The organism is Sphingobacterium sp. SGR-19 (assembly GCF_011043555.1).
Taxonomy (GTDB): Bacteria; Bacteroidota; Bacteroidia; order Sphingobacteriales; family Sphingobacteriaceae; genus Sphingobacterium.
In genome coordinates, this window is the sequence record NZ_JAAKGS010000003.1 from 1 (window position 1) to 57671 (window position 57671).

The 57671-nt window shown below is 40.6% G+C and carries 64 protein-coding genes and 1 riboswitch (1 of these 65 running past the window's edge); of the genes, 39 read left to right on the forward strand and 25 right to left on the reverse strand.

The genetic code is table 11. The features are described 5' to 3' along the window. Positions 1-554 precede the first annotated feature (554 nt). Positions 555-980 carry a nuclear transport factor 2 family protein gene (locus tag G5B43_RS07410; RefSeq protein ID WP_165294105.1) on the forward strand — a complete coding sequence of 142 codons (426 nt, stop codon included), beginning with the start codon at positions 555-557 and terminating at the stop codon, positions 978-980. A gap of 131 nt (positions 981-1111) precedes the next feature. Here G5B43_RS07410 and G5B43_RS07415 read toward each other — a convergent pair whose 3' ends face one another. Continuing rightward, positions 1112-1537 (reverse strand): GNAT family N-acetyltransferase, encoded by a 426-nt coding sequence (locus tag G5B43_RS07415; protein ID WP_165294106.1) that lies wholly within the window; start codon positions 1535-1537, stop codon positions 1112-1114. Positions 1538-1614: 77 nt separating this feature from the next. On the opposite strand from G5B43_RS07415, the gene G5B43_RS07420 reads away from it, so the two are divergent. The 4 genes from G5B43_RS07420 (at position 1615) to G5B43_RS07435 (ending at position 4920) form a co-directional block, all read left to right on the forward strand. Beyond that, positions 1615-2265 (forward strand): histidine phosphatase family protein, encoded by a 651-nt coding sequence (locus G5B43_RS07420; RefSeq protein WP_165294107.1) that lies wholly within the window; start codon positions 1615-1617, stop codon positions 2263-2265. Between the two features lie 118 nt (positions 2266-2383). After that, entirely contained in the window at positions 2384-2830 is a 447-nt protein-coding gene (locus tag G5B43_RS07425; protein WP_240904795.1) for a nuclear transport factor 2 family protein, read from the forward strand. A gap of 726 nt (positions 2831-3556) precedes the next feature. Beyond that, positions 3557-4351 (forward strand): helix-turn-helix domain-containing protein, encoded by a 795-nt coding sequence (locus G5B43_RS07430; protein ID WP_165294108.1) that lies wholly within the window; start codon positions 3557-3559, stop codon positions 4349-4351. Positions 4352-4512: 161 nt separating this feature from the next. Then, a complete protein-coding gene (locus G5B43_RS07435; protein WP_165294109.1) occupies positions 4513-4920 on the forward strand; it encodes a RidA family protein in 408 nt (135 codons plus the stop codon). 127 nt (positions 4921-5047) lie between these two features. Here the strand turns inward: G5B43_RS07435 and G5B43_RS07440 are convergent, their stop codons facing one another. The 3 genes from G5B43_RS07440 to G5B43_RS07450 all read right to left on the reverse strand — a co-directional run bounded on the left by G5B43_RS07440 (position 5048) and on the right by G5B43_RS07450 (position 6578). Continuing rightward, the gene (locus G5B43_RS07440) at positions 5048-5602 is read right to left on the reverse strand and encodes an AAA family ATPase (protein WP_165294110.1); all 555 of its coding nucleotides are present in this window, start codon (positions 5600-5602) and stop codon (positions 5048-5050) included. A gap of 107 nt (positions 5603-5709) precedes the next feature. Continuing rightward, positions 5710-6102: a DUF695 domain-containing protein gene (locus G5B43_RS07445; RefSeq protein ID WP_165294111.1), complete on the reverse strand. Its 393-nt coding sequence runs from the start codon at positions 6100-6102 to the stop codon at positions 5710-5712. A gap of 5 nt (positions 6103-6107) precedes the next feature. Then, the gene (locus G5B43_RS07450) at positions 6108-6578 is read right to left on the reverse strand and encodes a hypothetical protein (protein WP_165294112.1); all 471 of its coding nucleotides are present in this window, start codon (positions 6576-6578) and stop codon (positions 6108-6110) included. A 10-nt stretch (positions 6579-6588) separates the two neighbouring features. Between G5B43_RS07450 and G5B43_RS07455 the strand changes: the two genes are divergently transcribed. Next, positions 6589-6993: a DUF4269 domain-containing protein gene (locus tag G5B43_RS07455; RefSeq protein ID WP_262887166.1), complete on the forward strand. Its 405-nt coding sequence runs from the start codon at positions 6589-6591 to the stop codon at positions 6991-6993. A gap of 991 nt (positions 6994-7984) precedes the next feature. Here G5B43_RS07455 and G5B43_RS07460 read toward each other — a convergent pair. Continuing rightward, positions 7985-8263, reverse strand: a complete 279-nt coding sequence (locus G5B43_RS07460; protein WP_165294114.1) for a hypothetical protein — start codon at positions 8261-8263, stop codon at positions 7985-7987. A gap of 358 nt (positions 8264-8621) precedes the next feature. On the opposite strand from G5B43_RS07460, the gene G5B43_RS07465 reads away from it, so the two are divergent. Next, positions 8622-10097, forward strand: a complete 1476-nt coding sequence (locus tag G5B43_RS07465; protein WP_165294115.1) for a PLP-dependent aminotransferase family protein — start codon at positions 8622-8624, stop codon at positions 10095-10097. A gap of 145 nt (positions 10098-10242) precedes the next feature. Here G5B43_RS07465 and G5B43_RS07470 read toward each other — a convergent pair whose 3' ends face one another. After that, entirely contained in the window at positions 10243-10998 is a 756-nt protein-coding gene (locus G5B43_RS07470; RefSeq protein ID WP_165294116.1) for an SDR family oxidoreductase, read from the reverse strand. A gap of 282 nt (positions 10999-11280) precedes the next feature. Continuing rightward, positions 11281-11706 (reverse strand): GNAT family N-acetyltransferase, encoded by a 426-nt coding sequence (locus tag G5B43_RS07475; RefSeq protein WP_165294117.1) that lies wholly within the window; start codon positions 11704-11706, stop codon positions 11281-11283. Between the two features lie 618 nt (positions 11707-12324). Between G5B43_RS07475 and G5B43_RS07480 the strand changes: the two genes are divergently transcribed. The 9 genes from G5B43_RS07480 (at position 12325) to G5B43_RS07520 (ending at position 19125) form a co-directional block, all read left to right on the forward strand. Further along, entirely contained in the window at positions 12325-12750 is a 426-nt protein-coding gene (locus G5B43_RS07480) for a nuclear transport factor 2 family protein (RefSeq protein WP_165294118.1), read from the forward strand. A gap of 486 nt (positions 12751-13236) precedes the next feature. Further along, positions 13237-13821, forward strand: a complete 585-nt coding sequence (locus G5B43_RS07485; RefSeq protein ID WP_165294120.1) for a Crp/Fnr family transcriptional regulator — start codon at positions 13237-13239, stop codon at positions 13819-13821. A gap of 421 nt (positions 13822-14242) precedes the next feature. Then, positions 14243-14650, forward strand: coding sequence for a RidA family protein (locus G5B43_RS07490; protein ID WP_165294121.1), 408 nt, complete (start codon positions 14243-14245; stop codon positions 14648-14650). 69 nt (positions 14651-14719) lie between these two features. Beyond that, the gene (locus G5B43_RS07495) at positions 14720-15595 is read left to right on the forward strand and encodes a helix-turn-helix domain-containing protein (RefSeq protein ID WP_165294122.1); all 876 of its coding nucleotides are present in this window, start codon (positions 14720-14722) and stop codon (positions 15593-15595) included. 346 nt (positions 15596-15941) lie between these two features. Next, entirely contained in the window at positions 15942-16583 is a 642-nt protein-coding gene (locus G5B43_RS07500) for a hypothetical protein (protein ID WP_165294123.1), read from the forward strand. Between the two features lie 25 nt (positions 16584-16608). Continuing rightward, on the forward strand, positions 16609-17511 hold the full coding sequence (locus tag G5B43_RS07505; protein WP_165294125.1) for an NAD(P)-dependent oxidoreductase: 903 nt from the start codon (positions 16609-16611) through the stop codon (positions 17509-17511). Between the two features lie 65 nt (positions 17512-17576). After that, positions 17577-18029, forward strand: coding sequence for a DoxX family protein (locus G5B43_RS07510; RefSeq protein WP_165294126.1), 453 nt, complete (start codon positions 17577-17579; stop codon positions 18027-18029). Positions 18030-18041: 12 nt separating this feature from the next. After that, positions 18042-18677, forward strand: coding sequence for a LysE family translocator (locus G5B43_RS07515; protein WP_165294127.1), 636 nt, complete (start codon positions 18042-18044; stop codon positions 18675-18677). 19 nt (positions 18678-18696) lie between these two features. Next, a complete protein-coding gene (locus G5B43_RS07520) occupies positions 18697-19125 on the forward strand; it encodes a carboxymuconolactone decarboxylase family protein (protein WP_165294128.1) in 429 nt (142 codons plus the stop codon). Between the two features lie 427 nt (positions 19126-19552). On the opposite strand, the gene G5B43_RS07525 is transcribed toward G5B43_RS07520, so the two are convergent. Then, positions 19553-20743 carry an ATP-binding protein gene (locus G5B43_RS07525; RefSeq protein ID WP_165294129.1) on the reverse strand — a complete coding sequence of 397 codons (1191 nt, stop codon included), beginning with the start codon at positions 20741-20743 and terminating at the stop codon, positions 19553-19555. 264 nt (positions 20744-21007) lie between these two features. On the opposite strand from G5B43_RS07525, the gene G5B43_RS07530 reads away from it, so the two are divergent. Beyond that, complete coding sequence (locus G5B43_RS07530) at positions 21008-21382, forward strand: DUF1304 domain-containing protein (protein ID WP_165294130.1); 375 nt, start codon at positions 21008-21010, stop codon at positions 21380-21382. A 123-nt stretch (positions 21383-21505) separates the two neighbouring features. Here G5B43_RS07530 and G5B43_RS07535 read toward each other — a convergent pair whose 3' ends face one another. Further along, entirely contained in the window at positions 21506-21883 is a 378-nt protein-coding gene (locus G5B43_RS07535; RefSeq protein WP_165294131.1) for a nuclear transport factor 2 family protein, read from the reverse strand. Between the two features lie 124 nt (positions 21884-22007). On the opposite strand from G5B43_RS07535, the gene G5B43_RS19365 reads away from it, so the two are divergent. Both G5B43_RS19365 and G5B43_RS07545 read left to right on the forward strand, forming a co-directional pair. Then, positions 22008-22277: a hypothetical protein gene (locus G5B43_RS19365; protein WP_240904796.1), complete on the forward strand. Its 270-nt coding sequence runs from the start codon at positions 22008-22010 to the stop codon at positions 22275-22277. A gap of 411 nt (positions 22278-22688) precedes the next feature. Continuing rightward, the gene (locus G5B43_RS07545; RefSeq protein ID WP_165294133.1) at positions 22689-23117 is read left to right on the forward strand and encodes a nuclear transport factor 2 family protein; all 429 of its coding nucleotides are present in this window, start codon (positions 22689-22691) and stop codon (positions 23115-23117) included. Between the two features lie 104 nt (positions 23118-23221). Here the strand turns inward: G5B43_RS07545 and G5B43_RS07550 are convergent, their stop codons facing one another. Further along, on the reverse strand, positions 23222-23461 hold the full coding sequence (locus G5B43_RS07550; RefSeq protein ID WP_165294134.1) for a hypothetical protein: 240 nt from the start codon (positions 23459-23461) through the stop codon (positions 23222-23224). Positions 23462-23499: 38 nt separating this feature from the next. Next, positions 23500-23820: a hypothetical protein gene (locus G5B43_RS07555; protein ID WP_165294135.1), complete on the reverse strand. Its 321-nt coding sequence runs from the start codon at positions 23818-23820 to the stop codon at positions 23500-23502. A gap of 590 nt (positions 23821-24410) precedes the next feature. On the opposite strand from G5B43_RS07555, the gene G5B43_RS07560 reads away from it, so the two are divergent. The 7 genes from G5B43_RS07560 (at position 24411) to tenA (ending at position 28948) form a co-directional block, all read left to right on the forward strand. Then, positions 24411-24731: a hypothetical protein gene (locus G5B43_RS07560; RefSeq protein WP_165294136.1), complete on the forward strand. Its 321-nt coding sequence runs from the start codon at positions 24411-24413 to the stop codon at positions 24729-24731. Positions 24732-24805: 74 nt separating this feature from the next. After that, the gene (locus tag G5B43_RS07565; RefSeq protein WP_165294138.1) at positions 24806-25144 is read left to right on the forward strand and encodes a metallophosphoesterase family protein; all 339 of its coding nucleotides are present in this window, start codon (positions 24806-24808) and stop codon (positions 25142-25144) included. Further along, positions 25075-25593: a calcineurin-like phosphoesterase C-terminal domain-containing protein gene (locus G5B43_RS07570; protein ID WP_165294139.1), complete on the forward strand. Its 519-nt coding sequence runs from the start codon at positions 25075-25077 to the stop codon at positions 25591-25593. The genes G5B43_RS07565 and G5B43_RS07570 overlap by 70 nt, the downstream gene beginning before the upstream one ends. 292 nt (positions 25594-25885) lie before the next feature. Continuing rightward, a riboswitch (TPP riboswitch) is annotated at positions 25886-25978 on the forward strand. A 67-nt stretch (positions 25979-26045) separates the two neighbouring features. Then, positions 26046-26846, forward strand: coding sequence for a hydroxyethylthiazole kinase (gene thiM / locus G5B43_RS07575; RefSeq protein ID WP_165294140.1), 801 nt, complete (start codon positions 26046-26048; stop codon positions 26844-26846). Further along, the gene (gene thiE, locus G5B43_RS07580) at positions 26843-27478 is read left to right on the forward strand and encodes a thiamine phosphate synthase (protein WP_165294141.1); all 636 of its coding nucleotides are present in this window, start codon (positions 26843-26845) and stop codon (positions 27476-27478) included. Before thiM ends, thiE begins: the two co-directional genes overlap by 4 nt. After that, positions 27475-28308, forward strand: coding sequence for a bifunctional hydroxymethylpyrimidine kinase/phosphomethylpyrimidine kinase (thiD, locus tag G5B43_RS07585; RefSeq protein ID WP_165294142.1), 834 nt, complete (start codon positions 27475-27477; stop codon positions 28306-28308). Before thiE ends, thiD begins: the two co-directional genes overlap by 4 nt. Beyond that, positions 28295-28948 (forward strand): thiaminase II, encoded by a 654-nt coding sequence (gene tenA, locus G5B43_RS07590; protein WP_165294143.1) that lies wholly within the window; start codon positions 28295-28297, stop codon positions 28946-28948. Before thiD ends, tenA begins: the two co-directional genes overlap by 14 nt. Before the next feature lie 89 nt (positions 28949-29037). Here tenA and G5B43_RS07595 read toward each other — a convergent pair whose 3' ends face one another. The 4 genes from G5B43_RS07595 to G5B43_RS07610 all read right to left on the reverse strand — a co-directional run bounded on the left by G5B43_RS07595 (position 29038) and on the right by G5B43_RS07610 (position 32318). Further along, positions 29038-30990: a PAS domain-containing sensor histidine kinase gene (locus G5B43_RS07595; RefSeq protein ID WP_165294144.1), complete on the reverse strand. Its 1953-nt coding sequence runs from the start codon at positions 30988-30990 to the stop codon at positions 29038-29040. A gap of 23 nt (positions 30991-31013) precedes the next feature. After that, entirely contained in the window at positions 31014-31364 is a 351-nt protein-coding gene (locus G5B43_RS07600) for a response regulator transcription factor (RefSeq protein WP_165294145.1), read from the reverse strand. A 142-nt stretch (positions 31365-31506) separates the two neighbouring features. Continuing rightward, positions 31507-31812: a hypothetical protein gene (locus G5B43_RS07605; protein WP_240904797.1), complete on the reverse strand. Its 306-nt coding sequence runs from the start codon at positions 31810-31812 to the stop codon at positions 31507-31509. A 101-nt stretch (positions 31813-31913) separates the two neighbouring features. After that, complete coding sequence (locus tag G5B43_RS07610; protein WP_165294146.1) at positions 31914-32318, reverse strand: YkvA family protein; 405 nt, start codon at positions 32316-32318, stop codon at positions 31914-31916. Between the two features lie 219 nt (positions 32319-32537). On the opposite strand from G5B43_RS07610, the gene G5B43_RS07615 reads away from it, so the two are divergent. The 9 genes from G5B43_RS07615 (at position 32538) to G5B43_RS07655 (ending at position 41167) form a co-directional block, all read left to right on the forward strand. Further along, positions 32538-34187 (forward strand): fimbrillin family protein, encoded by a 1650-nt coding sequence (locus tag G5B43_RS07615; RefSeq protein WP_165294147.1) that lies wholly within the window; start codon positions 32538-32540, stop codon positions 34185-34187. A gap of 25 nt (positions 34188-34212) precedes the next feature. Then, positions 34213-34368: a hypothetical protein gene (locus G5B43_RS07620; protein ID WP_165294149.1), complete on the forward strand. Its 156-nt coding sequence runs from the start codon at positions 34213-34215 to the stop codon at positions 34366-34368. A gap of 696 nt (positions 34369-35064) precedes the next feature. Further along, complete coding sequence (locus tag G5B43_RS07625; RefSeq protein ID WP_240904798.1) at positions 35065-35646, forward strand: Crp/Fnr family transcriptional regulator; 582 nt, start codon at positions 35065-35067, stop codon at positions 35644-35646. A 285-nt stretch (positions 35647-35931) separates the two neighbouring features. Then, positions 35932-36846 carry a pirin family protein gene (locus G5B43_RS07630; RefSeq protein ID WP_165294150.1) on the forward strand — a complete coding sequence of 305 codons (915 nt, stop codon included), beginning with the start codon at positions 35932-35934 and terminating at the stop codon, positions 36844-36846. 48 nt (positions 36847-36894) lie between these two features. After that, positions 36895-37920, forward strand: a complete 1026-nt coding sequence (locus G5B43_RS07635) for an Atu2307/SP_0267 family LLM class monooxygenase (RefSeq protein WP_165294152.1) — start codon at positions 36895-36897, stop codon at positions 37918-37920. 208 nt (positions 37921-38128) lie between these two features. Then, complete coding sequence (locus G5B43_RS07640; RefSeq protein ID WP_317167502.1) at positions 38129-38617, forward strand: N-acetyltransferase; 489 nt, start codon at positions 38129-38131, stop codon at positions 38615-38617. Between the two features lie 138 nt (positions 38618-38755). Next, positions 38756-39346, forward strand: a complete 591-nt coding sequence (locus tag G5B43_RS07645; RefSeq protein ID WP_165294153.1) for a TetR/AcrR family transcriptional regulator — start codon at positions 38756-38758, stop codon at positions 39344-39346. A gap of 60 nt (positions 39347-39406) precedes the next feature. After that, entirely contained in the window at positions 39407-40384 is a 978-nt protein-coding gene (locus tag G5B43_RS07650; protein ID WP_165294155.1) for a GNAT family N-acetyltransferase, read from the forward strand. Positions 40385-40399: 15 nt separating this feature from the next. Next, entirely contained in the window at positions 40400-41167 is a 768-nt protein-coding gene (locus G5B43_RS07655) for an SDR family oxidoreductase (RefSeq protein WP_206367283.1), read from the forward strand. 305 nt (positions 41168-41472) lie between these two features. Here G5B43_RS07655 and G5B43_RS07660 read toward each other — a convergent pair whose 3' ends face one another. The 9 genes from G5B43_RS07660 to G5B43_RS07700 form a co-directional block, all read right to left on the reverse strand. Next, a complete protein-coding gene (locus G5B43_RS07660; protein ID WP_165294157.1) occupies positions 41473-42312 on the reverse strand; it encodes a discoidin domain-containing protein in 840 nt (279 codons plus the stop codon). A gap of 31 nt (positions 42313-42343) precedes the next feature. After that, on the reverse strand, positions 42344-43339 hold the full coding sequence (locus G5B43_RS07665) for a DUF6528 family protein (protein WP_165294158.1): 996 nt from the start codon (positions 43337-43339) through the stop codon (positions 42344-42346). Positions 43340-43344: 5 nt separating this feature from the next. Beyond that, positions 43345-44904, reverse strand: a complete 1560-nt coding sequence (locus tag G5B43_RS07670) for a RagB/SusD family nutrient uptake outer membrane protein (RefSeq protein ID WP_165294159.1) — start codon at positions 44902-44904, stop codon at positions 43345-43347. A gap of 29 nt (positions 44905-44933) precedes the next feature. Next, positions 44934-48203, reverse strand: a complete 3270-nt coding sequence (locus G5B43_RS07675; protein ID WP_240904799.1) for a TonB-dependent receptor — start codon at positions 48201-48203, stop codon at positions 44934-44936. 193 nt (positions 48204-48396) lie between these two features. Next, positions 48397-49551, reverse strand: coding sequence for a FecR family protein (locus G5B43_RS07680; RefSeq protein WP_165294161.1), 1155 nt, complete (start codon positions 49549-49551; stop codon positions 48397-48399). 85 nt (positions 49552-49636) lie between these two features. Continuing rightward, positions 49637-50221, reverse strand: a complete 585-nt coding sequence (locus G5B43_RS07685) for an RNA polymerase sigma factor (protein ID WP_165294162.1) — start codon at positions 50219-50221, stop codon at positions 49637-49639. A 387-nt stretch (positions 50222-50608) separates the two neighbouring features. Beyond that, positions 50609-51283, reverse strand: a complete 675-nt coding sequence (locus G5B43_RS07690) for a DUF2490 domain-containing protein (RefSeq protein ID WP_165294163.1) — start codon at positions 51281-51283, stop codon at positions 50609-50611. Between the two features lie 89 nt (positions 51284-51372). Next, positions 51373-51738 carry a nuclear transport factor 2 family protein gene (locus G5B43_RS07695; protein ID WP_165294164.1) on the reverse strand — a complete coding sequence of 122 codons (366 nt, stop codon included), beginning with the start codon at positions 51736-51738 and terminating at the stop codon, positions 51373-51375. Between the two features lie 200 nt (positions 51739-51938). Further along, complete coding sequence (locus G5B43_RS07700) at positions 51939-52229, reverse strand: hypothetical protein (RefSeq protein WP_165294165.1); 291 nt, start codon at positions 52227-52229, stop codon at positions 51939-51941. A 657-nt stretch (positions 52230-52886) separates the two neighbouring features. On the opposite strand from G5B43_RS07700, the gene G5B43_RS07705 reads away from it, so the two are divergent. The 3 genes from G5B43_RS07705 to G5B43_RS07715 all read left to right on the forward strand — a co-directional run bounded on the left by G5B43_RS07705 (position 52887) and on the right by G5B43_RS07715 (position 56188). Further along, positions 52887-54224 (forward strand): GH1 family beta-glucosidase, encoded by a 1338-nt coding sequence (locus tag G5B43_RS07705; protein WP_165294166.1) that lies wholly within the window; start codon positions 52887-52889, stop codon positions 54222-54224. 125 nt (positions 54225-54349) lie between these two features. Further along, positions 54350-55420, forward strand: coding sequence for a mandelate racemase/muconate lactonizing enzyme family protein (locus tag G5B43_RS07710; protein WP_165294167.1), 1071 nt, complete (start codon positions 54350-54352; stop codon positions 55418-55420). A gap of 3 nt (positions 55421-55423) precedes the next feature. Next, positions 55424-56188, forward strand: a complete 765-nt coding sequence (locus tag G5B43_RS07715) for an SDR family NAD(P)-dependent oxidoreductase (protein ID WP_165294168.1) — start codon at positions 55424-55426, stop codon at positions 56186-56188. Between the two features lie 5 nt (positions 56189-56193). Here the strand turns inward: G5B43_RS07715 and G5B43_RS07720 are convergent, their stop codons facing one another. After that, positions 56194-56481 carry a GNAT family N-acetyltransferase gene (locus tag G5B43_RS07720; protein WP_206367284.1) on the reverse strand — a complete coding sequence of 96 codons (288 nt, stop codon included), beginning with the start codon at positions 56479-56481 and terminating at the stop codon, positions 56194-56196. 330 nt (positions 56482-56811) lie between these two features. On the opposite strand from G5B43_RS07720, the gene G5B43_RS07725 reads away from it, so the two are divergent. Then, on the forward strand, positions 56812-57671 hold the 5' portion of the coding sequence (locus G5B43_RS07725; protein WP_165294169.1) for an LLM class flavin-dependent oxidoreductase. It continues 163 nt past the right edge of the window; the window shows 860 of its 1023 coding nt (coding positions 1-860); its start codon is at positions 56812-56814; its stop codon lies beyond the right edge, outside the window.

A 57671-nucleotide genomic window follows, 5' to 3' on the forward strand; every position in this document is an offset into this window, starting at 1 on the left:
AAAGAAAATTGTACAATCATCAAAAATTAATAAATTTATAACGCAAAATACTCCTTAAGGAATTTGACCTATGTGTCTAATTTAGTTTGAAGACATACATCCTTGGATAGTGTTTAATCGGAATGCGGATCTTTTGAGTTTCATTCATATTTAGATTTATATTCCTAATATAGCGATTTATATCGAGAAATCGAAACCGTAACTCTTCCTAGGCTCGGCTATCCATTTTAAAAATCCGGGACTATTCATCAGAACTTTTGTTCGTTACCGGACACCAGCCGTCCGCCAGTGAACAACCGGAAATCCCCCTAAAAAACACAAACACCTTTAAAACAACGCATTGAATACTTTGGCAACCGGCTTGCAATCCTTTTGGCATGAATAGACAATTAGATATATGCATAGCGCATTCACCGATTTTTTTACCGCAGTTACCGAGAAATGTGGGAGCTTGATCTAATCGTTATTCGGTAAATCTGTCCACCACACTACCTTTGAGATATCAAATAAGAAATAGAGAAAATAATATACACATCACATTAAAAACTACAGATATGAGAACGACATTGAAAACTATCGCAGCAGCATTGATTATGGTAACATCACTAAGCTCCTTTGCTTCGGAAAAAGCCAATCCTTTGAAAAACGTGGAATCGGACATGGTAATTGGCTCCTATGTGGATGCTGTTACCGTGGGTAGCATCGACCTGAACAAGTTCCTTTTTGCAGATGATTTCCAGTACAGCAACGTGAACAACAACGACCGTGCGGGCAAAAAGGAATATATCAAATATCTGAAAGCCAACAAAGGTATGCAATATGACTGTAAGAGCAGCTACCAGATCCTATCGCAGGATGGCAAGGTATGCGTAGCCAAGGCAACAATGGCATTTGATAACTTCACCCGTGTAGACTACATTACCTTGAACCAGGGAAAGGACGGTTGGAAAGTGAGTAAAGTGGAAACAACTTATCCATAGAAGACTTTAGATTTTTGTTTCAATAGGGACATGTCGTGAGATAATTCCCGATGTTTAGTTTAGTTAGCAAAGCCTGCAAATGCAGGCTTTCTTTGTTTGCTATAATAGCAGGAACTCCTGCAAACTATGTATTAATGCTTCAATACATAGATAGAACTATCCTTTATTCTAAAACCAAGATTTTCATAAAGTTTGCGTGCAGCAGTACGGTAGCTTTCCGTAAATAAAAGCACTTCCGTCAAATTCATTTCTCTAGAATACTTGAGCAGATATTCTATCAATTTCCTACCGATACCTTGTCCTCGGTATGCATTATCGACAACGACATCTTCTATCCAACCTTTATGTCCGGATATAACACAATAGACAGTCATTGACGCAATACCAACTAGATTCCCGTCTTGAAAACCTCCTATGAGATAAACGCCATTGTCCGCCCGCAAGACTTGGGAAAGATCCTGATACTTTTTTCCGGGACTTAGCTGCCTATATAATGCTATAATTTCTTCGCGAATAGTATGATCAATATTAGAAAGATTTAGTTCTTTAATTTCCATAGTTCAACGTTTGTTAATAAACACATAAACATAAAATTCACTACATTGTGATTCATCGTTTTAAACATAATTGTAAAATGCAATCAAATACGACAGCTATAAAAAGAAAAAATATTATAACTATTCAACATCCCGAATCTGTGCATCATACCAATGGAATGGTTGGTTCATGGACAGATTGGGAACTTTCTGAAAAAGGGAAGCACTTAGCGGAAAATATTTCTAGTCACTTGAAGCAAACGATTCAACATGAAAACTACGTTATCTATTCTTCTACTCTGAAGAGAGGAGTACAAACAGCTGAAATTGTAGGAAAAAAATTAGGGCTGTTTCCTAAATTAACAGCGTCGCTAAAAGAACGGGGGCTTGGAGTAGCTATCGGCAAATCTGTACAATGGCTCAAGGACAATATAGAACAAGAAGAATTGACGGTTTATGATAAGTGCTTCGCTGATGCGGAATCGAGATATGATGTTTGGAAAAGATTACTACCGTTCTATGAAGAGATCATCACTAATGAGGAAGAAAATATAATCATCGTATCTCATGGCGATACATTAAGTTTATTTAATGCGATGTGGCTTGGATTGGATATAGAATTGCTCAACAAAATTGACCTCTATGGAACAAGCGGGGGTGTTTCTTTTTTGTATCAAGATAATAGGGGTAAAAGAATAATCAAAAGATTAAGTGATACATCATTTATGTATCCTATTGCAAATCCTTAAATAAAAAATCCTGAGGCTTCCCGCTTCAGGATTTTTTGCTCATTACCGAACGCCTACTGTCCATCGGCGAACATCCGGAAATCCCCCTAAAAAACACAAATATCTTTAAAACAATATATTGCGCACTTTAGCAACTGGCTTGCAATCCTTTTGGCATGGACAGAAAGGAATTGAAAATACATTTACATCCCTAAGCTCCTTTGCTTCGGAAAATGTTAATGCTTTGAAAGACGTGGAATCAGACATAGTAATAGGCACCTACCTGGAAGCGGTTACCGTGGGCACCATCGATCTGAACAAGTTCCTTTTTGCAGATGATTTTGAATACCGCAACGTGAACAACAACGACCGCGCGGGCAAAAAGGAATACATCAAGTTCCTAAAGGCTAACAAAGGTATGCAGTACAACTGCGAGAGCAGCTACGAAATATTATCGCAGGATGGGAAGGTATGCGTGGCCAAGGCAACGATGGCATTTGACAACTTCACTCGCGTAGATTACATCACGCTGAACCAGGGAAAAGACGGATGGAAGGTGAGCAAGGTGGAAACGACGTATCCGTAGTGAAGCAATAGCAGCAATCGACTTCCCTAATGGCATCAAAAAAGGAGATGAAGTAAAAATTATGGGTAGATCTATTTTCGAATTCGCACGGAATGGCGAGATTATAAAGTTGACAGATATCAGTTAAATAGTATTGAGACGAAAAGAATACCTCCAGCTCGACCGATGAATGAATGGTTTTAGGAGTGCCTACCGAGCTGATAAAAATCCATTTACCCGCAGCGACCCCGTCGGCGGATGATAAGATTACGGATAATTTTTTATTTTAAGTGGGTGTTTCATCATAAAACAATCGTTTCATATTTGGATGAGCCGTTCCCATTTACCTGCGGAAACGGCTTATTTTGGGTAGATGGAGTTCTATCACATAGTTAGTAAAAAGTATCTGATTTTGGTATAGTGTCTATCAGAGTATTAAGCTAAAGAGCATTTAGCCTTCAATTAGATAGTCGGGCCCACTCTACTCGTAAATGCGGCGACAAAGTCGCTAACTTTGACTAACCAAATTGAGCGCTCTGTAGGGCCGGTTGGCGGAAACAGGATATTTGTAGAGTTTTGCCGAAGAACGCTTCTTTTCGTGACTACAGCCAATATTAAAGGGAAAGAACTTTCAGACCGCGTAGTTCTGTGGATAAGAAGACAAAGAACAGGTCGAGAAATATCCTATTTACAGTGTTTGGCTTGCTAATAAAAAAATCTTATCTTGATAATTTAAAAGCATCGCTAATGTATTATCAAAAAATTATTCCAATAAAGCCTTTACAGGAATATATCCGGTACTTTTGGGTATTAGAAGATTTTACCGATAATACTACGTGCAAAACATTTAAAATCATTCCCGATGGACTACCTTCGCTGATATTCCAAAACGAGCCAAATTTATTTTTTGGTAACGATGGTAAGGCGATGCCTCAACTATTCCTATATGGACAATCAACAAGATATACTGAACATAGGGTTACCGGTGAGTTTAAGGTTATGGGAGTGTATTTACAACCGACAGCGTTAAAAGCACTTTTCAATATAGACGCATTTGAATTGAATAATCAAAATGTCTCCTTGGAATATATTATTAACGAACCTATTCTTGAAAAACTTGTTAATGCTGAATTTCTAAATGAAAAAATAGACATTATCAGCCGTCTTTTTCTCAACCTAATACAGAAAATCAAATACAATGACAGCAAAGCGGAATTTGCTTCAATGCAATTGCAGGACGGCAAAACACTGAAAGAAATCCAAATAGCAATGAATATATCCGAACGCTCTTTGGAAAGAATAATAAAGCAATATGTCGGAATGTCGCCTAAGACGTTTTCAAGAATTGTCCGGTTTCAATCAAGCTTGAACGCACTACGTAAGACCGACTTTAAAAATTTCACAGAACTAGCCTATATAGCTGATTATTTCGACCAATCACATTATATTAAAGAGTTTAAGGAATTTACCGGCACTAACCCTAAACATTATTTACTTAATACAAACGAACATTTGGCAAATTTTCCACTATGGAAGGAATAGCTATCCATCATTTTTTGACAGCTGTCGGTTTTTTACAATTCTACAAAACTCGCAACGTATAATTTTGGGCTTAAATAAAAAGCATGATTTAGTATTCCACCAATAGGGATACGCCGAATAATTAACGCATTTGTTTAATTATATAGATAAACAAGACCAATATGAGTAGAAACAATATCTTAAAAGTCGTCAGGATAAACCCTAAAAATATATCCGCCCCGGTTGGAAAATACTCGCACGTAACCATCGTTCCCAGAAATTCAGATTTATATACTTTTTCTGGTCAAATCGGGGTCGATAACAACGGGAATATTCCTGAGCCTTTAAACGAGCAAGTGCATAATACGTTTGGAAATATAGCGCAGATTTTGGAAAGTCAGCGCTTAACCCCTGACGATATAATAAAAGTCAACATATGGGCTACGGAAGAAATTGATTGGGACTTCTTATATGCTGAATGGGAGAATTTATTCGGAGAGACATACCCATCGATGACAGTGGTTTATATTAAAGGATTAGGGCTTGCAGAACTTAAAATCGAGATAGAAATTTGGGCTTCTAAACAATGATAGCCCGGTTTTTGTACCTCGCTAGAGCAGGTACTCACTTCTAGGGCACGTCAAACGAACATGCCCTTCAGTTTCTTCGCTATAAATAACTGACCCGGGTAAAGGTTTTGTTCCATTGCCAAATAACTTAATCAGTAGATTTAAGTAAAGACGATTTTTTTTCAATCACAGCTCTTATCGTTGAGATACTTTGCTCAATTGACTGCGCGGTTGTGTCAATAATATTGGATTCATAGTGACCTAGGTTGGTGAATTGCTCCCACATCTTCTCTACCAACTCAAAGTTGCTATCTTCACTTAATTTGGAACGATTGATGGCTCGTTTCAAGGTTTCTTCCTTACTTGCTCTTAAAATTAGGTAATGGACTTCATAACTATCTTGTACAGCTTTTATACAAGGCTCCAAGAACCAAGGGCCAACAACTCCATCAACAATTACATCAAACCCACCACGAGCAAACCTCTTTGCAGCTTCCAAAAACGCTTCAATAACAATTAAGTTTTGTTCTTCTGATTCAGGTAAAAATGGAGGTATTGCCCCTTTCAGAATATAGTGGTAAAAATCGTCAGTGTGCATATGTACGGACTTTAAAAAATCCGACTCTTTAGCAACAATTGATGCGATTGTGCTTTTTCCGGTGCCTGGTGAACCCGATATTATGATAATTCTCCCTTGTCGCATGATTTCTTTAATTAAAGTGGCCTCTAAAATACTAATAAGTTAGAGTAATTACCTTTCGATATCAACTTTTTCAACCTCCTTGTCCCTCGCACCAAGTCTATCCTGATTCAGCTTTTGTTAATTCGGCCCGAATCGTTCAAATGATCGCCAATATTTGTCTTTATATATATATCGTATTCTACTTCAAATTTGTTGTCTTGTTGCTTTTTAAAAAACACTTTCGACGGTTTGCGAAAGTCTTTGCAAGCAAAATAATTATCTCCTTCGTTGTTTGCTGTTTCTCTTCCAATGTATAAATAGCCTTTTTCGTCTGAAAGTTGTTGCATTTTACTTTCTTCAATCTCATTCAATCTCTGGTAATCGCTCTCATTGGGCATTCCGCTGTTGTTTCGTTCGTCATACTTGAAAGTAATTACAGTAATCCGGGGGTGTGAGCTTTTCCGTTTGAGAATCACGTAAAGATTGTCTACACGCGTGTATCTACACGCCCTCAAAGTCATAGGTTCTAGGCCGATATAATTTTACGCATCTCAAAAGTCAATTCATTGAAACTAATACTCTCTCCTCCTTTTAATATTGTATAATCATTATTCCAAGATAAATTTCCAAAAGAGAACATACTCTCTCCATAAGAATCCTTGTGCAATTGTTTTTTTTGATCATCAATCCGAAAGTGTAAGGCAACTCGTCTTGAATACGGATTAAATACATAGGATGAGATCATCATTCTACCTTTTCTCCCAACATAATCTCCAATTATATATCCACCATCCTCAATAACATCATTAAATACTAAATCTGTACAGACATCCAATCCTTCACTGCTTCTTAACGAAAGTACCCATCCGCCCGAAAAAATCCGTCTTGAGAAAACTGCTAATAATCGTTTATCATTGCTATATCGTAAATCTGATTCTTTTTCCTTCAACAATGTGTTTGCAGTTTCAAGCTCTGTAAGTGTTGTGCGAAGATTCATATTTTCATTTATGACTTCGCTTTCCTACTTATTACGTCAGATAACTTTTGAATATTTGTTTTGTATTGATCTCTTAAATCCAGAAAATTTTGAGTCGTTGGAAAAGCTATTGATCCGACTGTTTGCAACGCATACAGAGTTTGCCATAAGACATACTGACAAAAATCTGGTTTGCGACTTCGAAATCGATAACCTTCCTCTGGAGATCTATGCTTCAACTACGGAGACAGAGAAACAGGTTGGATATCTACACATGGTTAAGGAGCATCAAATTATCAAGTCAAAAGATGAAAAATTCATCGAGAAAATAAGAGATCTGAAAAGAAGGGGTAGAAAAACCGAACCCGCCTTTTGTGAATTGTTAGGGATAAGCGGAAATCCATACGTCGAGATATTCAACTATAAAATTATATAGGTTTATAATTGGACTTTCCATCAAACCAAGTTTCGGATATGCCTATTGTTAAGGAATTATTATAAACCGATAGTTTTTGGTAACGCTGTATTTTCTCTGTTGAAAACAGAAATACTGATTTTTAACCCCCTGAAAGGATGATATGGGTAAGACAGTTCCGTTTGGGCTACTAAATAGGAAGACTCTCAAATTCCATGCGGATGAAGAATTTTTTATTAACTTGAACTCGGCTGGGTTGCTTTCAATTTCGTTCCGACAACAGCGCATACGATATGGGGAGTGCTAGCAGGTAAATTGTTAGTGAACGGACAAACATCTTCAATACAAATCCGAAAAATGCTATTTGCAGGTATTGCGGGCTTATTGGCCGGATATCTACTTGATTTTACCGATATCACTCCGATAATCAAAAAAGAATAAGCACCTCTTCTTTTGTGGATACGATCGATTTGCGTGGATTTTTGTCGTAATCGGGATGAACCCTATTTTCATTTATCTGTTTTTCGAAACGATAGGTAAGCAATGGTTTAACGCTACAGTAGATATATTTGTGGGTGGGAGCCTTGAAATAGTAGGGACTCAACCTACATCGACAGCGATAGTTGTGTCCGTTACCGCAGTACTACTACAGTAGTTGCTTTGCTATTGGTTGTATCAAAAAAAGATTTTCTTTAAACTCTAGCAATGATCTTCTCAAAAAAGAAGGTATTCGACTGGGTACCTTCTTTCTATTCACATTAGATGAGATATGTATTGAGGATTTTTGTACTGACCGTCGTACATTTGATCCTGCTAGAAATTTATTTTCTGAGTCGAAGTTACCTTTTGGTGCCTGTACATAATTCTGATAACTGTGAAGCTAACTTCGCTAGTCGCACCCCTTTGCTTAGGGTTATAATACATCCACTGTGCTATCTTGTCAAGCACTCCTTCTGTGACCAATTGCGCCAAATGCCTATCCACCGCATTAGAATATTTAGACAAATCTTCTCTACGATACCAATTCAAATATATCATCATCTACGATTAACGCTCTTTGTGCCTCTGACTTTAAATCATCTAATTTGACACTTGCCTTAGACACGATGCTCTCAGCGCTGTCTTGCGAAATGTTATACTTGGACATATACTCCATTGTCAGTCCAAGTTTACTGGAGTTGCCAAGAGCTAAACACCATAGACGGTTCAACTCCGTTTTAAAAACAGCGCTAGACAATTGTTTCTCGATCGCCTGAAATTCATCTTTCTGTTTACGAAATAGATAGATCATAGAGTCTTAGCGTATCATAACGTAAACTCGCCATCTTAGTGGATGGCGAATTCCGGCAAGGCTTCGAGTGGAAGAAAAGACAGGCTCAGATTAAATCCTGCCGTTAGTTCTGGATTCCGAAGATAGAACGCAATATGCAGAAGGACAAACTGGCGAACCGCGCATTTTAGCACATATCTACATCATGTGGCTAGAAATGTTTGCCTGGGAAACTACCGGAGAAAAGGTTTTCGGAGGGTCGTTATTTGTACATCGAAACTAGCTTAGCACCATATAATTCTTCCAATGCGATAGTAATAAGTAAAATTTCTCGTAAATTATACCGCATTAGTTTGCACGTCGAGTGCTAGGTTTTAATATGGCTGTTCAAACATTACCTTTTGGTACCCTCATTACTGTCGACAGACAGTCGGCAATTCCCATTTTCAGACAGATCGCTAATAGTTTGATAAAACTGATAAGAAAAGGAAAAATAAAACCTGGCTATCAGTTGCCAGCAACTAGGGATATGGCTTCGGTACTAAAGTTAAACCGTACAACCATTGTCGCTGCTTACGAAGAGATGCAGGCGCAAGGCTGGCTTGAAGTAGTAAAACGAAAAGGTAACTTTGTTACGCAGCATTTACCGCTAACAAGCCCTAAATCATTTGAAGAGAATAAGCGAGAAAAATTCCTATCGCTGGATCAGAAAATATTTTATCGGCAGATTGCTGTACGGCAACCATTAACGAGGCAGCTAAAACCTTACCAATTGATGATCAATGATGGTTACCCTGATGCCAGAATTGCTCCTTTAGATTTGATAATTGATCGTTACAAATTTTTATCAGGAAGAACGAACGAGCACAGTAGACTTTTAGCTGAGGGCTCAAAGGGAAGTAATTTACTGCGAACTGAACTTGCTCAGTTTTTGTCCAAGACAAGGGCTCTTGACGTTACACCTGAGCAGGTTTTGATCACCCACGGCGCACAATTGGCAATATATGTAGCAGCCAGCATGATACTCCAGCCTGGAAGCACCGTAGTGGTAGGCGACCTTAATTATCCATTGGCAGATAGGCTTTTTGAACAGTTAGGTGCGAAACTTATAACGGTTAAGGTTGATGAGAACGGCATCGATATCGACGAAATTGAGAACATTTGCAAACAATCCGTGCCAAGCCTCCTCTATATCGTTCCGCATCACCATCATCCGACAACTGTTACACTCAGCGCTGCAAGGCGAAACAAACTTCTGGATGTTGTCCGCCGTTATCGCCTTCCTGTAATCGAAGATGACTACGATTATGACTTTCACTATGAGAATGCTCCAATATTACCTTTAGCCAGTGCGGAACACGACAATTTTGTCCTTTACATTGGCTCAATTTCGAAAACTTTATCTCCAACTGTCAGATTGGGATACCTGATTGGTGCTGAAGATTTTATATGGCAGGCAGCAAAATTAAAGCAAGTTATAGATATTCGGGGTGACGTATTGTTCGAAGAATCTGTTGGTCATCTTTTTAATAGCGGCGAAATGCAAAGACATTTAAGAAGATCTGTTAAGCTATACAAAAGCAGACGGGATGATTTCTGCGAAATATTAAATTCTTCGTTAGGAGATCATGCCAAATTCAATGTTCCTAATGGTGGTATGGCCGTCTGGACCTCATTTGACCCTGGATATTCTATACCCCAACTATCAGAAAGGCTTGCTGCTCAGGGCATATACTTGAATGATGGCAGTATCTACAAATATAAGGATGACACCAATGGAATGAGGCTTGGTTTTGCTTCGCTGAATACAAATGAAATGCAATCTTTCGCACATGCACTGAAAAAATCCCGATAAGCGTCCTCCTATATATTCTGATACGATTTTTAGCGGAAGATCTATGTCTTTGTTGAAAAAGGAAGAATAGTCCGATTTTTAATCTCAAATTCGGACTACTTGCAAAAAAGTTCAACAAAGAAAATATATACTTTGAGTGATGTTCTTAATATATAGTTTCTGATTTTCTTATCCAATCATCGAACCGTATCTTACCTGGAAAGAATTCGCCTGTCGGAACTAATCCGGATTTCGCCATGTTATGGAACATGTATTTGTCATCGTGATTAGGTACCACTATTTTATCTTCGCCTTTGACCTTCAAATAGTTTTCTACGAAGTTGGTCATCAATCCGAGATCAGGTCCTGCAATTTCAACTATCTTGTTTTTCGGCTGTTCCAAAGCAAACTTTACTATATAATCTACAACATCCGTCAATGCTATGGGTTGATAATCAATTGCTGACACATGGACGTTCCTACCTTCAGCCTGAACATCAATAATTGTGCTTACATGCTCATGGAATTGAGTCGAGCGGATGACAGTATAGGGTATACCAGATTCGATCACGGTATCCTCCTGGTGTTTTTTTGCTTGCAGATACCCTATGTGCTGTGCCCGGTCTGTGCCGACAATCGAAAGCACGAGATGATGCTTGATATGTGCTTGCTTTTCAGCTCCAATTATATTTTTAGCTGCTGTACGGAAAAAATTCAAAGCGATTTGATCGTCTGGCGATTGCGAATTAGAAAGATCGAGTACGATGTCAGTTCCCACCAAGGCTTCTGTCAGTCCCTCCCCCGTCACGATATTGATGCCGGATGAGGGCGACCCTACAATTACCTCACTACCCATACTTTCCAGTTTTTCACATACTCTTTTGCCAACAAGACCAGTTCCTCCGATTACTAAGATTTTCATAATTAAATAATTTAAATAAAACTTGATGAAACAAAAACGAGTCTTTATCAGGTTGTCGTCTTTCTTATCTGACTACAAAATAAGGTATAAAAATAATGAGCAAGACCATCCAATATTCGGATTTGCGCCAGTCCAGACTTTAGCTATTCTTTGCCGCCCCCATCTGGACGACCTCCTGGGCCGCGTCTTTTGCCTTTATAGGCGTTTAGTTTAGTTAGCAAAGCCTGCGGATGCAGGCTTTGTTTGCCCGCCACAATAGTAGGAATTCCTGCAAACTATGTATTAATGCTTCCATACATAAATAGAACTGTCCTTTATTCTAAACCCAAGATTTTCGTAAAGCTTACGTGCTGCAATACGGTGGCTTTCCGTAAATAAAAGCACTTCCGTCAAATTCATTTCTCTAGAATATTTGAGCAGATATTCTATCAATTTCCTACCGATACCTTGTCCTCGGTATGCATCATCCACGACGACATCTTCTATCCAGCCTTTACGTCCGGATATAACACAGTAGACGGCCATTGACGCAATACCAACTAGATTTCCGTCTTGAAAACTTCCAATGAGATAAACGCCATTGTCCACCCGCAAGACTTGAGAAAGATCCTGATATTTTTTACCGGGACTTAGCTGCCGATATAGCGCTATAATTTTTTCTCGATTAGTATTATCAATATTAGAAAGATTTAGTTCTTTAATTTCCATAGTTCAACGTTTGTTAATAAATACACAAACATAAAAATAAAATTTACTACATTGTGGTTCATCGTTTTAAACATGAGTAGAAAATGCAATCAAACACGACAGCTATAAAAAGAAAAAATATTATAACTATTCAACATCCCGAATCTGTGCATCATACCAATGGAATGGTTGGTTCATGGACAGATTGGGAACTTTATGGAACAAGTGGGGTGTTTCTTTTTTGTATCAAGATAATAGGGGTAAAAGAATAATCAAAAGATTAAGTGATACATCATTTATGTATCCTATTGCAAATCCTTAAATAAAAAATCCTGAGGCTTCCCGCTTCAGGATTTCTTGCTCATTACCGAACGCCTACTGTCCATCGGCGAACATCCGGAAATCCCCCTACCCCCCCCCTTTAAAACAGCACATTGATCACTTTGGCAACCGGCTTGCATTCCTTTTGGCATGAACAAACAAATCAACATATGCATTCACCGATTTTTTCACCGCGGTTACCGAGAAATATAAGAGGTTGGTCTAATCGTTATTCGGTAAATCCGCATGCAGTAATACCTTTGAAGTATCAAATAAGAAATAATAGACATTAAATATAAAACATTAAAAACTACAGACATGAAAACGACATGGAGAACTATCGCAGCAGCATTGATCATGGTAACATCCCTAAGCTCCTTTGCTTCGGAAAAGACCAATCCTTTGAAAAACGTAGAATCGGACATGGTAATTGGCTCCTATATGGATGCTGTTACCGTGGGCAGCATCGACCTGAACAAGTTCCTTTTTGCAGATGATTTCCAATACAGCAACGTGAACAACAACGACCGCGCGGGCAAAAAGGAATACATCAAGTTCCTAAAGGCTAACAAAGGTATGCAGTACAACTGCGAGAGCAGCTACGAAATATTATCGCAGGATGGGAAGGTATGCGTGGCCAAGGCAACGATGGCATTTGACAACTTCACTCGCGTAGATTACATCACGCTGAACCAGGGAAAAGACGGATGGAAGGTGAGCAAGGTGGAAACGACTTATCCTTAGAAAGAATTTTAGATTTTTGTTTCAATATGGGACATGTTGTGAAATATTTCCCGATGTTTAGTTTAGTTAGCAAAGCCTGCAAATGCAGGCTTTGATTTTGGCTTTTTTCTCATCTCCTTTTTCTTAGAAACGGAAGCTTAAAGAGAATAAAGAAATTCGCCCCTATACCGCCTCTAACGGCATATTCCTTCCTATTAGGTATATCGAAAATATCGTCGTCATAGCTCATATCCATAAAATTACCCGCTAGTGATGTAAAAGTTTTAAAGCGTGGGCCAAGATCTAAAAAATAATACTCGCTTTTTTCATGTCACGGGCAATAGCAAGTTTTTATCAGCACTTTAAATCAAAGGGCGACCTCTGTATAGCGTTTCTAAACGCAAGACACGCATGAAAAAACGACATGCAAGTATCAATGATCTCGAAATAAAGGAGACTGACAGGTCTTTATAATTACTATATTGCAAACGAAAAAGGAATGCTTATATGGTCGAAAATACTTTATTAAAAAACATCTCGAAATATATAAATCTTACACAAGATGAAATTTTAGCTTTCGAAAGTTTTTGGACGGAGAAAACATTGGAAAAGGGGGACTATCTTTTGCGTAACGGCGATACCTGTCGTTATGATAGTTATATCGTTTCGGGAGCTTTGAAAGCATTTTACATCAACGCTGACAATGGCAATGAGGAAATCTTATTTTTCGCTATCGACGACTGGTGGGCATCTGACTTAGATAGCTTTTCCAAACAGAAGCCATCCATATACAACATACAAGCCATAGAAAGAACGACGGTTTTACAGATTAGCCATTATTCCTTTCAGCAATTACTGGCTGAACTTCCCCGTTTGGAGCGGTACTTTCGGTTAATATTGGAAAGTTATCTTGGCGTGTTGCAAAAGAGAATTATCTATAACAATGTGTTCGATGCCAAAAGCAGATATTTTGCCTTTTTGGAAAATTACCCTACCATTGCGTCCAAAGTACCTCAATATCTGATTGCATCGTATTTGGGTGTGTCAGCCGAATTTATAAGCCGCATTAAGAAAAAAAATAAACCGTCTTGACCTAGGTCAATTTTTTCTCCATCAATTACCGTCAAATTTGCTTCAAAATATTACGAAGCAATGAAACATCATCCTATTTTTCAGAACACCATTGCGTGGCAAAGAGAATTGATTAACCGGACGATGGTTGCGCCTATGTCAGGTGTGAGCGCTCAATCCCTAAAGAAATGGACTTGACGGATATTGAAAGAATGAAACAGGGCTTTATCGACGGAGCTGTAAACGCTTATAAGGCTGGATTTGACAGCGGTTACCCTTGATTCCTCTTCACCGTGAAATGTTATGGCCGGAGGCAACCCCCAGCCATACTCGGAAAATCATCAAAGAATTAAATCTTGAAAATAGCTAGAAAGGGAGTATTGGTCATTACAGGAAAAACGTTCGCACAAAGGAACACATCTATAACTTCAAATAATAAAAAATGAAAATTTCACAAATTAAAATTACGCCGGATGCTTATGAACCATTCCGTCTGGCACAGGGACATCGTGTAGGTGATTTATTGTTTATTTCGGGGCAGACCGCTATTGGCAAGGATGGAAAGCTGATAGGCATTGGCGACTTTGATGCTCAGGCACAAATGGCTTTTGAAAACCTGGACAAGGTATTGAAGGCTGGAGGTTCAAATTTGAAAAACGTAGTTAAGGTCACTATTATGCTCCGGGACATGAAGAACTTTGAGAAGATTGTCGAATTGAGGGGCAAATACTTTACTCCCCCTTATCCGGCAGATACCATCTTTGAAGTATCATCACTGTTTTCTCCCGATGTATTGATTGAGATTGAAGCCATTGCTGTGGCTGATGCGGCGGCAGATTGGGAAAAGTAATACGAAAATAATCATATGTTTTCAAGTATTCAATAATTACGTATTTTAGTATTTTTATACATCTTCCTTATGACACAAAAATATTCAGATAACTTTGATTTGCTCAGATATTTAAGGTCTCAAAAAAATGATGGCCATATGGTGCCTTATTATCTGGCATCAAAAGCGTGTCTGGAAGACTTAAAAATCACCCATCCCTTTAAAAACTACTTTTATACTATCGGTTTGTATTATGGTGAAGGAGCCCACATCAGGATAGGCACTACCGATTATGATTTAACACGAGGAAGCCTGTTGACGATTGGTCCCGGAATGACCTGTCAATGGCTCAATACCAGCTTCCCCTCGAATGACACGTTGTTTTTTTATGATGATATTTTTGTAAATAATTTCAGTAGGTCATTTTTCTACTCCCTTGAATTTTTTTGCCCCGATGAAAAGAGTGTAATCCAACTTTCCGACAGACAATTTGAAGAAATGCAACAGCTTTTCAGCACGCTTCGAACAATCGCTGATAAGACCGAAGCAGTATCGGGAATACTATATTCAATCCTGATTATTTCACAGAAATATTTCTGGAACCGGCACCGGGGCAATAAAAAAGAACTCAACGGTAAAGAACATACCGTTGTAAAGTTTAGAGAATTAGTTTCAAAGAATTTCTCGGAGTATAAAGATGTTGCTTTTTATGCGGAACAGTTGCATATATCGCCAAAATACCTGAGCGAAATATTAGTTGAATACACCGGGCTTTCGGCAAAAAAATGGATTGAGTTCCATATCATGCAGGAGGCAAAGTACCTGTTGAGCTTTTGGAATATGTCGGTTAAGGAGGTATCGTTTCGACTTGGCTACACAGATACTTCTCATTTTTCCCGTGCATTCAGAAGCTACGACGGTCAACTCCCCACCGAGTTCAAAAATACGGTTGAAAATCCTACGTAATCGCGGGTATTACATCAAAAACAGAAAAAACTACATTTTTTACCGTCATACTTACGGTATTGACGGCCAGGCTCCTTCATATCTTCGTATGGTGTTATAAAAAACGTACTACGAAGTTTAGATACGATGTTCTATCGGGAAGGTAAATGCTATCGAAAATAACCATTCCGCAGCATATCAGTATTTCTTTCGTTACGAAAAGACATGACAAATCACCTACGGAAGAAAATACCCTAAATAGGTTATCACGTTTTCAGCACCTCATGTGTCAATATTTTAAATAGTGATTGGCTGTAATCATTTTTCCGACGCAGCTTAGCGCAAACAATGAAATCTGAAGGTAACGATGAAAGAATCAACGATAATAAAACACTTGTTGGCCTGCTTGTTTTTCAACATGTTGTACTTACATAGCCGGGCGCAGATACCTGTAGAAATCACTGTAGGGCATTCGAGTTACTATTATCAGCATATGTTTTCCGGTAAAATCATTGCGGAAAAGCCGTTTGGATTTTTTAATACGTCTTCTATTTTGCTTCCTTACGACAAAAAACGCGGGATTGAAGTGATGAGCCAATCGTATCTTACTTACGAAATAAATAAACGCTGGGCAACCGGTTTGGGGTCTATTTATGCCCCAGGAAATCGGTTTGTGCCTTCGGCTTTTGTTTGGTATTTCAATAAAAAAAATGATATATCGTATCTCATTTTTGCGAGAATGGATGTTTGGTCTAAACCCAATTTTGAGCTGTTTGGTTCTATGGAATATCAAGGCAGCAAAAATCAGGATTTCAATCTTTATGCGCGTTTGCAGCTTCAATATATTACTTCAATGCATTGGAACGGGCACTTAAAGAGCGTGCAATATGCAAGATTAGGAGTAGACAATAAAGGTGTTCAATATGGTTTGGGTGTAAACTTCGACCAATACGGGCCAAATACTAAACACTACAGCAACTTTGGACTTTTTGTGCGAAGAGTATTCTAACAGAACTTTTAAAATACAATTAAATATGAATATCAGTAACATCAAAACAGAAACATCTCACAACAAAAGGAAGAGCGTAACGGTACTTGGATTGGGTAATATGGGAGCCGCGATAGCCCATGCATTTATCAATCAAGGTTATGATACGGTTGTATGGAACCGTAATGCTGAAAAATGTAAACCGTTGATTCAGGCAGGTGCTGCAACTGTGGAAACCCTTGATGGAGCAGTTGCTGCCAGCAATAAAATTGTTATCTGCCTGTTAAACAATACTGCGGTAGATGAAGTGCTTGGACAGCTAACCGGCTCGGTTGCCGGAAAAGTATTCATCAATTTAACGAGCGGTACTCCTGCCCAGGCTCGTGTTTTTGCGGAGTGGGCAGAAAGCCATAACGCTTCCTATATCGACGGAAAAATCCTGGCCGACCCACCCGATGTTGGGACACCAAAGGCTCAGTTTATGTTCAGCGGGAAGTCAAGTGCTTTTGTCTCCCAAGAACACATTTTGAAAAAATTGGGTACTATTACCTACTATGGCGAAGAGTACGGCGCAGCAGCGGTGGAATTTATGGCTCAGGTAACTATTGGCTATGAATTTTTAATCGGCTTTTTGCATACCCTTCAATTGGTGCATACAGAAGGTGTGGATTTAACCGCTTTTGCACAACGGGTTGCGGGCACCCTACAGGGGTATGGCCCATTGCTGTCCCTAATGGTCAATGAAATTCAGTTGGGTACTTACAAGCCCGACTTGGGGCCGCTTCAGGTTCAGGCCGCTATGTTTGATGACTTAATTGGCCACCGTGAATCGCAAAATGTTGAAACGGTTCGGATGCGGGAAATCAAAAGCCTGATGGACCGCCGGATAGATGGTGGGCATGGTGATCAGGGGTTTTCAAGTCTATTCGAACTATTGGGGAAACAATAGCAATTACGGGCATTACACGCAATAATTCGTGAAAAAGACAATTTAAACAGGATAGAAAAGAAATCATGAAAAATCAAATTTTTAATACGCACAACGATTACACAGGACTGATCATTCGCCTGACCATAAGCATTGTTATGTTCCCACACGGAGCACGGGCTATGTTGGGCTGGTTTGGTGGCTATGGGTTTACCCAAACATTGGAGGGGTTGCAACAGATGGGACATCCGTGGCTGGTGGGGCTATTAGTTATCTTAATAGAGTTCTTCGCACCCATTTTTATAATAACAGGCTTTGCCTCCCGTTTTTGGGCAATTGCATTGGGTGGACTTTTTATCGGAATAATTTTATTTGGCGGACATCTCGAGCACGGCTTTTTCATGAACTGGTTTGGCGATAAGGAAGGTGAAGGATTCGAATATCATTTGCTGATGCTCGGCTTATGTCTGGCACTGTTCATTCAGGGAAGTGGAAAATATTCATTGGACAATTTGATATCCAAAAAACTCACAGCTTAAATTTAAACAACGATGATCCCGATTCATGAACTTTTATGGTTTGCTTTAGCAGCTTTCCTGATGGTTATCAGCCCGGGGCCAAATATGATTTATCTTATTTCACGAAGTATCACGCAAGGCAAAACTGCCGGGCTTGTTTCACTAGTTGGCGTTATCTGTGGTTTTTTATTTCATATCGTCCTGGCGGGATTTGGATTGACGGCTATATTACTGGCTGTTCCGTTTGCTTACGGAATACTGAAAATTTCGGGCGCTATTTACTTGTTGTATTTGGCGTATCAGGCCATTAAACCCAATGGCAAAACATTTTTTGAAGTGAATGAGCATATTGCCATAGACAAGACTCGAAAACTGTTCCTGATGGGCTTTTTAACCAATCTGTTGAATCCTAAAATGGCGATATTTTACCTGTCTTTTTTTCCTCAATTTATCAAGCCCGAATACGGCTCCATATTAGGTCAGAGTATGGCATTGGGTATTACACAGATTTCTATCAGCTTCACTATCAATTTTATTATTGTAATGACCGCCGCAAAAATGGCTTCTTTCCTTACAAGAAATCCACTTTGGGTAAGAGCGCAAAAATGGTTTATGGCCAGTGTACTGACTTTTTTAGCCATAAAAATGGTGCTTTCAAAAGCTAAATAATGACAAACAAAAAATAAATATGGAAAACAGAATAGACATACAGCAGCTTGAGCCGGATGCATTCAAAGCAATGTTTGCTCTGGAAAATTATCTGCACAATTCAGGACTTTCTAAAACGCATTTATATCTGATTAAAATTCGTGCTTCGCAAATCAACGGTTGTGCTTTTTGTATCAACATGCACACTTCGGATGCATTAAAGCAGGGTGAAACCGCACAGCGAATTTTCCTGCTCAACGCCTGGAAAGAAACCGGGTTATTTACCAAGGAAGAGAAAGCAATTTTAGCCATAACCGAGGAAGTAACTTTAATCAGCCAAAACGGTTTGAGCGATGAAACGTACAGACAGGCCGAACAACTTTTTGATGGAAATCAAATCGCACAGATCATAATGGCGGTTGTTACGATAAATGCATGGAATAGGATTGTAATCAGCACCAAGAGATAGGTACGGACTTTATTCCGCACCTGACCAGGCATTAAATGGACAGGTAGTTCGTTGGCTGTCGCCGAGCACGCGCAAGCCATCTGGGTAAATAAAAGCGAATTACAGGGCTACGACTGGGCGAAAGCGGATTTTAACGATTGTTAGGAAATTATTGGATATAAGATCAAGCTCTTGTTAATATGTGTTAAATATACACTTACTAGAAACGAAATGGATGCTTTAGTCGTTATATTTGTACTTCATAATTTAGGTTTATAATTGGTTAGTTAGTTAAAAATCCTGAAGCTCCCCGCTTCAGGATTTTTTTTGTTCGGAAACATGTCTAAGAAGAAAATTGCCATTAATTTAGCAAAACTGATAGAGGATGAGCCTGAATGGTTGAAAAAGTTTGAAGAGGAAGGTTCACTGAACCTTGACCGTTTTCAATTTAATACATAAAACCAAAAAGCCAAACGGGAATAATATTACCAAAACCTATTTCTATCCCGTCTTTCGCGACGAACGCATTTTCTGTACTAATAATCTGTTTTTTGGTTTTGTTTTTACCTCCTATTTCAAATGTATAGCTTTTGTCAATCACAAAATCTGCAGTTTCAGAAAGATTTATTTCGTGCAATCCATTAAATTGGTTGAGGAAAAATGTTTCTCTTACATTCCCTATATTGGTATTATCTTTTGCAAGTGCATACATCAGGTTGCTATTGTTTAGGTATAGCTTTTCGGGTTTCGTAAGTACGCCGATGCCGGAATTATCTCTGTATAGTTCATTTACTAATCCCGCACGTTCTAATATTTTTATGCTTTGCACTAACATATTTCGGGACGCGCCTATTTTTTCACTCAATTTTGTAATGTTCGGCGTAAAGGGAACACTTGAAGCTATGGTTATAAGGAGTTTTTTCAGCTTTAGTAATGTCTCGTATTGAAGTTCTTCAACTGCATTGATGTCTATCTCAATAATAAGATTAATGGTATTTTGTAATTTTTGGATGTATACGTTTTCGTTTTCTTTGTAATATGGATAAACGCCTATTTTTAGGTATTTTTCAAATAAAGGTATGGGTTTTATTTCAGCCAATATTTGGGTTGCAATACGATTATGATCATCCAAAATTTCGGTAAACGAATAGGCCGAAAAAATCTTCTTCGTTTCAAACAATACAAATTCTCTGAAGGACAATTCTTTCAAGTAGTACGTAATGGCTCTTCTGCTTAAATCAGACTCCGACTTATAAATTTCAAGCATAGAAGATGAAGTAAAAATAACGTTGAGTTCGGGAAAATTGTCATAGATCAGTTTTATTTCCCGAGACCAGTTCGGATATTTATGCACCTCATCCAATAATAAATGGGTACCTCCAAATTGTGAAAACTGTTTCGCTAGCTCATAAAGTTTGTTATCAAAGAAATAAATATGATCTAAACTCACATACAACGTGGATTTTACAGGTAAATGTAACTTTGCCACTTGCAAAAGTAATGTGGTTTTTCCAGAACCTCTCGCACCTTTTATTGCAATCAGTCGGTTATTCAAATCTATTTGATGTACAAGATAACGTTGTATCTCGAGCGATATTTGGGATACTTTCAAATGAAATTCTAAGAATAAACTTTCCATATTTGCTGTTTGTAAAAAGCAAATATACACTATTTATGTTAATTACAGAAAGCAAATTTATATAATTTATGCTTTATCTATAAAGCAATATAACCAGTTCGCCATTGAGCTGCGTCTTACCTACAAATAATCTCACTGATCTGTCTTCCAGATAATACTGTTATTTTATTATATACATTTGTATAGTGTCGAGCGACATGAGATATAGCATCAATACAGGCAGCTCAGAAAGATTTTGATAACGTTAAAAATTAGTTGATTAAAATGGAAATACTCGCAACCGTGTTCACAGCTATAGTAGCTTTAGAACATATCTACATCATGTGGTTAGAAATGTTTGCCTGGGAAACTACCGGAAAAAAGGTTTTCGGAGGGTCGTTACCGGATCACCTTTTTACGCCTACAAAAAAACTGGCGGCCAACCAAGGCCTATACAACGGTTTCCTTGCGGCCGGGCTTATCTGGTCGTTTCTGATCCAAGATCCGGCGTGGTCGTTCAATATAAGGGTGTTTTTTCTTAGCTGCGTTATTGTAGCTGCTTTCTATGGTGCAGCCACGGCCTCAAAAAGTATTCTTTTGAAACAGGGAATCCCTGCAATTTTAGCGTTAATTTTTGTTTTATTATCTAGATACCTATAATGATGTCGACATCTGTAAGGAACAAAATCTTATTGCTCGAAAGAAGGAGAACGGTCAGGATCAAAAAATACAAACTTGCCACCTTATGAACGGTGAACAGCCAATTTTCTTGAAAAAGTGGGCTTATATTACGGTTACGTAAGAAGTCATAGTCTTAATAGCTGTGCTTGTTGTATTTTTAAATTCATAAAAATCTGCAAAGGCATACTGTTTGCCGTCTTTCATTTTCATTATACCGTTCACGGCACCTTCCTTGCCGTGTGTTATCACTTTTTCTATGGTTATTTCAGCGACCTCTTTTTCCTTCATCTCATTAATTGCTTCGGAGAAGCTGTCTTTTCCTTCAATAGTTCGTTCGCCCTTTACATCCCAAATGATATCATCCGTCACTTGGCCAACAATAAATTTAGCATCTCCCTTTCCAAAAGCTATATTAAAATCTCGAAGCAACATGCGTTTCGGGGAATGTCCGCAATCTGTTTTTACATTTATTTTAAGCATCGTTCTTATAGTTTAATTATTATAAGATAAATTGCAAGTTACCGGTTTTTGCTCCTTCAGTACTTGTCACAAGTCAAGAAATACGATCTTAAAAAAATCACCATAATTATTTTATCTTTAACCTATGCTTCACGTCACCTGTGCCATTATCGAACACAATAACAAAATCTTGATCTTTCAACGCTCCGAACGGATGAAGCTTCCATTGAAATGGAAATTTCAGCTCTACCTCTACCCTTTTCTTTGTAAATGGACAGGTGGTCTCTGGTTATTGCCGAGCATACACAGGCCATCTGGGGTAGATAAAAGCGAATTACAAGAATACGACTGGCGGATGTGCCGATTGTTAGGGAATTATTACTTACTGGACGAGCCAGTTGTTAAAATATGTTAAAATGCAATTATAAAATTAGAAAGGCACACGAATTGATAGTATTTCGGTAATTCATAATTTAGGTTAATAATTGGTTAGTTAGTAAAATCCTGAAGCTCCCCGCTTCAGGATTTTTTTTGTTCATTACCGAACACCAGCTGTCCGCCGACGAACAACGGAAAATCTCCCTAAAAAACACAAACCCCTTTAAAACAGCACATTGATCACTTTGGCAACCGGCTTGCAATCCTTTTGGCATGAACAAACAAGTAGATATATGCATAGCGCATTCACCGATTTTTTTACCGCGGTTACCGAGAAATACCGGAGCTTGGTCTAATCGTTATTCGGTAAATCTGCCCGCTACCCTACCTTTGAAGTATCAAATAAGAAATAATAGATATTAAATATAAAACATTAAAAACTACAGACATGAAGACGACATTAAAAACTATCGCAGCAGCATTGATCATGGTAACATCCCTAAGCTCCTTTGCTTCGGAAAAGACCAATCCTTTGAAAGACGTGGAATCGGTCATGGTAATTGGCTCCTATGTGGATGCTGTTACCGTGGGTAGCATCGACCTGAACAAGTTCCTTTTTGCAGATGATTTCCAGTACCGCAACGTGAACAACAACGACCGCGCGGGCAAAAAGGAATACATCAAATACCTGAAGGCCAACAAGGGTAACAAATATGACTGCAAGAGCAGCTACGAGATCCTATCGCAGGATGGTAAGGTATGCGTGGCCAAGGCAACAATGGCATTCGACAACTTCACTCGCGTAGATTACATCACGCTGAACCAGGGAAAAGACGGCTGGAAGGTGAGTAAGGTGGAAACCACCTATCCGCAATAAACTTTAGATTTTTGTTTCAATATGGGACATGTTGTGAAATATCTCCCGATGTTTAGTTTAGTTAGCAAAGCCTGCAAATGCAGGCTTTGATTTTTTGTTGCCGCTCAAATCTTCCAGACTCCCGGTTGAATTCGATGTGCCCGCAATCCAAAAAAAAAACGGATAGTTGCTTGCCTACGCTTGATTTCCTCAAGGTCTGTTATTGGATCTCTGAAAATATCAAATAATGCCTCCTCATCTCCTTTGGTGATCGTCTGATTAAAAAAGTCGAAAACCCCGTCACCGTCTTTATCGAGCAGGCGCAAATCTGTGAGTGTATCTCGATCTATATAAAAGTCGCTCATCGAAGGTTTTCAAAGTTTATGTGCTGGTTAGTGCTAATTCATTCGCCACACACCCAGATCATCTTCACCAGTTCTTTCTGTTCCCAAAAGAGGTTTTGCTCTTCTGCCGTCAGATCCAGTTTGCCGCCGTTGTCATTGTAATAACTCGAAATCGTGTTGCACGCAGGGCCTATGTACCAATGCACATATAGTACGCGCTCATTCCATTTAAAAAGCCCTATCCGAGGGTCACATGTACAACCTTCCGTCATGTGCTGCCGTAGGGAATCAGGCACATCACCTAGATCCCGCTCTTTTTCCTTGGTACATGCATGTAATACGATGGTAAAGATGGCTATCAAAAAATATAGTTTTTTCATTTCAAATAAATAATTAACTTTTAGAATCTATAATGAAAGCTGCTTTTTAATAATATTAGCGATAATGGCATAGATGTATTTCACCTATAGGCGCCTTATAAAAATATAAACGGCAGCCCTAGATCAAACGCGACAAGAGTAAAATATTTTCATTGGGTCGGTTATCAGCGATAGATAGGTAATGAGTGCTCTTATTTAAAGAAAATAGGCTGAGATCCCGATAGTGAAGCTGATACTACATATAGGAACTGATATTTGTTAATATGTGTTAAATCTACACTTGCTAGAAACGAAATGGGTGCTTTAGTCGTTATATTTGTACTTCATAATTTAGGTTTATAATTGGTTAGTTAGTTAAAAATCCTGAAGCTCCCCGCTTCAGGATTTTTTTGTTATTATCTCGTTTAGGGATTTACAGCCCGGTACACCCTTCCCTTCAGCTTCACGTTCACCGATTTTTTTACCGCAGTTACCGAGAAATATAATAGCTTGGTCTAATCGTTATTCGGTAAACAAGCCTCCCATCCTACCTTTGAAGTATCAAATAAGAAATAATAGACATTAAATATAAAACATTAAAAACTACAGACATGAAGACGACATTGAAAACTATCGCAGCAGCATTGATCATGGTAACATCACTAAGCTCCTTTGCTTCGGAGAAGGCCAATCCCTTGAAAGACATGAAATCGGACATGGTTCTGAATACATACCTGGAAGCGATTACCGTGGGTAGCATCGACCTGAACAAGTTCCTTTTTGCAGATGATTTCCAGTACCGCAATGTGAACAACGACGACGTAGTAGGCAAAAAGGAATACATCAAGTTCTTAAAGGCAAACAAAGGCTTGCAATACGACTGCAAGAGCAGCTACGAGATCCAACACGATCGTCTTTCTTTGTGCCGTTGAAAGCATTAATATTGAACATCCCAATTTTAGCTAACAAACCAAAAGTAATAACTCGAGGAAAGAAGATACGTTACTTGAACTGTATCAGAGATCTCAAAAACTCTGATGACCAAACTTTACCAGCCTCTTCTTGGACATTGGTCGGGAATCATGATCGCAACACGGCAAATACAGCGCACATGGAGGATCACTTTAACCAACATTTTGGTGCATCCACCTATGCTTTCAATTATGGTGGTGTGCATTTTATTGTCCTCAATAATGTGTTTTCTACGGGAAAACGTTCTTATGAAGGTCGTGTTTCAGATGATCAGCTCCAATTAATGGGCGTATACAAGAACTGGTGGCGGGTGCTCCTTCTGGTAATTGGTGGACAGGTGAAATCAACACTCAAGGAATACCCGAGGCACTGATGCAATGTGGTACTCCCAGGAATTATTTCACTATTGATTTTGATCAACAAAATTATCGAATCAATTATAAAGGAATCGGACTGGACGACAATCAACAAATGGATTTGACACTTCATAGGGATACGCTGATAAGCAATATATACGGTGCTTCTGACAGCACTTCTGTACAAGTACGCGTAAACGACGGACAGTGGTTTGCTATGGAACATGTTAAAAGACCTGCTGAATCCGTCCTTCGTATCATTGAAAATAACAAGGAAAAACGCTTCCCTGCATCTGGAAAGCGCATTAACCCACTACGCAAACGTATATCGCCCCATATCTGGCAAGCTGTTGTCCCAAAACTAGGCTCACCAGGTGTACATAAAATTTGTATTAAAGCTGCTGATCAATTTGGTTATACTGTCGAAAATATAGAAATGCACTTTGTTCCGACAGAGAAGCCTTAACTCTTTTCTACTTCTATCCGGTTTATTGTCAATAGTCTCCCATTCGAGAATATGAGCAGGCCCGGAAATCTTCGAAGAACTAGGATTGGAAATCGAATTGGCGGTCGCGCTTACCCCAGTGGAACACCAATCCCCTGAATTTTCAGTCTTCCTCTCCCCTTTCTTTTGTAAATGCACTGGTGGTTCGCGGGCTATTGGCGAGCACGCGCAAGCAATCATTCGCCACACACACAGATCATCTTCACCAGTTCTCCTTATCTTTAATAATACAAATAATATATTGTACCTTTGTTTTACGCTTTAGGGGTATTCTGAAAAGAGTTGAGAGAGTCCCTTGGAACCTGATACGGATCACACCGACGTAGGGAAAAGCAAATAAAGACTTCTTTAATAAGTCGCCTCTTGTTTGTTTTCGGTTTTCCTGAAGCTATTTTACCTAAAAATAAAGTCTAATGGAAAAAACACGCTGGAAACACATCCAAACAGTAAGAGAACAGTCTCCCTTGGTACACAACATAACCAATTATGTCGTGATGAACAATACAGCCAATGCTTTATTGGCAATAGGCGCATCCCCCGTAATGGCCCACGCTAAAGCGGAAGTTAAGGACATGACAACTATCGCAGACGTTTTACTGATCAATATCGGTACGTTAGACGAATATTGGTCCGACGCGATGTTGATTGCTGCCGAAACAGCACATGTATTGGATAAGCCTTGGGTACTTGACCCTGTTGGTGCGGGAGCAACTCCTTATCGAAATCAAATCCTCCAAAAATTATTGGAGTACAGCCCCACGGTAATAAGGGGAAATGCTTCAGAAATTTTGGCTATTGTTAAATCCAACGCTTCGGCAACTAAAGGGGTGGATAGCACCGCTTCGAGCATGGATGCTGTTCAGGCGGCCCGTCATCTAGTGAATCAATACGGTTCTGTTGTCTGTATATCAGGAGAAACCGATATCATTGTCGATCAGAAAAATCAAACCTTCCTCGTAAAAAATGGTCATCCTATGATGACCAAGGTTACTGGCCTGGGATGCACGGCATCCGCATTGACAGCGGCGTTTGTTGCTGTAATGGAAGATAAAACAGAGGCGACAGTGACAGCCATGGCGTTGCTCGGTATAGCGGGCGAACGTTCAGAAAAAGAATCTCATGGTCCAGGAAGTCTACAAATGAATATCATAGACAAATTGTATGTTATGACGGAAATGGAGTTTGTTGAACAACTCAACGTTTCCAGAGCATGAAAAGACAATCGTTATTCCCCTACAAACTTTATCTGGTAATCTCCGAATCGGATTGTAAGGGACGGAATTTCCTTGAAGTAGCGGAACAGGCTATTTTAGGTGGGGTGGATATCATCCAATTGAGAGAAAAAAATGACAGCAGGGATACTTTTATCGGTAAGGCTCTCCAATTAAAAGAAATAACCGATAAATATAGGATTCCTCTTATCATCAATGATAATCTTGAAGTTGCGAAAAAGGTCGATTCGGCAGGAATACATGTAGGAAATAATGATGTACATCCTGTCGACATCAGAAAACAATGGGATAACACTAAATATATAGGATATTCCATCGAGTTTCTGGAACAGTTGGAAAACGACCAGGCGGCTGTTTCTGATTATCTGGGTATCAGCCCCGTTTTCAGCACAGCTACCAAAACAGACACCGTTACCGAATGGGGGCTTGAGGGTATTGTAGAGATAAGGCGACTTACCGATAAATCGTTGGTGGCAATAGGTAATATTCATCTGCACAATGTCAAATCGGTGGTGAAGGCTGGTGCGGATTGTATTGCCGTGGTTTCCGAAATATGCGGTGCGACAAATCCACAAAAAACGGCTTATGAATTAAAAAACGAAATCTTAAAATGAAGAAATACAAATATCCAAGTGTATTGACAATTGCTGGATTTGACGGCAGTGGCGGTGCAGGAATTCAGGCAGATATCAAGACCATTTCTGCCTTGGGCTGTTATGCTACATCTGTGTTAACTGCATTGCCGGTACAGAACACGCAGGGCGTTAAAAATATATTTCCGATTCCTATCGAGGCAGTAGCGGAACAATTAGACGCAATAATGGAAGACATCGTGCCTGATGCCATAAAAATAGGAATGGTACATACTCCTCAGCTTGTCGATACCATCGTAACTGTATTGCAGAAATATCCGGACATTCCGGTGGTTTTTGATCCTGTAATGGTGGCTACCAGCGGACACCCTCTTATAGAAGAGCGAACCATTGACACCATCATAGAAAAACTTCTTCCGCTTTCGACTGTAATTACGCCCAATATGGATGAAGCAGCGATTATGGCTAAAATAAAAGTCGAAACCGTGAAAGAAATGGAACTCGCCGGCAAAAGCATGAAGCAATTGGGCAGTAACAATATACTGCTGAAAGGAGGTCATCAAAAAACGGAGATGATTACTTCTCTTTTATTGGATGAAGAAAACAACTGTCACTCTTTTGAATTTAACAAGATTGAAACCAACAATACACACGGTTCTGGATGCACCTTATCCTCCGCCATTGCGTCGTATATGGCTCAAGGCAAAGAATTGTTTGAAGCCGTAACGCTCGGACAACAGTATGTTTTTAATGCTATTCAATCTGGTGCGGACACCCAGACCGGAAAGGGAAACGGTCCGTTGAATCACTTTTTCAATCCTCAAAAACTTATTAAAAATGAAATGGTCTGAACAAGCTTGGCAATCAATAGAGGAAATTTATTCGTTTATTCTCCAAATGCCTTTTATTAAAGAATTATCCAGCGGTAAACTTCCTAAAAACAAATTTCAGTTTTATATGATGCAAGATGCATTATATCTGGAGCATTTTGGAAGAGCGCTTGCCGTAATAGGAGCCAAAGCCGAGGGCATTAATGATGCCCTAGCCTATATGCGTTTTGCAGAAAATGCGATCGTAGTGGAGAAAGCCTTGCACGAGTTTTATTTTTCGGACTTTGGAATAGTTAACGAAGGAAATATTCAACCTGCCTGTCACCACTATATCCATTTCCTGAAGAGTTCAGCAGCATTTGAAGGAGCTGAAATTGCCATGGCCGCAACCCTTCCTTGCTTTTGGATTTATAAAAATGTAGGTGATCATATTTTAGCGAATCACCGGCCTGCCGATAATCCATACCAGAAATGGGTTCAAACCTATGGTGGAGAAGATTTTGCCTTGGCTGTAAAAAATGCCATTGCTATTTGCGATAGAGCCGCTGAAAATGCGACAGCATCCGCCAGGAAGAAAATGACAGAGGCATTTATTACTGCTTCTCGTATGGAATATGAATTTTGGAATGCCGCATATGAATTGAAAACATGGGAATCATAAACACTATCGCAGGATGGAAAGGTGGGCGTAGCCGGGGCAACGATAACGCACGAAGTGGTCAACAATAATGGGTTTTAGCTTCAAGAGTTTCATTTTTCTGTACGTATCAAAGGCTTGTAGGGCAGTGTAAACCAGAACGTACTTCCTTCCCCGGGCGTACTGTCCACACCAATTTCTCCATTATGCCTTTTAATGATCTCCGCACTGATGTATAAACCGAGACCCAAACCAGAATATTGTGTTCCTCTATAATCGGTTCGATAATACCGCTCGAAAAGATGTTTAATTTTATCCCGTTGAATTCCCGGTCCAGTATCTCTTACGGATACCTTGGCTCTATCTCCGAGATTTTCCACGTTAAGATAAATATTTTGCTGATCTGGTGCATATTTCGCTGCATTGTTCACCAGATTAACTACCACCTGATCGATTCGTGCCTCATCAGCTTCTATTTTTAGACTCTTGTCGCCTTGAAAGATTAGCTCATGTTTGCCCCCCATTCTAATATGCTGACAACATTGTTCCAGCATGGTTGAAATAGTAAACTCTGAATAGTTGAGATGTAATTGCCCAGCATTGGAGCGAGCGGTATTAAGCAGGTCGTCAATCAGGTCGGTAATTTTTTCAACGCTAACGTAGGCCTGATCGATCAAACGAGGTACCATCGGGTGAGTAAGATCATTCTTCTTACGATTTAAAAGTTGAAGGGAACCTTTCAGAGCCGTAACCGGTGTTTTTAATTCGTGACTGGCGATACTGAGGAAATCGTCTTTTCGCTGCTCTTCAAATTTACGTTGCGTGATGTCCTGAACGATGCCCGAAAAATTCATCTTATCGCCTGTAGCACCGTAGATCATTCCCGTGGCATGCACCCAGCGAATGACATCGTCTGAATAGCGCTTTATAGGGTATTCTATGTCGTAAAATGCTCCAGTTGCAAGCGCATGCTCGATGCTTTCTATTACATCTGTCCTATGCGAGTCCAGGATCTGATCGGTTGCCTGTCCTAAGGTTATTTCTTTTTGCATATCGAACCCGAAGATTTCCCTCAGACGAGATGATGACGTTAGTTCATTGCTTTTCAGATCTATATGCCAGGTTCCGAGCTTTGCGGAGTCCAGCGCCAAACTTAACCGCGCTTCGGCTTCCTCTATTTGTTTGCGCGATTGAACTTTTTCTGTAACATCAAATACGGTGGAAATTATCCCAATTCTATTTGCGTTCCTATCGACTAACGGCTCGCAGAAATAATCAATATAGAAAGACCGGTCGCCTCCGGAAACTTTGTCTTTATATACAACCGTTTTCTCCGTAAAGCTGACCGGAACACCGGTTTCATAAACTTTTTTCCAAAGCGATGGATAAGGTTGGTTCTTGAGTTCAGGGAACACCTCCAGCATGGGCTTGCCTAAAACTTCGTCCCTCGTCCTATTCCATAGCTTAAGAATTGCCTGATTTGTAACCGAAATGACTTGATCTTCCCCCATCAAAGTGACTACCGGAATTGGTAACTCACTCAATACTTTATGAAGCTGTATATCACTTAGTTGGAGATCAAGATTTATCTCCTTCAGGCGATCCTTGGCCAAGGTAAGTTCGTTATTTATCGTTACAAGCTCTTCATTCGACGGATGTTTGGCATCTATTTGAATGGTAATTTTATCCGTCACATCTGTGACGGTATGAAGAATAGCGTAAACTTTGCCATCGTCATGTTTTAAAGCTTGATAGACGTGATCCCGATAAAAGATCTGTAATTTTCCATTCACGACCTGTTGTGTTGGGCTTGCTTCTTCTGTATAATCTAATCCCGTATTCCAAACGTTTTGTAATATATCGTGAAAATGCTTTTGGCTAGTTTCGGGCCAGACGCCACTTAAAGTTTTTCCGATGACCTCGGATCCCTTGCTCCAAGCATTCAGCATTGCTTGACTAGCGAACTCTAGGCACATTTCGCTGCCCGAATAAATTGCTATTGCACTATCAACCTTTCGAAGGATAACTAGTAAGTGGTCATTGCTCAGTTTCCGATTCTGATCCATCAGTTTGGTTTATTGAACACTGTTTATATAAGGTTTGTTATTCGTTGTGTCAGATCATCGATATCAAAAGGCTTAGCCAGATAATCATCTGCGGTGCCTTTTTCTTTCATTTTATCGATACTTGAGTTTGCGGTCATTACGATTACAGGGATATGCGCTGTGGATGGGTTTTCTTTTATTTGCTGACAGACTTCTAGTCCATTGCCATCGGGCAACATCACATCCAGTAGGCAGAGGGCTGGTGAGTGTCTGGAAAATCCAGCGGAAAACTCTGAAACTGTTCCGAATCCCTCTATTCTAAAATCTTCTAGGATCATGGTGATGATTTCCAGAATGTCTGCGTTGTCTTCCAGAACGTAAATCAGGTTGTTCATGTACAATTTTAACTATAACATTTAGTGATGCGAAATATCTGTATAATTTGTTTACGAAACAAGTTCTAAACTGTTTTCAGGTATTATTGCGTGGTTCCAGTGTGCTTCTTAAACTGTTTGCTTAGGTGTACCGTAGTATTGATTACATGATGCTCTTTTTGGCTTCTTTCAATATTCTCTCCGCTTTCAGCCGTATATCTTGGGGCAATAACCTGAAATTTGCGTCGTTCTCTTCGCGGTATTGATGTTCTGGCTGAAACGGAATCCAAGTGGTTATTTTTGATTTTGAAAACTTATCCCCTCCCAGACGTGTGTACACAATCACTTTCAAAGGCTTGGCGTCTAATCCATCTGACTCTTCAAAATAAGTCAGGTAAAACTCAGGAAAGCCTTCTTGATTGGCATCTTCGATTTTACAAGAATTAATAAGATACTTAGGCTGTGCCAAACCTGCTGCAAATCTTTAAAGGCTATCCGCTGAAGAAGCCCGACATGATCTTCCAGAAAGATACATGGTTATCATGCTTACATAATTGAAGTCAATACTATCTAGCGAACATGGTTGATAGAACGATCTATTCTTATTTCCGTGCCTGCGACCCATTTTTGATACTTGATCACTTCGGACTTCAGCCTGCCGAGGGCGTAGCCAATAATGGCAACATCATCTACCCATCCTAAAATCGGTACGAGATCAGGAATGGCATCAAGCGGTGAGATGACATAAACAACAGTCGCTACGATAATCCCAAGATTTAGCTTACCTATTTTGTAACGTCCTTTAATCGAATCGTTAGCCATCGCTAAAATAAGTTGAAATTCCGCTTTTCTATCGGAAAGATGTTCTGCTAAATTATCGGCATCGGCTATGTCTTTATTAGTAAGACTATATGTTTTGAAAACCTTGAAAAGCGCCAACGCTTTTCCCAAATATTTCAATTTTTTCAGTACCATTGATCGAATAACCTTAATTAAAACCAATCTCACAAGACCAAATTTCGATCCATCTTTTTAATCCTGCCATCTTTACATGCTTATAAACTATGTAAGGGCAAAATAGTATTGTGTGAGAAAGAAGTGGTTATGGAATACCGGAAAGAAATAAAATATTATTATCTTGGCTCGCGACTACTAATGGAGTAAGCCGATTTGAAATTTTTGTAATAACTTCGTATGATATTAACTAGCTTCCTTAATTTGAAATTAACGACAACTATATTAGTTACGTTGACACTTTTTACGCTATCAAGTTGTTCTAAAACAACGGAAACCGATACCATAACGCATAACAACATCAAATTAAACGTCCAAGTTCTCGGAATTACCGATATGAAGACCAGCCAGTCTGTCAAATCAAAAGCAAGCAATAGCAGCCTGCATACCTCTCAAAAACCAGAGCTTATTTCAGAAAAAATCGTTTCCTGCCCGTCCTTCGACACGCAGCTTTCGCTTCGACAAGAAAATATCGATGATGGGAATTCGGTAGTGCGGTCTCGAATGTCGGGTAGTAGAGCTTCTTCGGTCAAGGGATCCGCTGCTATGGAAAATGGCATCACTTATAGGTTATTGATCTACGAGGAAGATGGAACTTTTGTGAGTTCGACTCAGCTGACTGCTGACGGTCCTAGCGAGATAGCAATCCTTGGGGGCGAAACGTACAGTTGGTATGCGGTGTCTTATCACAACTCCGATCCCATTCCTGAAGTAGACAGCAATAATCCTATTTTGGATGTACCGGAAAATACAGATCTCTTATATGCCTCGGGCATCATAGAGGCTCCTACTCAGACGTCGGAAGAAAGCTTGTCCTTGGGTATTGTTTTTACCCATAAATATGCCCGTATAGCGCTAGAGCTAAACACCATGGGCATGTTTGGAAATATGAACAATGTGGGACTTACTATATCAGGCGCCGCAGGGACAAAAGCCAACATAAATTTAAAAGATGGATCATTATCTAACATTTCAGCGGATCCTGCCACACTAAGCTTCAACGATTTTGAAAATGTCGACCCCCTTTATGCTGATCGTAAGATAGCCTATGTATATACGGCTGTAGAGAGTTTGATGGATTTAAAAGTAAATATCAACGCGTTAGATCTTGAGTTGGTCAACGGTACAAATCGTGTATTTTCCAATCTCGCGGAAAATCCCGCCGTATTCGAATTCAGCTTTACACCTCAAATAGGAGCAAGTTATACGGCGACCATGAATTTTATTGAATCATTTTTAACTGTCAATTCGACCAAGTTCGCTCGTACCAATCTTTATTATCAAGGCGGACATAACCCCTACCGTTTTCTTCCCACAAATGAACATACAGATGCGAGGAACACCTATTTTGCGTTTCGCGGAGTTCTGCCCGGTCAATATGGGAACAGTTTAATTAGCGGGGATCCCTGCGCATTGGTATATCCCGAAGGCACCTGGAGAACACCGGGATTTAACAACTTTATGATGATTGTTCCCGTATATCCTATAGAAACCTATAAAGTCGAAAATGGACTGGGTTATTTTGAGTACGAAGATACCCAAGGAACGGGTGCACCGTATCCGAGCGACAAATTACGTATTAACTTTAATGGGTATGGTACGGCAGTAACCGAAGTGAATGGCGAAATTGAAATTGATCTGAACGACTCGTATGGAAAATCAGCAAACCTCTGGTCGACAAGTTCAGATGGTCTGGGAGGACTCGGTGTCTTCTATTATAACGGTGCCTCTGGGCTAGGTGATAATATAAATAAAGAAATGATTGATTATCAAGGGACTGGACACGTACAAACTACTTTTAAGAACATACGATGTATTCGCGTGAGGTAATTGAATTTTATAAATAAGTTGATCAATGAAACAAAATAAAAAAATTAAATACCAAGTTCCCACTATAGAGGTGGTTGAAATCGAAATGGAAAATGGCATTGCGGCGGATTCGACAGCCGGTGAACTGCAAATTGACGACTGGCAGAACGGGGGATCGGAAGCGGACAACGTGGATTTTTAATCGTAATTTATAACACCAGCTGTCCGTCGGCGAACAGCTACAGATATGAAAACGACATTGAATGCTTGATAAGACAAATGATCACGATAAAACTTGTAAAGGTCAGGTATAGATAAATCTGTCATAGCACAAACATAAAAAATTGTTCTTGCTTTATGAGCATCCTCACACCAACGTCTTGTCTAGAAAAATAAAGGTACGCGGCCATCTGCGTTTTTTTGGCGTGGCGATGCGCCACCTTGACAGTCGGAATGGCTAATATATGCGAGATTTATTATAGAACATGTCGTTAGTAGTACCGGGATGTAAAAAGTCATCTATTTGTCAATATATATCAATATGTCCTAAGGCGATATAAAAGGTACAGCTTTTGTCGTTATATCTGTACTTCATAATTTAGGTTTATAATTGGTTAGTTAGTTAAAATCCTGAGGTTCCCTGCCTCAGGATTTTTGTTTATTAACGAGCACAAGCTATCCGTCGGTGAATTGGCTTCCAGCTCAACTTTTTGGGGAACAAATTCCGTTATTTTATACCTGTTGACTTCTTATGTTGTTATTTTTGATCGTGTGAAATTGGTAATATTTTGTAATTGATTTAAAATATATAAATGAAAACGCTATTAAAATTGGAAGAAGCTGAGATGTGTCGACATAGATTGACAAGCATTTACAAGAAAAATAAGTAACTTTATATATGCAATCATTTAATATGCATCCACTTTTTCAATATATAAACAGATATGCTACCATTTCCGAAGAAGATTTTAAGGTTTTAGTAACTCATTTTACCGAGAAAAAGATTAAAAAAAAACAATTTCTGCTTCAGGATGGAGCCATATGTAAACACATGGCCTTTATTGCTAAAGGTTCCATGCGTAAATACTATATTGACGAAAAGGGTGTTGACCATACTGTTGATTTATATATAGAAAACTGGTGGGCAGGAGACCGGGAAAGCTTTGTTAAACTCACTCCCAGCGTGTATAATATAGACGCGTGGCAAGACTGTGAACTACTTCTTCTTTCAAGGGAAAATGTATTAAAACTGCGTAATGAATGTCCCGCTTTTAATGAACTGACATTGAAACTGGATGAACAAAATATGATTGCGACGCAAAGAAGAATCACTTCTTCGATCAGTGCCACAGCGAAAAAACGCTATGAAGACTTTGTTGATTGTCATCCACATTTTGTCAGTCGTTTTCCTCAACACATCATCGCTTCCTACTTAGGTATTACAAAAGACACGCTAAGCCGTGTGAGGAAAAATTTATAGACATTTGTCTACGACTTTTGTTTTCTTTTTGATGCACTTTTGAAGTATCAAATACACCTCTTAGAAAACGAAGAGAAATTGGATACAATAAATCTGGAATTATAATTGATAGCTAGGTGTAAACCTTAAAAACAACAACTATGGAAACATCTGTTGCAGACGTAAAACTTAGGGTATCCCACACGGAAGTAGATCATAAGTAGACGGAAGAGGTGGCGCGTTTTGAAAAAAATGTTGCAAGAAGCAGTATTTTAAAAAAAAGAACTATTATAAAAATATATTATTATGCTTGATATTGTTATAGAAGCCCGGCAAGCCGAACTTTCCGCAGGATTTACTGTTAAGCGGATTTTGCCTTACAGACTTAGGAGGATGATCGGCCCTTTTATCTTTATGGATCATGGAGGTCCTGTGAATATACCGGTCGCCCCCACCAGCAGTCTTGATGTATTACCTCATCCGCATATCGGTCTTTCGACAGTCAGTTATTTGTTTAGCGGCAATGTGACCCATAGGGATAGTCTCGGTGTAGAGCAGGTTATAAAACCCGGAGAGGTTAACTGGATGACCGCTGGTAAAGGTATTACACATAGCGAACGTTTCGAAGATCCGGCTATGCTGGCTGGTGGCGGACTGGAAATGATTCAAACATGGGTGGCACTTCCCGAAAAGGATGAAGAAAGCGATCCTTCTTTTGAAAATTACCAACCGGAACAATTGCCAATTTTTACAGATTCAGGTGTTTGGATGCGCCTGATTGCAGGTGATGCTTATGGATTGAAAAGTACTGTAAAAACACATTCTCCCTTATTTTATGTACATGTTGTGCTAGAGCCAGGTATTCGTTTTGGTTTACCAAAAGGTCATAGTGAACGAGGTGCATACATTGTTCGAGGTAGCGTTGAAGTTAGCGGGACTACTTACAAACCAGGGCAGCTGTTGGTGTTTACCAAAGGAGTTGACCCATTGATTATAGCGAAAGAACCAGCTACGCTGATGATGCTTGGTGGCGAACATCTGGGAGACCGGTATATCTGGTGGAATTTTGTTTCCAGTCGAAAAGACAGGATTGAGCAGGCGAAGGAGGATTGGAAACAGGGACGTATCGATTTACCCCCAATGGATAATGAAGAATATGTACCCTTGCCCGAAGACAAAAGTAAACCTGGAGGAGGGCCACCACCCAATGCTCTTTCCTGAACAAAAAATTAGTAAAGGGTATATATCAATAATTAAAATCAAGAAAAAATGGAAATAGGAATCGATAGTTTTGCATCTGCTATGTACGGCAGCAAAACACTGACCAGTGTCGATGCCATGGAGCAGTTACTGGACAGGATTGTACAGGCCGATAAAGCAGGCCTTGCCGTTTACGGGATTGGAGAACATCATAAAAAAGAATTTCTTGATTCGGCTCCTGCAGTGATACTTGCTGCCGCTGCAGCGAGAACAAAAAACATACGCCTCACCAGTGCGGTTACGGTTTTGAGCACCTCAGATCCGGTAAGAGTGTATCAGAACTTTGCTACGCTCGACCTGATATCCAAAGGTCGGGCTGAGCTTGTTGTGGGTAGAGGTTCGGCCATAGAATCTTATCCACTATTTGGTTTTCATCTGAATGATTATGATGAACTGTTTGAAGAGAAACTGGAACTTTTATTGCAGATACGTGAACATGAATTCGTTACCTGGTCTGGTAAATTCAGGCCGTCTTTACAAAATCAACCTGTTTATCCCAGAGCAATTCAAGAAGAATTTCCTGTTTGGCTTGGTGTTGGAGGAACTCCCGAATCATTTGTCAGGGCAGGATCTCTCGGGTTGCCATTGATGATTGCAGTAATTGGTGGAGAAACAGCAAATTTTCGTCCGCTGGTTGATTTGTATCGAGAGGCGGGAAAAAGAGCTGGTTTTGAACCGGAGCAGCTAAAGGTGGGTTTACATTCTCCGGGTTATGTGGCTGCAACGGATGAGGAAGCGATTGCAAATTACTATCCCGGTTATGCGCAACTTTGGACTAAAGTTGGCAGAGAACGTGGCTGGCCTCCAGTAACCAAAGATCGTTTTGATACATTGGTCGCACCTAAAGGTGTGTTGGCTGTGGGGGGACCGGAACAGGTGGCTACAAAACTATTAAGACATAGCGAGGCATTAGGTGGTGTTGACCGATTTACTTTTCAGATGGACAATGCCGGTCTTACACATGAACAGCTCTTACGCTCCATAGAATTAATTGGCAAAGAAGTTATTCCGAGAGTTAGAATGTTCACGCGGTAATAACCTCCTGTACCTTTTTCGGGTTTGAAATTGATTGTAAAAATTGGCGTATTACCTTTTCGCTTGTGATGCCACACTCCCCATCAGAAACTGAACAAGTCTAAAGCATATCTTATGATATATAAAAGTAAAATAGTATAAGCAGTTGATGGATTATATAAACCAAATGAAAGTAACGATAAGACAAGAATAACCACAAGATTTCAGGATCGTATTCAAACTGATAGAAAAAGCTTTCGAATCCGTCGAGTTTAGTGATCATAAAGAACAGTTTTTAGTGGAACGCTTGAGAAAGTCGAACGCCTTTATTCCTGAACTGTCCATGGTTGCGGAAGTTGACGGTAGACTCGCCGGGCATATTTTGGTGACGAAACTGAAAATAAAAAATGATCGACATGAATTTGACTCATTAGCTCTTGCGCCAGTTTCCGTCCTTCCAGAGTACCAAGGCAAAGGAATTGGTGGAATGCTGATCGAAGAGGTTCACATAAAGGCAAGAGACTTAGGACATCATTCTATCGTTTTACTCGGACACGAAAAATACTATCCGAAATTTGGTTATAAACAAGCTGATTATTTCGGAATTGAATTGCCTTTTGATGTACCAAAAGAGAATTGCATGGCAATCGAATTGACAAAAGATGGACTTGCTGGAGTTAGCGGGACAGTTGAATATCCGAAGGAGTTCTATGAATAGTAAAGCGACCATTAGCGAGTAAACTTCTTTGCAAAATGGACAGGAGGTTCTTATCAATTATTTTCTTTTGACTAAAAAGACCGATTGGTTCATTTTTTTTATCTTTACGTCGTTTTGCATCAATATGTTTTTATGAAAATGTCAAAGTCAGAAAACACAAAACAATTCATTGTTGAAAAAACTGCATTCGTGTTCAACATAAAAGGATATGCTGGCACTTCAATGAATGATATCATGAACGTCACCGGTCTTTCAAAAGGTTGTATATACGGTAATTTTGCGAATAAAGACGAAATTGCTTTAGCTGCTTTTGATTACAATCACAATAAGGTAAACGAACATATGAAAAGGAGAATTTCGGCAACCGATTATTCCATTGAGCGATTGTTGGTATATCCGAATACATATAGAAACTATTTTAGATATTCATATCTGCAGGCGGGCTGTCCTATTCTCAACACCTCTACGGAAGCAGATGACACTCATCCGCGATTAAAAGAAAGAGCGGTAAAAGCACTGGATTTTTGGAAGGCATCTATAGAAAACCAAATAAAACGTGGCATTGTGAGGAAGGAAATTAAGGACGATACTGACCCCGCAGAAATAGCAGTAGTGATGATCTCCATGATTGAAGGCGCTTTTATGCACGCAAAAGTTACTAATAGAACAAAAGAATTGAAAATAGCAATGGAGTTTTTAGAAAAATTAATTATAGGCTTAAAAGCATAATTTTTTTTTACTCTAAAAAAGACCGATTGGTTTATTTAAATACAATTTTGAGAAGTTGAAATGAGAATTATAAAATACAGACCTCAATACCAAAAGTATTTTGAGCAACTAAACAGAGCCTGGATAGAAAAATACTTTCAAATGGAACAGATGGATGAAATTTTACTGTCAAATCCTACAGATACTATTCTGAAAGACGGCGGACAAATATTTTTCGTCGAGCATCAAAATCAAATCATCGGAACAGTGGCTTTGGTATTCATCTCTAAGGATGTCTACGAATTGGCTAAAATGGCTGTTGACGAACGGTTTCGGAGTCTAGGCGCTGGAGGATTGCTTTGCAGGACAGCTATTGAGGAGGCTAGAAAACTGAATGCTAGGAAACTGATTTTATTTACTAATTCGAGTTTAAAAACTGCAATCAGGATTTATCATAAATTCGGTTTTAAAGATGTACATCTTGACGGACAAGAATACAGCCGTGCCGATATCAAAATGGAACTTTTATTGGAAGCGCAACCTTTTATAAAATGGTTCGACAAGACATTTGATTTCAACTTTGATGCAGAGCAGTTCTCCGATTTGTTAGAATGCTTGGAAGAAAACTCTTCCCGAGTTCCCGAACTAATAAATGGAATACCCGATCTGCAATTAAATACCAAACGTATTGGAAAATGGTCGATAAAAGAACATATAGGCCATTTGTTGATATTAGAGCCGTTGTGGCAAAGAAGATTTTCGGAAATAAAGGAGAATAAGATAGGAATGTCCCCCGCAGATCTGAACAACAGGGCGACAGATGAGGCGGTATTCAATCAATACGGTATAGAAAAAATAATAACAGATTTTCAACAACAACGAAAGCATACTATTAGACTTTTGAAAAGCTTCAGTAAAGAGGATTTACATAATAGTCTGTATCATCCCAGATTAAATCAACCCATGCGTATCGTTGATCTGATGTATTTTGTTGGTGAACATGATGAACATCACTGTAACGTGATATTAAAAATCCGCAATGATTTAATTAATCTTTAAACTTCCCCATCATATATGCAAACAGAAAAAAACATCGCTTATAAAACAATGTTGATAACAGGCGCGAGCCGTGGCATTGGAGCGGCTACCGCTTTGCTTGCTGCCAAAAAAGGTTATGTAGTAGCGGTAAATTATAATAAGAACAAAGAAGCAGCAGCAAAAGTTGTTGACACCATTAAGCAACAAGGAGGTTTGGCTAAAGCATTTCGGGCAGATGTCTCCAAAGAAGAAGAAATCGTCCGGTTATTTGAAGACGTTGATGCTGAGTTTGGCAATTTAACATCATTAGTCAATAATGCGGGAATACTGGAACAGCAATCCCGGTTAGAAAATATAACCCGACAAAGATTGCAGCGAATATTTGAAGCCAACACATGGAGTACATTTTTGTGCTGCAAGGAGGCAATCAAAAGGATGTCACCCAAATACGGGGGAAACGGAGGGACTATTGTAAATGTTTCTTCTATCGCGTCCAGAACCGGATCTCCCTTTGAATATATTGATTACGCTGCATCCAAAGGAGCTGTGGATGCCATGACTATAGGACTGGCTAAGGAATTAGCTGATGAAAATATTCGTGTAAATGCTGTTCGTCCTGCATTTATTTATACTGACATCCACTCGGACGGAGGCGAACCTAACAGGATTGAGCGGATAAAAGAAACAATCCCATTGAAAAGAGGCGGATTGGCAAGCGAAGTGGCGGAAGCTATTCTCTGGTTGGCTTCTGAACAATCCTCTTATTCAACAGGGGTATTTATTGATGTCACAGGGGGTCGTTAAACAGTCGTCTTTCAAAAATTAAACGTAAAACAATGCATACAGAAGATAAAATGGTCAGCATCCTGAAATCCCACCGAGTACCGAGGAAAGGTTATCGTTTTGATTGATGAATCATTGCTCGTAGAGGCCATGAATGACACGAAGCCTGCAAATGCAGGCCTCGATGTTCTTCTACATTCGCTAAATAAAAAATCTCTGTCTATATTTGGTCGGCAAGAATTTTTAAATTTAGAAAAAAGGCCTGCAGTCTCTTGACTAGCAGGCTCTTTTTGGAAAAATGTCTGTTTGACTTATTCGATTTATATTTAAAACACACCCAAGCGTTCCAAATTAATAAACGTCACATCCTGCAGGTAGCCCGCTGTAACAACAAACTTAAGATACCTTGCCTCGTATTCTTGGGTAAAAGGTAGGACATGCCATGAGCCGGGATTCGTGTATGGCACTTCTGTAGTGAGCGCGGGCGTCCAACTTTGGTTGTCGTTGCTGACATAAAATTCGATCGCCCTAATCGGCCCATTATTGTTGGCGCGTTGTTTGAAAGCTAATCCGTGTAGGGCGTACGCGCTCTTCATGTCTATGACAATCCAATGTGGAAAATCTTCGGCTGGCGCCGGGCTATATCGTGTATGCCATGTAGCTGTATTCTCAATCAATACATTTTGTCCATGGCTGCTGCCATTCACACTGCTGACCGCAAGCGCTTCCCAGCCTGTGGCATCATAAATATGGGTTTCACTCCATGTTTTACTGACTTCTAAGGAAATAGTAGCAGTAGCCTCGCTCAATACTTTTACACTTTGAGGTGGTGCAGGGGGAAATCGCGTATCAACAACGACTATCTCAGCTTGGTTAGGCACATCAAAATCTTGCACACTCAACTCGCCATTATCATCAGAAACCCCCTCAAATACCTTACGGCCTTCAGCCTGCCCCCTAGGCTTACTGTAAACGGCCACCTTTACATTGGGCATGACTTCGCCCGTTTGGCTGTCAACTGTCTGCACCTTCAACGTAACCTTGTTGGCGGCGATCTCTGACAGCGACGATTCCCACTGTTCGCTGCAACCGGCAAAAAAATATGTCAGGCATACCAATACCATGCAGCATATCTTGGGGAGCGCGTATATATATTTCGTTTTCATTATTTTTAAAAAAATTAAATCAGTTGTCTTGTTATTTATCGCAAGATTTAAATAGATGCTTCTCCGGATAACTAAAGGCATTTTTCACAAACCATCTCGCTTTATAAATCCGGAAACCGGCTTTGTAAAAAACAGCGTTAGCTCTGCTGTCTACCACTTCGTCGGACCACCATTGTTCCTTGGGCTTCAGAAAAATATCGGGGAAACCCTCCGGGCCAGACGATATGCTCTTGATACTTGCCTGAGGTCCCTCCGCTGGCTTCGTTGTCTTTGTCGCGGGGTCGAACAGGTAAATGTTCTTACTCATACTCAGCCATAACAAATCTTCGTCGTACTTTGGAAAAAGGTCGTGGGCATCCGCACCCGGTATCGCAATAGTTTCCGTTAGTTCCAGATCGGGTCGATCACAGTTAAAGTTATAGACAAAGGCCTTCATTTCACTTCTCGCAGCCGACCATAACAGATCATTGGCCAGGTCCCAAACTACATTATGCCCAAAATCAATAGGAATATTCTTCTTATATACATTTTCTGGGAAGTTTAACGTATCTACTCCTATTACCGTAAGAAAATTCCCTGTGCTCGATGCACTTACGATATTTCCGTCTGGTAGTACTTCGGCCGAATGTGTATTTCCGCCCACATGGGTGTAAAACATAGTTTTCTTATCCCGAATGCGGATAAGTGCTACACCACCACCTGACGCTGTCGCCAATATATATTCTCCGTTAAACACTGGTTTAGCATCACTGATATTGGTGAACCATGCGTAATGTTCTGGTTTGACGTTGCTCTCCCTCGGTTTCCAATACCAGATGACGGTGTTTGAAGGTACATCGGCAATCGCGACCTGCGAATCAGACTGTTCGGAAAGAACGAGGCATCGTTCGCATTCAGACACCGTTTGAGGCGGTTGCTGTATTTCCTCCTTCTCTTCTTCTTCAGACGGAGGGGAAGGGGAATCGGCTGTGCCCGAACAGCTTACCAATAGAAGAAGGAATGTAAGATAGCTATTTATTTTCTTCATGATATTTAATAGTTTGCATTCTGTTCCAAATTTGGATTTAACTCGCGTTCCCGGTCTGGAATAGGCCACCAATAATCTCGCTGAGGATTAAAACGTCTGGTAACCAGGGGTTGCTCCATAGCATTATAGATGGTACTGTTTAATACCGTTTCTGCCATTTTCCATCTTCTAATATCTGTATAATAGAAGCCTTCCAAGGCCAATTCGATCCTTCTTTCGTGCCGGATCAAATCGCGCATCTGTGACTTGTTCAAGTCTCTAGGAAGCGCATACGGATCAAGACCTGCGCGCTGTCTGATTCGTTCAATAGTGGCGTAGACGCTTTCGTCAGGTGCATCCAATACTTCATTTTTGGCTTCGGCGTACATTAATAGCACGTCGGCATACCGAATCAACATATAGTTTGTTTCAGAGCGTCCACCGTTGATAATATTGGTGTTGGGCTCTTTGTCATAAATGGTGTATTTTTTCACGCCGTAACCGGTAATCTTAAAAGGCTCAGTCGGTGTCGTTACCGATCCCATGTAAGTATCCCCCGGGTAAACCACGGTCTGGTACATGCGTGGATCCCGGTCTTTATATGGTAATGCCGGGTCGTATAAGGTCGATTCGGAAGGCAGACGCCCGTCCTTCATATAGTAAGCATCTATCAGGCCGCGGATCGGCGCGTTGGTATTGTATTGCCTACCGATCAGGTCGAACGAACTTCCCTGTTCTGGCGCTTTAAACTGCACGGCAAATACCGATTCTGCACTATTATCATTTTCTGGCATAAACACCTGACGGTAATTCGACAAGAGATTATACCCCGCCTCGCTGAGATTCATCACACTTTCGGTAGCGGTTACTACGGCTTCCCACTTATCGGCAGCATTGTTAGGGTTATTGAGCGGACTGGCCTCGAATAACAATACCCTTGCCTTTAATGCCAAAGCAGCGCCTTTCGTCGCCCTACCGATATCGCCTCCTGTATACGTCGTAGGCAGTCCGTCGACGGCTTCTTCAAGATCTTTTAGCACCTGCGCGACGATTTCGGCCCTCGGGTTTCTCGGTAATGACGCGTGATCCAGCTTCGGAGTTTCCAATATCAGCGGCACGCCTCCGTAGTACATTTGTAGAATGGAGTAATAAAGCGCTCTCAGAAATTTTGCCTCGGCAATCATTCGGTTTCGAATGTCTTCGTTCATCGGTACCCTACCGACGTTATCCAAAAATGTATTTGCTCGGCCTATACCTTCGTAACAAGCTCTCCATCTGTTATTAATGATGGCCGAATTATTCGCCGTCTGCGTTCCATTTGCGATCACACTGAAACCACCCGAATTATCGTAGTTGTAGGCATTGGGTGTAGCAGTATCTTCCAATAGCGGAACGGCGTCCCCTCCGAATAGACCGGCCGAACGTAGCGTCGCATAGCAACCCGATAATGCTGCTGTCGCGCCCTTTTCAGACGTCCAGAAATTTTCATCTGTATAAAATCCAGTGGGATCTGTGTGGAGATCGTCGGTACTGCAGCCCACGACAATCAGCTGCAGGCTCCATATTATTAGTAGTAACTTTTTCATTTTGTCTTTCTCTTCAAAACTTTACTCATTTAAAACGTCGCGCTTAAGCCGAAACTAAAAGTTTTCAGCATAGGGTAATCATAAAGGGTGTCGTCCTTTATCTCCTTTTCCGGATCGAACTGTTTAAAATTCGAAAAAGTCAGCAGATTCTGGCCATTAACAAAGAAGGAAAAATTGCTAAGTCCAACTTTACTTATGAGGTCCTTTGGTAAGCTATAGTTTAACTGCACGTTCTGTAGCCGGAGATAAGAGGCGTCCTGCAGCCAAAATGTAGAGGGCTGATAGTTTTCCGAGGCACCTTGTGGGGTCACCAGAATAGGCAGTCTTGCATCGGGACGTTCCGGTGTCCAGGAATCCGTAACCCACTCATGGGTAATTCCTGCTCCATTGTTAATAGGATATACTAAATTGTTTGTCGGGTATATATTAAGCCCTTGAACACCTTGCCAAAACGTATCGAAGGAGAAGTTTTTGTATCCAAATTTAAGATTAAAGCTATACATATACTTTGGTATCGAGCTTCCCACGATAATCCGATCATCGCCGTTAATTTTGTCGTCTCCATTAACATCTCTATATTTAAGAAACCCGGGCTTCACATTGGAACTGATTACTGCACTGTAATCAATCTGTTCTTGATTTTGGTAGATACCTTCCGCATCATAAAGGTAATAGGCATCGATTGGGTATCCTTCTTTCAATATGCGCCGCCCATCGATAACCGTTTCACCGTTAAGATCGACAATCTCATTTTTCACGTATGTGATACCTCCCGAAACCTCATAGCTGAAGTCATTGATGAGATTGCGATGTGAAAGGTTCAATTCATATCCCTTGTTGTCTACAACACCGATATTCCGTTGTGCGCCACTGAGGTTACCTACTTGCGCTGGAAGATTTACAGGGCGCAAAATGTCGGTTGTTCGCCTTTTGAATAACTCAAAAGAGAGACCTAGTTTTCCGTTCCACATCTCGGCATCCAGCCCGAGGTTCGTCGTGGTTGTCGTCTCCCAGGAGATGTTAGGATCAACTGAACCGGTAATGGCTGCTCCGGGTACGATTACACCATTGAAATTATAATCACTTCCTAAGCTGACCTTTGGTAAGTAACTAAACAACGGCACATCCTGATTGCCAAGTTTTCCCCAAGACCCACGTAACTTCAGAAGGTTGAGACCCGAAAACTGTGGAAAGAAGCTTTCCCTATCCAACCGCCATCCGGCCGAAAAGGACGGAAAAAACGCCCAGCGGTTGGCAGGTGCAAAACGTGCAGACCCATCGTATCTAAAGGTGGTCTCTACTAGATATTTTTCATCGTAATTGTAATTTAGACGGCCGAAGTATGATCCCAGTTTATCGCGCGTCTCCACACCGTTATTTCTGGGATTAATAGAGCCTGCAGAGATATCGGTCAGTGCATTATCAAAATATCCTTCAATACGTGCGTCGAACGTTCCCCTTTCCTCGCTGATATACGATGTACCGACCATCGCCGAGACGTTATGAAGATCAATTTTTTTGTCCCAGGTCAATGTCTGAAAGAACGACATATTGAGCACGTTGTCGTCGTAATTGAAGGCATAAGGATTATTGTTATAATAGTATGGAACCTCCGTCTTCGGGTTATAAGTGGTCAAAAACGGAACAAATTGTCTTGCATAGCCGTCAAGCTTATCAATTCCCAGATTGATGTTATACCGAAGCCCAAACGGAAGTTCGTAGTCTGCAAATGCTTTTGCCAGTATACGTTGGACCGCATGGTCCTTACGCCCCTCTTTCAGTAGCATCAAGGGGTTTTCAACCGCATTACGGCCTGGCGTAGCAAATACGGCATTGCCGTACCGGCCGTCTGGTAGGTAGGGTGAAAAAATCGGCAGCACACGCATAAATCGGTTAAAGAAATACGGTGTGCCATGTGCATTTTCGTCGTACTTACGGTAGTTGGCGTGGACACTTCCTCCAACCTTAAACTTGCTACTGATATCTGTTGCGAGGTTCAGTGCCAAGGAATATCTATTTGCGTGGTTCGCGTCTATTAAAACACCATCTTGGTCCATAAACCCTAAGGAGAGGTTGTATATGGTTTTTTCACTCCCTCCGGAAAAACTAAGGTTATGCTGTTGGAGATAACCGTTCTTCAGCACTTCATCAAACCAGTTGATATTAGGATAAATATGTGGATCTGTCTTCATACCATTTCTATATTCCTCAATTTGTTCCTCAGAATACGTAATAGGCGATCCTTCGTTGATCATGGCTGTATTTCTCATCTGCATGTATAGGATCGGATCCCATACAACATCCGGCATTCTGGTGGTCTGTTGTATACCATGAGAGAAGCTGTAATTAACGGCTGTCCGTCCGCGCTGCCCCGTCTTTGTTGTGACGAGAATTACGCCATTGGCGGAGCGTGAACCATATATCGCTGCCGAGGCGTCCTTTAGCACCGTAATACTTTCGATATCGTTGGGATTCAGCTCGTTCATATTAAATTCAATTCCATCGACCAATACTAGCGGATTTTGATTGTTTAGCGTGCCAACGCCCCGGATGCGGATCGTCGCGACGTCCTGCCCCGGTTTTCCGCCGGCTTGGTTCACCCATAACCCTGACACCCCGTGGAGCGCCTGGCTTGCATTGGTAAATGGTTGATCTTTCTTTTTCGCCATATCCAGAACTGATACGGCACCGGTCACATGGGATTTTTGTTGTCTGCCATACCCCACGACGACGACTTCCTCGAAAGCTTCAATACGTTGCTTTAGCACCACGCGAAGTTCACGCTGCGCATCTAACTTTATCTCCACGGTTTCATATCCTGTATGACTTACACTGATTACATCGCCATCGCCCAAATCTTCTAACTGAAAGGATCCCATATCGTCGGTGCTCGATGTCCTTGTCGTTCCGACAACTCGAATCGTGGCGCCGGGTATCGGCTGGCCATTGATGTCGACAACGATTCCTGACACCGGATCTACCACTACGCTTTGCGCATTGCGCTCTTGTTTGCTTTTAATAACGATAGTTTTTCCGACAATCGAATACGCTAGATTTTTGTTTTCCAGAACCTTCTTCAGCGCGGTTTCTAAGCTCTCGTTCTGCAGCGAAACGTCGGTATCCCGGAACGGCTTGACTGTCTGAGGTTCGTACCAAAAAACGTATCCGGCTTGTTTTCCGATATCTTTCAAGATGTCCTCCAACGGCGCATTTTTCTTTTTGAGGGAAATCGATTGGGCAAAGATTTTTGCGTTTCCCTGGAGAGATGAAAACAGTATCAGGGCAACAATTAATTTCATAAATAGGAACAACCTTCGTCGCTTATACGAAAAAGGTAAAATAAAATAGTTAAATTTCATATTTTTGTTATGAGTTTTCATTAATACCAAGATGATTATTTGAAAATTTCTATCCGTTACCTGGTAGCGGAGTTACCGGAAATGTTGGCCCATTTCCGGTTTTTTATTTGATATTCGCCTAACTTTCCATGTTTTAATTTTTTACGGTTAATATTCTGTTCTTTAGTTCGAACTGTATATCACTTAATTCGAGAACCTTAAGAAGGGATGATAACTTCGCCTTTCTATCGATCCCTCCGGTGAATCGTCTTTCCGCCAGATGATCTTGATAGACGACCTTCACATCATACCACCGCTCGATTCGACGCATGATTGTCCTCAGATCTTCGTTCTCAAAAAGGGTGAAGCCGTTTTTCCAAGCGACTGCTAGGTCTGTGTCGACTTCTTTCACTGACAATTCCGGGCTTACGAGCGCCTGTTGACCCGGCGACAGAATCTTTTCCCCTTGTGTCGAACTGATTTTAATCGACCCTTCCAACAAGGTTGCGACCATAGATTTTTCGTCCTTGTAAGCCATCACATTGAAATGAGTACCGAGCACTTCTATTTTCGCCTTGCCAGCGATTACACGAAATGGCTTATTTTTATCTTGGCTGACCTCAAAATAAGCTTCACCAACCAGTTCAACATGCCGTTCGTTTCCGGCAAATACTGTTGGAAAACGCAGATGCGATTCTGCATTGAGCCACACTTTCGTACCGTCGGGAAGAACGATCTTATACTGTCCGCCTGTTGGCGTTGACAGCGTATTCCATACCAAAAAATCCGCGGTCGGCAATAAGGGGGTAGTAGATTCGAAGCGGATACTGCCTTCTTCATTTTTCCGTATCACCGAAGCGCCATAACTTAAGGAATCCTGTTGCATTTCATTCAGTATGATCCGCGCTCCATTTCCCAGGGTTAGGGTTGCTTTATCCCCTCCTGCTTCGACATCGTTTTGCGTAGCCGAGGCGACCTTAGGCATCGTGTAATTGCTGACCGGTACCACACGGAAGAAAAGGAGATAGATCGATATCGATACCACGACAGCCACCGCCGCAGCAATCCGAAACAGGCTTCTTGCTTTATGTACGCTCCGATTGCTGGCCGGTTCAAAACTGCCTATTTCCGCTTCCACCGCGGAAAATATGGAATCCTCGAGACCATTTGGTAGCTTTCCGTCTACCTTGTTTGTTCTAACATGGAGGTCTTCATACCAAGTTTCAACAAATTTGCGTTCGTCAGGGCTAGCTGTCCCGTCGTTGTATTTCTTTATAAGTCTTTGTAAGTCGGATATATTCAAAATCAAGCCTTTTAACATATATCCGTTTGGCTATGACAAAGTACTATAAGAAATTTTTCTTTTTTTGATTGTTCGAACGTCGTGCTATCAGCTAGTTGACAAATAGGACCAAAAGCATCAAGATTATTCGGGGATTATATTGCTTTAATTTGGCTTTGAGACGTTCCGAAGCGCTGTATAATTGGTTTTTGACCGTCTGTTCCGATATGTGTAGCGACTTGGATATGTCCCGTATGGAGAGATCCTCTTCTTTTTTCATCCGATATATTGTCTGCATTCTGGGAGGCATATTGAGCACCTCATCCTTTATAATGGAGTCTAGTTCTTTTTCAAACAGCGACTCGTCACAGGGTTCAGCCAGATCGGGTTGCTGTGTCGATTCTATAACGTATCGAAGCCGAACAGCGTTCCTCTCAAAAAGTTGCAGTACTTTATTTTTCAACACCGTACGCAGGAAAGGTGCCAATGGGCGGTCTTTCAATTCGTCGAGTTTATTCCACAAAACGATGAATACGTCCTGTACAATATCCTTGGCAGCTTCTTCCGACCCGACCTTTTGCAAAGCAGAGCGGTAAAGGCTTTCCCAATGCGTTGTGAAAGCACATTCAAAAACTTGTCTCCTCGAAAGAGTATCTAAGTATCCCGCTAAAAATTCTTCGTTTTTGAGGTTTTCCATCAGCAGGTTCCGAAAATTAACTTATACATTTATAAAACGAATGCTATGCTTCTCATCCGTTTACAAAATTAGGCATATTCGTTGTTTTTGATCCTTCACTAATATTAATTGTATGTTAAGGTTCTTTTATTTAGTTACCGTAGCGACCAGTTCTCAAATGTAATGAAAAAATTATATCAATCTCAAAAAAAATATCTATCAAAGCCCCCCTCTAATAAGAGGTACAGCTTTTGTCATTATATTTGTAAACGAACATCAGCTATTCGCCGGCGTACAGCCGGAAATCTCCATCGAACACACAAACATCTTTATAATAGTATATTGAACACCTTGGCAACTGACTTGTATTCCTTTAGACATGAACAGAAAGGACTTAAACAGGGATCTTTATTTCCATTTGAGTTGATGATGCACCGATAACATAGCGTGATTTGTTCCGCTTGTTTTCCCTACGTTTTGGTACATATACCCCATCTGCACTCCTACAGCATCAGATATTCTATAACCTATACCAAGATATGCTCGGTTTCGGTCAAAAAAATCCATCGTGTCATCGTCCGATAGGTTTAGGAAGGTCTCATTATATAGTGCCGCATACCATCCCTTTGCCGCCATCCCATACTGTGTAAATGGAATATCAGCAAAAAGGCAATAGCGAAAACGTCCTGAGAAGTCCTTATCTTCTACAAAACGTTCTTCCAGCCGGATCCGATGCCTGATGTTACTGCGCATCAAATTATGTGAAAAAAGTGCTTCCTGATACATTCTGTTTTCATTAAAAGGTTCATTCGGGCTTCCTGGCAATTCGTTATATATAAAACCGTAGCCAATCGTCGTCAATAAGTAGGGTTTGATTCGATATTGGAGTCCTACACGAAGAAGCGTCTGGTTGTGATCCCCCATCAACTGGTGGTCCCGTAACTGGAGTTCATGATGGATTGCAAATTTAGTCGCTTTTATTTTAGTTTGGCCAAAATACATAAGCCAGCCCTGTGGGTCTTTTTGTGCAAAGGAAATCGATGTTAGAAATACACCGATTAAGGTTAAGAATAATAATCTCATCCAATAAAAATAGTGGATATATTCAAAAAAATTATCCGCTTTAGAGTAACAAAATCGTGAAGATCTAAGTGGAAAAGATATGCTGGCTTCTAGGGTTTTCTACTATCGATTACATAGGATTCGATTTTAGCAATCTTGTTATTTCTAAAATGGTACACATCACAGAAATGTCCGTGGTAGTCCGTTCCATCTTTTAATTTACCGGTGCTTTTGCCCTGCACAGACGCCGTTTCGCCGTCGACCACAATAGTACCAAATTCAAAGCCCGTATGTTCGGGCATATCGCTACCGTCCATTTCAGACACTTCCTTTTTCCCATGCAGTACGGTATGTCCAGAAGACGAGGTAAACATCTCCCAAATTACGTCTTCTGCTAAATAGTCCATGAAGCTTTCCATATTCCCTTCTACAAAAAGCGCGTTGATTCTTTCTACCAATTGTCTTGTATTTTCCATAATCCATAAACGGTTCATTCAGATAATTGTTTTGACGAACTGTTATTTCAGAAAGATTACGTTCACTGATTCGACAAGTAACTTGCTATCCTTTTACACGCAACCTATAGCCTGACGCCGACACTCTACCTGCGGGGATCTTACGCCAAAACGGTTGTACGTCTTGACATGCGGGAAACCTCACTTTTTGGTATGTACCACTATGAGTTGAACGGTGTCGTCAATAGACGCAACCTAAAGTCGACCACGATTGACAATCCCGATCTACGTGTGGAGTGATATTCCTCGCCTAGCGAGATAATCTCCCTTTCGGGACGACTATAATTCTGACGGGTCGGTAGCACTCCATAAGGTCTATAAATTAATATTGGTTGATGATGATACAGCAGGGTTTCCAATGGAAGGACCTTACGGGGCGTATGAAGAGGTTTTTTTTCTGTACTATGCAACGACGCTGCTGAGTAAGTAAAGATATACGCTGAGCTGTTCAAATTTTAGCATTAGTTAATATGTGTTAAATATACACTAAGGTGACATTAAATTGTCAAATCTATCGTATATTTGTATTTCATAATTAGGTTTATAATTGGTTAGTTAGTTAAGAATCCTGAGGCTCCCCGCCTCAGGATTCTTTTAAACGCATTTTTACATCTGTCTGCGGTGTCTGCTGTACTCGATAATGAAAGGAGCTTCTTCGATAACCTTAATCTTCGTTCACGCCGTTCTTGGCATCGTGTAATATTTTCTCCGCGTACTGCCTTACTTTCAGTGATTGGCAACCAGCCCATCGGATCTTCAAAATAAGGTAAAACAAAACTTTATTAGATACCGAGGTTGTGCCATACCTGTTGCAAAATCTTTAAAGGTTATCCGGGGGGAATAGCCCGCCATGATCTTCGAGAAAAATACCTGCATATATAGTGATAAGTCTATAATTTTTTACAACCCGTGGAGATTAGCAAAAAATTTAATATAACGTTAACCCCCAAGTCATAACATTAAAGTAGCTTTATACATATTAAGTTAGTTTTAATGCAAACGATCATATGATGAAAGCTATCTTCAAATTCGTTCGACGTTTTATGTTCCAATTGCTGATCCCCCAGTTTAAATCCTTCTATTCTCCACTCAGATCTCATAAAGGGTAGATGGCTTCATTAAAAAAGGATGCCTTTAATGATGATTTTATATGGGGCGTTTCTACAGCTGCTTATCAAATTGAGGGGGCACATAACAAAGACGGTAAAGGCCCCTCTATTTGGGATGTTTTTGTACGGAAGAAAAAACGCATATTACGAGGGCAACATGGCAATATAGCGTGTGACTTTTACCACCGATTTACAGAAGATCTGGGATTAATGCGAAACCTAAACATATATAACCATAGGTTTTCCATCGCCTGGAGCCGGATCCTCCCTGAAGGAAACGGCCGGATCAACCAACAAGGGATCGATTTCTATAATAAACTGATAGATCGATCGCTGGAACTGGGAATAAGACCGTGGATCACGCTATATCACTGGGATCTGCCACAAGCGTTGGATAAAAATGGCGGCTGGGTCAATAGGGATGTAACGGAATGGTTCGGAAACTATGTAGCAATCTGCATAAAACATTTCGGTGACCGGGTAAAGGATTGGATCATCTTGAATGAGCCTACCGTCTTTTGTGCGGCTGGTTATTTTTTTGGAATTCATGCCCCTGGCAGAAAGGGGCTTGACACGTTCCTTGCAGCAGCTCATCACACGGCACTTGCCCAAGCGCATGGTGCAAGGGTAATCAAATCACTGCAAACAGACAGTAACGTAGGCACAACATTTTCGTGTTCACATGTGCAGCCCTTCTCTTCTCGGGAAAAGGACGTCCGTGCTGCCGAAAAAGCAGATCTGCTGCTCAACAGACTGTTCATAGAGCCGTTACTCGGCCTAGGCTACCCTACAGGTAGCATTAAAGTGCTAAATCGGATTGAAAAATACATGCAACAGAACGATGAACGGGATTTGAAATTTGACATGGATTTTATCGGTCTGCAGAACTATACCAGGGAGATCATCAAGCATTCTTATTTTGTACCTTATATACAGGCGGAAATCGTCAACGCTAAAACGCGCGCAGTAGAAACAACAGCAATGAACTGGGAAGTGTATCCCGAATCGGTTTATCATATCTTAAAAAAATTTAGTGCATATCCAAACGTCCCTCCGCTGATCATAACCGAAAATGGTGCAGCTTTTCCCGATGATGTCGGGAACGGGAAAATAGACGACCTGAAGAGAAAGCAATATCTACAGGAAGCGATCCAGCAAGTATTACGCGCCCAACAAGAGGGTGTGAATGTGAAGGGTTATTTTGTATGGACATTTTTAGACAACTTTGAGTGGGCAGAAGGATATGTTCCACGCTTTGGCCTTGTATATGTCGACTTTTCTACACAACAACGAATCGTAAAAGCATCCGGATATTGGTATGCTGATTTTCTGAAATAAAATCACTTCGCCGGCATCCCATCATCAACCGGAACAAATCCCTGTCGATAATGGGACAGGATACTACAGGACGCATCTCCGTGTTAGATAACCTACCTTAGTTTGCCATTTTAGCATATTTATATATGAAAATCAAACAATACAGTATATTCAAGGCAAAGGCTGCTTTAGATAAGCCGATAGCCGACGCTACACACAAACTGACAGAGATTTCTTTCGTCGTATTACGCATTGAGACCGTATCCGGAGTAATGGGAGAATCTTATCTTTTAAGCTTCCAGTATAGTCCGAGGGCGATTGTTGGGGCTTTAAAAGACGTTGGTGAGATGCTTATCGGAGAGGAGGTACACAATACAGTTGGTTGTTTTGAGCGGATAAGTGCACAAAATGAATACTTTGGGATCGAGGGTGTTAACAGATGGGCACAAGCTGCTTTTAACTTAGCGATGTGGGATGCATGGAGTAAAGCACTACAACAGCCGGTTTGGAAAATTTTAGGAGGATCGGCTTCCCGGGTCCCAATATATGGAAGTGGAGGGTGGAGCTCTTATACGGTCGATGAGCTTATTGCGGAAGTTAACGATTACAAAAAAAGAGGCTTTAAAGCTGTAAAGATCAAGGTAGGAAAACCGGACTGGAAGGAAGACCTGGAACGATTATGTTATGTTCGCGAAGCGGTAGGAAAAGATATTGCCATTATGATGGACGCAAACCAAGGTATGAAAGTGCCCGAGGCGCTATCTTTAGCGAGGGCTGCTCTAAAATTAGATATAAATTGGTTTGAAGAACCAATTGACCATAACGACTTTCAAGGATATCAACTGTTGCGTAACCAAGCTGGAATATCGATCGCAATGGGCGAAAGAGAATATAGTTCATTGCCGCTCCGAGAGTTGATTAGCCGGAATGCTATCGATATATGGCAACCCGATATTCTGCGTTTGGGTGGCGTGGAGGCGTGGCGCGATAGTGCAGCGCTCGCTAAATCCAATCACATTCCGGTGCTACCACATTACTATAAGGACTACGACGTCCCCTTGTTATGCACGATTAGTAATGGGAAAGGTGCGGAATCATTTGACTGGGTAGATCCACTGATCGACAACCCATTGAAAATTGATAACGGAATGGCGCTACCTCATAACCGGCCGGGATGGGGTTTTACTTTCAAAGACAGTTTTCTAAACGAACTATAACTTATGAACTACCTTGAAAAAATCTATTCTTTAAAAGGGCTGCGAGTGGTTGTTACGGGCGCTTCCAGTGGCCTAGGCCTACATCAAGCTATTGCATTGGCTAATTGCGGTGCGACAGTCTTTGCATTAAGCAGAACCGGAATGCCAAAAGTAGAAGTAGATATGGCTATTCCCAAAAATATCTATTTTGACAACCTTGACGTTTCTTCTTTATCGGATATCCGTGGCAAGTTTAGCAATATTGGAGCATCCGGAGGCATAGACGTTTTGGTAAATAATGCTGGCATAACACAACGCGTGCGAGCAGAAGAAATCAATGAAGAAAAATGGCAATCTATCCATGCGGTAAATATAGACGGTGTTTTCTGGTGCGCACAGGCGGCGTATCCCTTTTTAAAAAAATCTGCGCATGTCGGAAGAATTATCAATATTGCTTCTATGGCATCATATCTTGGTTTTTCTGAAGTCGTTCCATATTCATCTTCAAAGTCTGCAGTTCTAGGAATCACAAGGGGATTAGCGATAGAATGGAGCGACGATAATATTCTCGTGAATTCCATATCTCCGGGTTGGTTTCCGTCGCTTATGAATCAACAGGTAATGGATGCCGACCGAAAAGCAAAAATATTAAATAGAATGCCGCTACATCGTTTCGGCCGTCCGGAGGAGTTGGCCGCAATGACGTGCTTTTTGGCTTCGCCGGCTGCCACTTACATCACGGGGCAGGACTTTAGTGTAGACGGTGGTGCGTTAGCTTTCGGATTTTAAATCGGCTATCGAAAAATCACGTCACCTAAACTGTCGTCACGTTCCATAACTTTCTTCGCATAGGGACATAGTGGTAAGATTTTTACCCCTTTTTCTCGAGCGTACGCTATTCCTTTCATGACTAACTGTTTACCATAACCCTTACCATTAAATGCCTCGTAAATCTCAGTATGGTCAATGATGAACTTATTCGCACCAGCCCATACATAGGTCATCTCCCCTGCGGGAATGTCATCCTCTAAAATGACAAATTTTCCTCTACGTTGATCTTCTTCTTGTTTAAATGTTATCATATTATGTCTCCATTTTTACATTATGGTTTTGATACAAATATACGTTGTCCCATTGGATTATACATTATGAAACAGATCTTGTTCATTCGTCATTACATACGGTATTTTTGTAAGCAGCACTTATTTTTGTTAAGAGATGTTAAATCAATATTAAATCAAAAGCTTAGGCACAAGAATTGCAATCATTTTGGCAATTCATAATTTAGGTTAATAATTGGTTAGTTAGTAGAAATCCTGAAGCTCCCCGCTTCAGGATTTTTTTATTCTAGCTTCGTGGCGCCGCAAGTTTATTTTATTATTTTAGTACCTCATCAAATTCGCTGTGGAATTATGAAAAAAATAGGTTTTTTATCCTTTGGACATTGGGACAGCCATCCAGCATATAACACCCGTACTGCGAGCGACACCTTGCTCCAATCTATAGACTTGGCAGTAGCGGCAGAAGAAATCGGCTTAGATGGAGCATATTTCCGTGTACACCATTTTGCCAAGCAGTTGGCTTCCCCTTTTCCCCTATTGGCCGCAATAGGCGCCAAAACTCATAAAATTGAAATTGGCACTGGCGTGATTGATATGCGCTACGAAAATCCCTTATACATGATCGAAGATGCCGGAGCAGCCGATCTAATTTCAGGTGGTCGTTTACAATTGGGTATTAGCAGGGGGTCGCCCGAACAGGTAATCGACGGATGGCGCTATTTCGGATATGAGCCTACCCAAGATGAAACTGATGCCGACATGGGGCGTCAAAAAGGTTTAGAATTTCTTGAAAAATTAACAGGCATCGGGTTTGCTCAACCTAATCCTAATCCCATGTTTCCAAACCCACCGGGACTATTACGATTAGAACCCCATTCGGAAGGATTGCGCGATCGCATCTGGTGGGGAGCAGGTTCAAACGCTACCGCTATTTGGGCTGCTCAAAAAGGCATGAACCTCCAAAGTTCTACATTAAAAGACGACGAAAGCGGAAAGCCATTTCATATACAGCAGGCCGAACAGATCAGGTTATTCAAAAAGGCCTGGAAAGAAGCCGGACATATACGAGATCCTAGAGTGTCCGTAAGTCGTTCGATTTTTGCACTGGTGAGCGATCAAGACAGATATTATTTTGGTCATGAAGCTAGTAGAGGAGATAAAGTAGGTATGATTGAACCCAACAAACGGGCTATCTTCGGAAGGAGTTATGC

Coding starts and splice junctions, on each gene's coding strand:
- G5B43_RS07465 (WP_165294115.1), top strand. CDS start 8,622: ATGGCTGTTCAAACATTACCTTTTGGTACCCTCATTACTGTCGACAGA.
- G5B43_RS07510 (WP_165294126.1), top strand. CDS start 17,577: ATGAAAAATCAAATTTTTAATACGCACAACGATTACACAGGACTGATC.
- G5B43_RS07415 (WP_165294106.1), bottom strand. CDS start 1,537: ATGGAAATTAAAGAACTAAATCTTTCTAATATTGATCATACTATTCGC.
- G5B43_RS07490 (WP_165294121.1), top strand. CDS start 14,243: ATGAAAATTTCACAAATTAAAATTACGCCGGATGCTTATGAACCATTC.
- G5B43_RS07710 (WP_165294167.1), top strand. CDS start 54,350: ATGAAAATCAAACAATACAGTATATTCAAGGCAAAGGCTGCTTTAGAT.
- tenA (WP_165294143.1), top strand. CDS start 28,295: ATGAAATGGTCTGAACAAGCTTGGCAATCAATAGAGGAAATTTATTCG.
- thiM (WP_165294140.1), top strand. CDS start 26,046: ATGGAAAAAACACGCTGGAAACACATCCAAACAGTAAGAGAACAGTCT.
- G5B43_RS07430 (WP_165294108.1), top strand. CDS start 3,557: ATGTATTATCAAAAAATTATTCCAATAAAGCCTTTACAGGAATATATC.
- G5B43_RS07500 (WP_165294123.1), top strand. CDS start 15,942: ATGAAAGAATCAACGATAATAAAACACTTGTTGGCCTGCTTGTTTTTC.
- G5B43_RS07620 (WP_165294149.1), top strand. CDS start 34,213: ATGAAACAAAATAAAAAAATTAAATACCAAGTTCCCACTATAGAGGTG.
- G5B43_RS07675 (WP_240904799.1), bottom strand. CDS start 48,203: ATGAAATTAATTGTTGCCCTGATACTGTTTTCATCTCTCCAGGGAAAC.
- G5B43_RS07625 (WP_240904798.1), top strand. CDS start 35,065: ATGCAATCATTTAATATGCATCCACTTTTTCAATATATAAACAGATAT.
- G5B43_RS07525 (WP_165294129.1), bottom strand. CDS start 20,743: ATGGAAAGTTTATTCTTAGAATTTCATTTGAAAGTATCCCAAATATCG.
- G5B43_RS07715 (WP_165294168.1), top strand. CDS start 55,424: ATGAACTACCTTGAAAAAATCTATTCTTTAAAAGGGCTGCGAGTGGTT.
- G5B43_RS07445 (WP_165294111.1), bottom strand. CDS start 6,102: ATGACTTTGAGGGCGTGTAGATACACGCGTGTAGACAATCTTTACGTG.
- G5B43_RS07695 (WP_165294164.1), bottom strand. CDS start 51,738: ATGGAAAATACAAGACAATTGGTAGAAAGAATCAACGCGCTTTTTGTA.
- thiD (WP_165294142.1), top strand. CDS start 27,475: ATGAAGAAATACAAATATCCAAGTGTATTGACAATTGCTGGATTTGAC.
- G5B43_RS07635 (WP_165294152.1), top strand. CDS start 36,895: ATGGAAATAGGAATCGATAGTTTTGCATCTGCTATGTACGGCAGCAAA.
- G5B43_RS07665 (WP_165294158.1), bottom strand. CDS start 43,339: ATGAAGAAAATAAATAGCTATCTTACATTCCTTCTTCTATTGGTAAGC.
- G5B43_RS07530 (WP_165294130.1), top strand. CDS start 21,008: ATGGAAATACTCGCAACCGTGTTCACAGCTATAGTAGCTTTAGAACAT.
- G5B43_RS07720 (WP_206367284.1), bottom strand. CDS start 56,481: ATGATAACATTTAAACAAGAAGAAGATCAACGTAGAGGAAAATTTGTC.
- G5B43_RS07670 (WP_165294159.1), bottom strand. CDS start 44,904: ATGAAAAAGTTACTACTAATAATATGGAGCCTGCAGCTGATTGTCGTG.
- G5B43_RS07685 (WP_165294162.1), bottom strand. CDS start 50,221: ATGGAAAACCTCAAAAACGAAGAATTTTTAGCGGGATACTTAGATACT.
- G5B43_RS19365 (WP_240904796.1), top strand. CDS start 22,008: ATGCTTCACGTCACCTGTGCCATTATCGAACACAATAACAAAATCTTG.
- G5B43_RS07475 (WP_165294117.1), bottom strand. CDS start 11,706: ATGGAAATTAAAGAACTAAATCTTTCTAATATTGATAATACTAATCGA.
- G5B43_RS07615 (WP_165294147.1), top strand. CDS start 32,538: ATGATATTAACTAGCTTCCTTAATTTGAAATTAACGACAACTATATTA.
- G5B43_RS07600 (WP_165294145.1), bottom strand. CDS start 31,364: ATGAACAACCTGATTTACGTTCTGGAAGACAACGCAGACATTCTGGAA.
- G5B43_RS07505 (WP_165294125.1), top strand. CDS start 16,609: ATGAATATCAGTAACATCAAAACAGAAACATCTCACAACAAAAGGAAG.
- G5B43_RS07610 (WP_165294146.1), bottom strand. CDS start 32,318: ATGGTACTGAAAAAATTGAAATATTTGGGAAAAGCGTTGGCGCTTTTC.
- G5B43_RS07655 (WP_206367283.1), top strand. CDS start 40,400: ATGCAAACAGAAAAAAACATCGCTTATAAAACAATGTTGATAACAGGC.
- G5B43_RS07420 (WP_165294107.1), top strand. CDS start 1,615: ATGCAATCAAATACGACAGCTATAAAAAGAAAAAATATTATAACTATT.
- G5B43_RS07690 (WP_165294163.1), bottom strand. CDS start 51,283: ATGAGATTATTATTCTTAACCTTAATCGGTGTATTTCTAACATCGATT.
- G5B43_RS07535 (WP_165294131.1), bottom strand. CDS start 21,883: ATGCTTAAAATAAATGTAAAAACAGATTGCGGACATTCCCCGAAACGC.
- G5B43_RS07520 (WP_165294128.1), top strand. CDS start 18,697: ATGGAAAACAGAATAGACATACAGCAGCTTGAGCCGGATGCATTCAAA.
- G5B43_RS07595 (WP_165294144.1), bottom strand. CDS start 30,990: ATGGATCAGAATCGGAAACTGAGCAATGACCACTTACTAGTTATCCTT.
- G5B43_RS07645 (WP_165294153.1), top strand. CDS start 38,756: ATGTCAAAGTCAGAAAACACAAAACAATTCATTGTTGAAAAAACTGCA.
- G5B43_RS07550 (WP_165294134.1), bottom strand. CDS start 23,461: ATGAGCGACTTTTATATAGATCGAGATACACTCACAGATTTGCGCCTG.
- G5B43_RS07470 (WP_165294116.1), bottom strand. CDS start 10,998: ATGAAAATCTTAGTAATCGGAGGAACTGGTCTTGTTGGCAAAAGAGTA.
- G5B43_RS07410 (WP_165294105.1), top strand. CDS start 555: ATGAGAACGACATTGAAAACTATCGCAGCAGCATTGATTATGGTAACA.
- G5B43_RS07495 (WP_165294122.1), top strand. CDS start 14,720: ATGACACAAAAATATTCAGATAACTTTGATTTGCTCAGATATTTAAGG.
- G5B43_RS07555 (WP_165294135.1), bottom strand. CDS start 23,820: ATGAAAAAACTATATTTTTTGATAGCCATCTTTACCATCGTATTACAT.
- G5B43_RS07485 (WP_165294120.1), top strand. CDS start 13,237: ATGGTCGAAAATACTTTATTAAAAAACATCTCGAAATATATAAATCTT.
- G5B43_RS07630 (WP_165294150.1), top strand. CDS start 35,932: ATGCTTGATATTGTTATAGAAGCCCGGCAAGCCGAACTTTCCGCAGGA.
- G5B43_RS07705 (WP_165294166.1), top strand. CDS start 52,887: ATGGCTTCATTAAAAAAGGATGCCTTTAATGATGATTTTATATGGGGC.
- G5B43_RS07545 (WP_165294133.1), top strand. CDS start 22,689: ATGAAGACGACATTAAAAACTATCGCAGCAGCATTGATCATGGTAACA.
- G5B43_RS07660 (WP_165294157.1), bottom strand. CDS start 42,312: ATGAAAACGAAATATATATACGCGCTCCCCAAGATATGCTGCATGGTA.
- G5B43_RS07450 (WP_165294112.1), bottom strand. CDS start 6,578: ATGAATCTTCGCACAACACTTACAGAGCTTGAAACTGCAAACACATTG.
- G5B43_RS07480 (WP_165294118.1), top strand. CDS start 12,325: ATGAAAACGACATGGAGAACTATCGCAGCAGCATTGATCATGGTAACA.
- G5B43_RS07650 (WP_165294155.1), top strand. CDS start 39,407: ATGAGAATTATAAAATACAGACCTCAATACCAAAAGTATTTTGAGCAA.
- G5B43_RS07440 (WP_165294110.1), bottom strand. CDS start 5,602: ATGCGACAAGGGAGAATTATCATAATATCGGGTTCACCAGGCACCGGA.
- G5B43_RS07455 (WP_262887166.1), top strand. CDS start 6,589: ATGACTTCGCTTTCCTACTTATTACGTCAGATAACTTTTGAATATTTG.
- G5B43_RS07435 (WP_165294109.1), top strand. CDS start 4,513: ATGAGTAGAAACAATATCTTAAAAGTCGTCAGGATAAACCCTAAAAAT.
- G5B43_RS07460 (WP_165294114.1), bottom strand. CDS start 8,263: ATGATCTATCTATTTCGTAAACAGAAAGATGAATTTCAGGCGATCGAG.
- thiE (WP_165294141.1), top strand. CDS start 26,843: ATGAAAAGACAATCGTTATTCCCCTACAAACTTTATCTGGTAATCTCC.
- G5B43_RS07560 (WP_165294136.1), top strand. CDS start 24,411: ATGAAGACGACATTGAAAACTATCGCAGCAGCATTGATCATGGTAACA.
- G5B43_RS07515 (WP_165294127.1), top strand. CDS start 18,042: ATGATCCCGATTCATGAACTTTTATGGTTTGCTTTAGCAGCTTTCCTG.